The organism is Pseudomonas sp. Root401, assembly GCF_001425105.1.
In the GTDB taxonomy this organism is placed as follows: domain Bacteria; phylum Pseudomonadota; class Gammaproteobacteria; order Pseudomonadales; family Pseudomonadaceae; genus Aquipseudomonas; species Aquipseudomonas brassicacearum.
This window is the reverse complement of sequence record NZ_LMDO01000016.1, coordinates 1-56,242: the sequence shown is the minus strand read 5'-3', so window position 1 is coordinate 56,242 and position 56,242 is coordinate 1. Positions and strand designations below refer to the sequence as shown.

Genomic DNA, 56,242 nt, shown 5'->3' with positions numbered 1-56,242 from the left:
TGGCACCGAAGCCGCCGGGCAGGTCTTCGTCACCGGTGTAGCGCACCCCGAGCAGGAAATCCTCGCCACAACGCTGGCGAATGCCGCGTAACACATCAAAAGTGAAGCGCATCCGGTTTTCCAGCGAACCACCGTAGGGGCCATCGAGATCGTTGGTCAGTGGCGACCAGAACTGATCCATGAGGTGCCCGTAGGCCTGCAATTCCAACCCATCAAGACCGGCGGCCTTCATGCGTTCGGCGGCGTCCACGTAATCCTTGATGATCCGGTCGATGTCCCATTCTTCCATCTTTTTCGGGAAGGCCCGGTGGGACGCTTCGCGACGATGGGAAGGCGATACGACTGGGAGCCAGTCGGCCTTGTCCCAGCGTGTGCGCCGTCCCAGGTGGGTCAGCTGGATCATCACCGCCGCGCCGTGTTCGTGGCATTCGTCAGTCAGGTCCTTCATCCATTTGACCACTTCGTCCTTGTACGCCAGCACGTTGTTGAACACCGGCGGGCTGTCCCGGGAAACGGCGGCGGAGCCCGCCGTCATGGTCAGCGCCACACCGGCCTTGGCGCGTTCGACGTGGTAGGCGCGGTACAGATCCTTCGGCATGCCGTCGACAGGATAAGCGGGCTCATGGGAGGTAGTCATGATCCGGTTTTTGAGGGTCAGGTGTTTGATCTTATAGGGCTGCAGCAGAGGATCGCTGGACATGGTGTTGCGCTCCGGGAACAGAACATCAGGCTTGGTTTGACATAACGGTATGTCGAATGTTCATGTGTGTCAACGATTGAGACACAGGTGTACATTTTTCTTGCGTGGTGGAAAAACCAGGATTACCATCCAGTCGAAACAGGGGGGATCCGGTGTATCCGGTCGGTCATCCCGCATCGATCCAGAGTGCAAGGGGGCTATGCAAAGAACTATGAAAGTGCTCGTTGCGGTAAAACGCGCCATCGACCCGAATGTGAAAGTCCGGGTGAAGGCTGACGGTTCAGACGTTGAACTCAATGGCGTGAAAATGGCCTTGAACCCTTTCTGCGAAATCGCGGTGGAAGAGGCGATTCGCCTCAAGGAGAAGGGGCAGGTATCCGAAGTGGTGGTGGTCTCGGTGGGCACTTCGGCCGCCCAGGAACAACTGCGCACGGCATTGGCACTCGGTGCGGACCGGGCGCTGCTGGTCGAGACGAGTGCGCTACTCGAGCCGCTCAACGTCGCCAAGTATCTGAGCAAAGTGATCGATCAGGAAAAGCCACAACTGATCCTGTTCGGCAAACAGGCAATCGACCAGGAAAACAACCAGGTCGGGCAAATGGTCGCGCAGTTGATCGGCAGCGGTCAGGCCACTTACGCCTCAGCGGTCAATCATGTCGACGGGCAATGGGTGGTCGAGCGCGAGGTGGACGGGGGCAGCCAGGTGCTCGCCCTCGCCATGCCGGCCGTGGTGACCTGCGACTTGCGCCTGAATCAACCGCGCTACGCCTCGTTGCCGAACATCATGAAAGCCAAGAAAAAACCGCTGGAAATCATTGCTGCTGACACCTTGGGCGCGAGCGTGAAGGAACACGCTCGATTGTTAGGGGTCGTCCCGCCGGCGGTGCGCAAAGCGGGCATCAACGTCGGTTCGGTGGCCGAGCTGGTGGATAAATTGAAAAACGTTGCGGGGGTGATTTGATGCGCACATTGGTGATCGCCGAGCACAGTGCAGGTCAGCTGACGGCGGGTACGTGGAGTGCCGTGACCGCCGCCATGGCGCTGGGGGCCGAGACGGATTTACTGGTGATGGGCGGGACTGACGCGTCGGCAGTGGCGCAACAGGCGGCGTTGACCCAGGGGCTGGACCGGGTGCTGCTCGCACAAGGTGCGATGTTCGAAAACGCCCTGGCTGAAAATGCCCAACCGCTGATCACTTCACTGGTGGTCGAGGGGTATACGCACGTCGTTGCCGACGCCAGCAGCATGGGCCGCAATGTGTTGCCGCGGGTCGCGGCCAGCCTGGATATCGGCATGCTGTCCGACGTTACCCACATCGTTTCGGCGGACACTTTTCAGCGTCCCATATATGCCGGCAATGCCATCGCCACGGTGCAGTCCCTTGACCCGATCAAGTTGCTTACCGTTCGTGCCTCGGCGTTCGCCCAGGCCTTGTCCCATGAACATCGTTGCGAAGTGGCGGCGGTGGAGGGTGGGCAAAGCGCAAGCAACGTGCGTTTCGTGAGCGAACAACTGACGGCCAGCGAAAGACCCGACCTGTCGAGCGCCCGCGTCGTTGTTTCCGGTGGCCGCGGTATGCAATCCAAGGAACATTTCGCCTTGATCGAGCGTGTGGCCGACAAGCTCGGTGGTGCCGTAGGGGCCTCGCGTGCCGCAGTGGATTCGGGGTTTGCCCCCAATGATTTGCAGGTCGGGCAGACGGGGAAAATCGTCGCGCCAGAGCTTTACATCGCTGCGGGTATCAGCGGCGCCATTCAACATTTGGCGGGCATGAGCGGCTCAAAAGTCATTGTTGCGATCAACCAGGACGCCGAGGCGCCGATTGCCCAGGTGGCGGATTACATGTTGGTGGCGGATTTGTTCGAGGCCTTGCCGGCGCTCGAAAAAGCATTGTGAGTACTGACATTTATAAGCTCCGCCAAATGGCGGAGGAGGGCCGAACGACCTGAATACATGAGGGTTTTCGTATAACTAAAACTTATCCATGCATAACTTAAAATCCCTTGAGGGTGTAATGGCACTCTGCTTTTATGAGGGGAGTTAATTCTTCTGCTGCCCTGCCAATAACTATTAATACAGTACGCGGAGATGCACCATGATTACGTTATCCAGTAAAACTTGTATCGGCTGGCTTGCAGGCCTGGCGATGGCCGCCGGTAGCCTGACGGCTCACGCCGAGGAACCCACGCCTATCCGTATTGGATGGGTGAATTGGTCGGATACGGAAATCGCTGTAAAGCTGGCAGATACGGCATTGCGCGACCACTTGAAGCAACCGGTCAAATTGGTACTCGCCGATATTGGCATTCAGTTCCAGGCCCTGGCCAACGGCAATATCGACTTGATTCCGATGGTCTGGCTGCCGAGCACTCACAAGGCGTTCTACGACAAATACCAGGACAAGCTCGAAGACCTCGGCGTGCTGTATGAAGGTCGGATCGGCATGGCGGTGCCAACGTCCATTCCTACCAGTGAGATCGCCAGTGTCGAAGACCTCAACAAGCCTGAAGTACGGGAAAAACTCGGCGGCAAGATCCTGACGTCGGAAGTGGGCAATGGTCAGTACAAACTGACGGAAAAGGCCATCAAGGAATATAAGCTTGATGGTTACAAAATGGTCGCCTCTTCAGAGTCCGGGATGTTGAGCGAGTTGGATCGCAACCTCAAGCGTGACAAATGGTCGTTGATCAACGCCTGGAGTCCGCACTGGATGTTCGCCAAGTGGCCGCTGCGCTACCTGGATGATCCGAAGCAGATTTTCGGTGGTGCCGAACAAATTCACGCGGTTGCCCGCAAAGGCTTCAGTGCCGAACACCCCGATGTCGCCCGGTTCTTCGCCAACTTCAAGATCCCCAAGGCTGACCTTGAGAAGTTGATGTCGACCGCTCGTGACAGTTCGGCAGACAAGGTCGTTGCAGAGTACTACGCCGCCAACAAGCCTCGCTTCGAGGCGATGTTCGGCAGTCAGACCGCCTCCGCCACACCGTCCCAGTAGTGGCTGCTGCTATTCAATAGTTGAGTTGCAGTCCGATGTCCTGCGTGAAGGGCATCGGATGCATCGAACGAACATTCAGGCGATACCCTTGAAAACCACAGCCTATCGTCGCTTTACCCTGGATGAGGCGGTCGGCTGGGTGAAGCATCTCTGTGAAGCGAAGGGCTGCTCAGCCGCGGTTGCCAACTCATTGGCCCACGCCACCGTAGCGGCGCAAGCGCGCGGTAACCAGGCCGTGGGGTTTCGGCACCTCGCCGATTACTTGCCGGGCTTTTCTTCCGGACGAATCAATCCACGTGCCGAACCACGCATCTCCCGCGCTGGCGCGATTATCTTCAAGTCCGATGCCCAAGGCGGAATTGCCCAGCTTGGCGTAGATCGATGCTTCGATTCGTTGTGCCATGCCGCGCACGCCAATGGCATGGCCACGCTGAGCCAGTGCAACAGTTTCACCAGTGGCGAGCTGGGTGACTACACGTTGCGGTTTGCCCAGGCCGGGCTGATTGCGTTGGCGGTCGCAAACGGGCCGGCGCTGGTTGCCGTTCCTGGTGCCAAGAGCAAGACTCACAGGTGCCAACTGGTCGTTGGATTCACCGGCGTTCGATCAAGGAACCCAGACGCCTGGCTGTGGCCTGTTGATCCTGCTCCTGGCGCCGGCATTCTTTTCAAGCGGGTTTGAACAGCGACTGTCCAGCCAACTGACCCGCCTGACGCAGATGGGCGTCCACAGGCCGGGATGGGAACGGCAACACTCAACGCTCACCGCACAGAATGATGGGATCAGTGTTCCCGTTGACCTGTTGGAACAGCTGAGCCGTCTGTAAGCCAGTTCGATATGTTGCTCGGGAAATGGGATCGAAAGCGATGATAAACAGCACTGAAGATCCATCGTGGGATCAGGACATTATCCGTAGCGGGGAGTCGCTCAGGCGTTCGCTTCAGGGTGTCCTGTCGGGCTGCGGTTGCGATGAGGCGCCAGCACATGCCGCGTCTCTAAGTACGGCCCAATGGCATATCAGCAAGACTGCGCAGACTTCAAATGCGCTGCCCCGGTGTTTGGAGCGCCATTTATCCGAAGCGCTCGACGCTGCGCCCAGGACCGATGATGACCTGATATCGATACTGGCTGCGCTGAGCACGCTCTTGCCCCATCTTCCCTGGATAAACCGCCAAGCCCGGGCCGACCAGGACAGCGCTTTCGTGGAGCGGCATCGCCACGGGATGATCGCCGGCCCTGGGGCGCTATTTGAATGTTCCACCTTGACCTTGGGGTTGGCGCTGATGATGCCCGAGACCAGCTACCCCTATCACCAACATCCGCCTGCCGAGTTCTATCTCGTTCTTTCGCCGGGTGACTGGTATCGGGAGGACATGGCGTGGTGGAGTCCTGGTGCGGGGGGCGTTGTCTTCAATCCGCCTTCTTGTATTCATGCAATGAGATCGACGAGCGTTCCACTTCTTGCTTTATGGGGCTTGATTCATTCAGAGGCTGAGTTATGTCGGTAACAACAATGGGCATCAAATTGGATGGGGAAACACGTTCCAGGCTGAAGTCGGCGGCGGCCCAGTTGGATCGCACTTCTCACTGGTTCATGAAGAAGGCGATTTTGAATTTCATTGAAAAAGTGGAAGCCGGGGCCGGCGTTGAAGCATTTGTAGCGGTCGAGGCGCTGGAGAGGGATACGTTGCGCCATAGCACCGCGCGACGGCGCGCAGATAACGGTCTGCTTGACGATACCGCCCCGATGGCATCGGCCAAGGGCGGTGTACATGGTGCGTGATTATGATGCGCCGCGGCCTCGGCTAGGCATCGCGTTGTGTCTTTTGTCCATGCTGATCTTTGCGAGCCAGGATGGTGTCACCAAAGTGCTGGTAAAGGATCTCCCGGTCGCCCAGCTCGTCATGGTGCGCTATTGGGTATTCCTGGCTTTTGCTGTCGGCTATAGCGTCTATCAGGGAAGCCTGCGCACGGCCTGTCGAAGCCGCCACCCTTACCAGCAGGTCATCCGTTCCCTGATTGGGGTGGGCGAAATTGTCTTGTTTGGATTGGGGTTGCGCTATCTGGGGTTGGCTGAAATGCATGCCCTGTATGCGGTGTTCCCGTTGATGACTCTGGCGTTGGCTGGGGTGTTCCTGGGTGAGTTCATCGGTGTGCGTCGATGGGTTGCCGCGGCCATAGGCTTCACGGGGACGCTGGTTATCCTTCGGCCTGGCACCGGTGTTTTCGAGCTTGTAGCACTGATCCCGCTTTTGTCTGCCTTGGGGTTCGCGGTCTTCAGCGTGCTGACTCGTCGAATCAGCCAACATGATTCGTTCGCCACGAACATGCTTTACATGGGGTTCTTCGGCGCGATCACCATCACCTTGTTGGGCCTTCCCGGGTGGGTGGCTCCGAGCCCGATGCAATGGGGCCTGATTGCGGTGCTTTCCACGACAGGCGTGGTGGCCCAGCTGTTATTTCTCCAGGCGTTGAAGTATGCAACGGCGGCCACACTTCAGCCGTTCAACTACACGCTGCTGGTGTTTGCCACGCTGATTGGCTTGCTGGTATTCGGTGAGCTGCCAGACACCTGGACGGTGGTGGGTGCGTGTCTGGTGATTGCCGGTGGGATGTATGCGATCAAAGCGAAAGGGTAGTGTTCCCTGTGGGAGCGAGCTTGCTCGCGAAGAGGCCGGCACATCCAGCATATTCATTGGCTGTGACAACGCATTCGCGAGCAAGCCCGCCCACATTTGATCTTCAGTGGACGTAAGCCCGGTTTAGAACTTGAAGCGCCCCACCAAACCCTTGAGCTGCCCGGAAATATCCGTCAGACGCCCCGAGCCGGTCTGCGCCGAGTGGGCGAATTCCTCGACCAACTGGGCATCGGCATGGATCTGCGCGATGTGCCGGTTGATGTCTTCGGCCACCTGGTGCTGTTCCTCTGCCGCCGTGGCGATCTGCGTATTCTGGTCGCGAATCGAGTCCACCGAGTTGCGGATCTTGTCGAAGCTGTCGCGGGCCTGTTGGATGCGCTCGACGCTGGTTTGCGACACCTGCAGGCTGCTTTGCATCTGCTGGGTGACTTCCTGGGTGCGCCGAGCAAGGTTACCCAGCAGGCTGTCGATCTCGCCGGTGGAATCAGCTGTACGCCGTGCCAGCGCCCGGACTTCGTCAGCCACTACGGCAAACCCGCGACCTTGATCGCCAGCCCGCGCGGCTTCGATGGCGGCGTTGAGGGCCAACAGGTTGGTCTGCTCGGCGATCGAGCGAATGGTGTCGAGGATGGTGTTGATGTTCTTGCTGTCCTGCTCCAGCGCCTGCATGGTCTGGGTCGACTTTTGCAGGTCGTCGCTCAGTTTCATCACGCTGCCGGTGGCTTCGCCGATGTGATGCTGGCCATCGTGTACATCGCGATAGCCTTCGTCCGCACTGGAGGCGGCCTGGCTGCAAGAGCGGGCCACTTCGTTGGCGGTGGCGACCATTTCGTTGAACGCGGTGCTCACCAGCTCCACGGCCTGGCGCTGGCGCCCGGCAGCGTCGTTCATGTTCTGGGCCACGTGGCTGGTATCGGCTGCGGCAGTTTGCAGGTCGGAAGAGGCGCTGCCGATGCGCTGCATCAGTTGCGCGATCATGCCCAGGAACTGGTTGAACCAGCCCGCCAGGGTGGCCGTTTCGTCCTTGCCTTGCACGGAGAGCTTGCGGGTGAGGTCACCTTCACCTTCGGCGATTTCCTGCAGGCCGTTGGCAACACCGCGAATCGGCCGCACGATCACGCTGGCGAAACTGGCGCCTACCAAAGCGAACACCACAGCCAGTACGGCAGCAATGGCGGCGATCAGCCAAGTCAGGCTCGAAGCCTCGGCCATCACTTCATCGCGTTTGATCAGGCCGATGAAGCGCCAGCCCAGGCCTTTGGAAGTGACCACGTTGGCCATGTAGGGCATGCCGTCGATTTCGATCTGGGTCACGCCATCGCTGCTTTTGGCCAGCTCGGCATAGTTGGGGCCCAGGTCGGCCAGGGGCTTGAAGTTGTGCTTGGCATCGGCGGGGTCCACCAGGACGTTGCCGTTGGCTTCGACCAGCATCAGGTAGCCACTTTCACCCAGCTTGATGTTCTTGACCAGTTCGGTGAGCTGCTTGAGCGATACGTCCAGGCCGACCACGCCCACCAGCTTGCCGCCAGCATCGGCGACGGTGTGCACGATGCCGATCAGCGACACATCGTCCGGCGCCCAGTAATAGGCATCGGTCTTCACGGTGGTGCCCGGATTGGCGACGGCCGCCTTGTACCAAGGGCGCACGCGTGGATCGTAGTTGGAAATCTTCGGATCATCCGGCCAACTGGCGTAGCCACCGTCCGCCAGGCCCAGAGACAGGTAGGCGGTAGTCGGATGGCTCTTGGCGAAGCGGTCGAAAATATCCAGGAGTTGTTTGTTGTTCTCGGGGAGAGGCGTTTGTGCGGCGTCGGCACCGGAATAGTTTTTCAGGTCCTTGGCTGCAACGATCCGTGGATCCTTGGCGAAGAATTCGACGTTCTGCATGATGCCATCGAAGAACTGCTTCATGCCGTTGTCGATCTGGCGGATTTCACGGCCACTGCTGTCTAGAAAGTTGGCTTTTGCGGCGTCGCGCAGGTTCAGCACGACCAGCACCGCCACCAGGATAACCGGAAGGCAGGCGATGGCCGCGAACGCCCATGTCAGCTTCTGTTTGATATTCATGACTTCTCCCGCGAGATATTTTAAGTGTTTGGATGGCGGAAACAGCAGTGGTTGGCGTTACGAGTCTCTTAAGGGAAAAGCACCCATGCCTACTGCCAGTGTATCGACCAAAGTCGTAGGCACTTGAGGCTTGCCATTTTGGCGCGGGATGATCGGTAGACGGCGCAGGTGCGATTGCAGTCGGCTTCACTAGTCTGGAAGATAACGTGGTTTGCCCTGCGCCTTCGCCCTGGGGTTCAAGGCACCCTCGTGCAGCAAATCCTCATCGTCTTTAATGTATTAACGAGGCCCTATGCCAAGCGCATTCGAGAGCGTACTCAAAAACAAGAACATGGCTTATCGACCACTCGGCGCGGCACCCGCCAGCCAGGCGCCGATCCGCGTCGCGTTTGTATTGATGGACAACTTCTCGATGATGTCCTTCACCGGTGCGGTGGATGCGCTGGTGACCGCCAACCTGATGAGCGACATGCCCCTCTACGAGGTGCTGACGGTGGGGGTTTCAGGTGGGCAAGTCACGAGCGACCTGGGCATTGTCATCTCGACCGACATCGAACTGGCGCAGATGCCGGAAAACCAGGACGTGCTGATCGTCGCCGGGGGCTTTCGCGTGAAGTTGCAAGGTCATCCCTTGCTGCGCCGCAAGCTGCGCGCCAACGCGGCGTGCGGGGCGATCCTGGGCGGGTTGTGGAACGGTGCCTTCTTCGTGGCCGATGCCAATCTGCTGGACGGTTTCGAATGCGCTGTCCACCCGGAAAGCCGCGCCATGATGGCGGAGGTGTTTCCCCATGTGAAGGTGTCCAGTCGGGCCTATGTGGTTGATCGGGAGCGGGTCAGTTGCGCGGGCGCCAACAGTTCGCTGCGCATGATGCTCCAATTGATTCGCCAGACGGGCGGGGCGGCGCTCGTGGGTGCCATCGAGGAAATTCTTCGCTGTGATGAGTCCGGCGATGATGCGACGGACTTGCCGCCGGTTTTTGTCGAGACCGACCCGACACTGCCGGAAAGCCTCAAGCTGGCTCTGGAATTGATGTGGCAAAACGTAGAAGAGCCGTTGACCATCGATGAGCTGGCGGCGTGCGTCAAGATTTCCAAGCGGCAGTTGGAGCGGCGGTTCTGCAGTTTTCTCGGTGCGACTCCCACACGCTATTACCTGGAACTGCGCTTGACGCGTGCCCGCCAGCTCATCCAGCAAACCAATCGATCCGTGACCGAAATCGCCGTGGCGACGGGCTTCGTCAGCTCCCCGCACTTCCAGCGTCGTTTCCGGGATTTCTTTGGTGTGCCGCCTGGTAGCTATCGCTCGAAATCGGAGCGCAAACTAACCGTGCGATGAAGACGCTGGCAAATCAGAGATGAGTTGTCAGGGTGGGGAGGGTGTTGCCGCGCTTTAGCGTGGGAGCTGCTCCTGCACAGCTCCGCGCTACGGACATAAATCAGGTGTTATCGCCTGTTTGTTTTTTGGGCTGGTCTTCAGTTTGCTTCGCTGCTTGCGAAGCGGTCAGGGTTGTGTCCTTGCAGAGCACTTTTCCAACTTCGTCGGCTATCGAGCCATCGACGATTCGCCCTTCCATCTGGTCGAACTGAGCTTTTTCCACCGCTGAAAGGCTGTTGTACATCCCCATGTGCCGAACATTGCGGGTGGCGCAGTCGAGTTCGAGCTTTGTGTAGTTGGTGAAGTAAGCGCCCGATCTTTGTACGGTGGCCTGGATGGCAGAACCGCTGTCGACAAAAGAAACGATCGAGTACACGGCATCCGAATCATCGTAGAGGTACTTGATGTTCTGGACGTCCGCGGCCGCACTGCACGCAATAGAGAGTAACGCGAGGGATATAACGGTTTTCATGCATTCTTCCGTGAATAAGCAAGTCAGGAGAATCAATGGCAAAGTGAAATCATTTTGCCTTGGCGCGTGCATTGGGTCAATTTACGTTTGGATATTTTGCCTGGACCACTGATCAGAAACGACGTCGTTTAGGGAACTTTATAGGTCGATCTGGCTCGTGGCAACAGACCAACGCATTTGAGGCAGCCCAGTGAATCTCTCCAAAGGCGCCACCCTCCATTATCAAAGCCTGGATTCTTCAGGATGCCTGACTTTTTTTAGATGTTTTTCGCCTGAAATACGTCATTGACCATGGATTCAGGACTTTCGCGTCTTTCTTCGTTCATTGCGCAAGATAACCCTTGTGGGAGCAGGCCCGCTCCCACAAGGGCTACAGGTTGCGTCATGGCATCTGTGGCAGTTCCTGCGGCCGCAGATCGAACACCAGCACTTCGGCATCCTGGCCGTTACTGAAGGTCAGGACTTGCTCCTCGCGCACCCGCACGCCATCACCTTCCTGTAACGGTATGCCGTTGAGCTCGACAGCGCCTCGTGCCACGTGCACGTAGGCATAGCGATCCGGTGCCAGGGTCAGGGTGGCGCTTTGCTGGCCATCGAACAACCCGGCGTAGACCCGTGCATCCTGGCGCACCTGGAGCGAGCCGTCGGCTCCGTCGGGGGAGATGATCAATTGCAGACGACCGCGTTTCTGCTCGCTGCTGAAATGCTCCTGTTGGTAGCGTGGCGTGGCACCGCTGACGTTGGGCACGATCCAGATCTGCAGGAAGTGCACCAGCTCGTCCGCGCTATGGTTGAACTCGCTGTGGGCCACGCCGCTGCCGGCGCTCATCAACTGCACGTCACCTGGGCGGATGACCGAGCCTGTGCCCAGGGTGTCCTTGTGTTCCAGCGCCCCTTCGAGCACATAGGAAAATATCTCCATGTCCCGGTGGGGATGCTGGCCGAAACCCTTGGCGGCGGAGACCCGGTCATCGTTGATGACCAGCAGGTCGGAGAAGCCCTGTTCGTTGAGGTCACGGTAGCTGGCGAACGAGAAGGTGTGGAACGAGGTCAGCCAGCCGTGGCGGGCAATGCCGCGATCCGAAGCTTTGCGAAGGGTCAGCATGATCAATTCTCCTGATGTCTGTGGGCGACGGCTGGGCCGTTCGCCGGGTTCAGAAGAAGGTTAATGGTTATCCATATGTTCAATAAGCAGGTTAAAAACGAAAGACTGTCTGCTTTGGGTTGACAATCGAGAATGCCTACCGGCTGATGCTTCGCTTCGACATAATGCTGAGACTTTGAAGCTATAAAACCTGTGGGAGCGAGCCTGCTCGCGATAGCGTCGGTCCAGCTTGCGCTTGTGTTGACTGATTGTCCGCTATCGCGAGCAGGCTCGCTCCCACATGGGACATCTACAAGTTCTGGATTTTTTGGCGTATCCCCGATGAAAACCATTGCAATGGTGCTGTTCCCGGATTTTTTGCTGCTCGACATGGCCGGGCCTATGGAGGTGTTTTCCATCGCCAATCGTTACCTCGCCGCGGATCAGCGTTATCAATTGCTGACCCTGGGAACCGAGCGCGGGGCATTGCGGGCGTCCAACGGCGTGATGGTGCAGGCCGATATCCATATCGACCAGGCATGGGCGGCTTATGACGTGTTGCTGGTGCCGGGCGGGCCGGGGGCCTATAACGACCAGCATCCGGGGCTGCACATCTGGTTGCGGGCGGCGGCGCAACGGGCTGCGCGCTACGGCTCCATCTGCACCGGGGCTTTTGTGCTCGGTGAGGCGGGTTTGCTCGACGGTTATCACGTCACTACCCACTGGCATTACACCGACCGCCTGATACAACGTTTCCCCAAGGCGCTGGTGGAAACCGACAAGATCTTCCTGCAGGATCGGCGCCTGATCACCTCCGGCGGCGTCACCGCCGGGATCGACCTGGCCCTGTCCATCGTCGCTCAAGACCACGGCCGCAAAGTTGCGTTGGACGTGGCCAAGGTGTTGCTGGTGGTGATGAAACGCCAGGGTGGACAGGCGCAGTTCAGCCCCTCGGTGGCGGCGGTGTCGACGCAAGAGTCGGCCATTACCCGCGTGCAGAATCATGTGATGGAACATCTGGAAGAACCCTTCACCATCGAGCGCATGGCCGCGCTGGCCGCCATGAGCGCGCGGCATTTCGCCCGGGTCTTCGCCCGTGAGGTGAAGATGACACCCATGGAGTTCCTGCAGGGCGCGCGCATCGACCGGGCGCGTCAGTTGCTGGAAACCACCGACCTGCCGCTCAAGACCGTGGCGTTTCGCAGTGGCTTCGGCAGTGTGCGGCACATGCGATTTTTGTTCAGTGAAAAGCTCGGCCTGACCCCGGTGCAGTATCGCCAGCAGTTCAGTTGAGCCATCGGTGTCCGTTCAGGGCACCGTGATGTCCGTGGCGCTCCCTGTGCCAGCATTGTCCTGAGGCCTGCGCCTGCCAAGATAACGGCGAACCCTTTGGAAAGGATGCGCAGGAGCCAGGGCAGACGTGTTCGGTGATCCGCACGCTGACGCTCGCACCGGTTATCCGGCGCTGGATCGCCCATGAACAGTTTCGTCAAACCCGATAGCGAGCCGGCGGTGGGCTTCGGTCCGTTTGCCTTCTACCGGCAGCAGCGGCTAGTCACCCGTGACGGCCAGCCCCTTGCGCTGGGCGGCCGTGCCCTGGACGTCCTGCAGGTGCTGGTGGAGCACGCCGGCCACTACGTCAGCAAGCAAGCACTCATCGCCCACGTCTGGCCAGACAGTGTCGTGGAGGCCATCAACCTGCGGGTGCACATCGCGGCGCTGCGGCGGGCCTTCGGTGATGGGCGGGGCGGCGCTCGCTATATCCTCAATCATCCTCGGCAAGGTTATTGCCTTGCGCCGCCCCTGGTGGCGCAGGAGCGCGTTGAGTCGCCTTTCAGCCCCCAAACCGAGCGGCACAATCTGCCCGCACGCTTGAGCCCGGTGGTGGGTCGCGACAAAGTCCTGGGACGGTTACTGGCGCAAGTGCCCCGTCAATCCGTGACCACCGTGACCGGCCCCGGCGGCGTCGGCAAGACCACCGTGGTGTTGCGGGTGGCGGAGCTGCTGCTCGAGCACTTTGAGGACGGTGCCTGGTTCGTTGACCTGGCGGCCGCCAGCGATCCCTCACAAGTGGTGGCGCAAGTGGCCAGCGTGCTGGGCGTGGAGCAGGGTGCTTTGGCCCGCTGCCTCGAACCCTGTCGGATGTTGCTGGTGCTCGACGGTTGCGAGCACCTGCTCGACGCTTGTCGGGAGCTGGTCCAGACAGTGGCTGCGGCGTCCGGGGTGTCGCTGCTGCTCAGCAGTCGCGAACCCTTGGACTTGCCGGATGAGAGAATTGTGTCACTGTCGGGCCTGGCCGTGGCGTCGCCCCTGGAACTGGAGCACCAGATCGAGGCATGCCCGGCGGTGCAGTTGCTGATCGAGCGGGTTGGCGCCCGGCAGCAGGGTTTCAAACCGGGTGGCCGCGACTGGTCGACGCTTGCACAGATCTGCCAGCGCCTGGACGGATTGCCGTTGGCGTTGGAACTGGCGGCGGCCCAGGTTGATGTCTTGGGAGTGGCCGGCGTCCTGGAACAACTGGATCACGGTTTATCCCTCTTGAGCCACGGGCGGCGTACGGCGGTGGCCCGGCACCGCAGCCTGGAGGCGGTGCTGGATTCGAGTTTCGAGCGTTTGAGCGCTGACGAACAAACCGCATTTCAGCGCCTGGCGGTATTCGAGGGGCCGTTTACGCTCAAGGCGGCGCTGGCCGTGATCAGTTGCGCTGAACTGAGTATCGGGCAATTACCCTCGCTGTTGTCGCGGTTGGTGAGCGTGTCACTGCTGATGGTCGAACCGCTTGCCGAAGGAGGGCGCTTCCATCTACTCCACACCACTCGCGCCTATGCCATGGACAAACTGCGGCGCAGTGGTCAGTGGCCTGTGTTTCATCGGCGTTACGTGCTGCAAGATGCTTGGGAAGTCCGGCGCTCAGGGCCCCAACCGTCAAGTCAGCGCCTGGAGCAGCGCGCTGGCGTCCAATAGGTCGGGGGTCTCGAAACCTTCCGTGAAGCGTCGATAGACGGGCCCGAGCAGTGCCTGCGCGGCATGCGCTTGCCCTTGGCGCTGCCACAAACGGGCCAGGGACGTGGCGCTGCGCAGTTCCCAGGCCAGGGCCTGGTGACGACGGGCGATGCCCAGGGCGGCCAGCAGTTGCGCTTCGGCGGCTTCTTCCAGGGACGGTTCATTGCGCGCCAGCAAGGTCTCGGCCCCGGCCCGCAGGATCTCCGCCGAACACCAGCCCGCGGCACCACTGTGGGCCCGTTCGATTTGCGCCGGGCTGACGAAGTCGCTGCGCAGGGTGACGGCGATGTCCTGGATCAAGCCATTTGTCGGGCGTGTTGCCAGGGACTGATCGTCGAATGCGTGGTCGTAATGGCAAGCCCAGTCATGGAACAGCATCACCGAATGTTTCTTGGCCTGCTGCTTCAACAGGTCGAGCCTTTCCCGGGCACTCGGATAATCGCCGGTGTAGTGGGCGATCACGCAACCGGCCAGCGCCAAGGTGTAGCAGATCGAAATACCGTGGTTGATTTGCACGGCGATCTGCAGCGCCAGGTTGGCGGTACGCTGGGCTTTCTCGGCAAAACCTTGCAGCCAGAGGATGCGCGCCAGAACCGTCAGCGCGGCCACGCTCTGATCGTATTGCACGCCGAAGCCGTGGCTGAAGCGGCTGAGGTGACCGCTCTGGGCCAGGCGCTGGATCACCTGTTCGGCTTCGCGCCGCGCCGCGCGCTGGTCGCCGGTGAAATGCAACGCCAGCACCCGCAGGCGTTGGGTGCTCAAGGACAGGGTCGGGTCGCCCTGCAAACCCAACCGGTCGAAATCCCGGCTGTGTGCCAGGGCCTGTTGGTAGTCACCACAACTGAGGTCGACGGTCATTTGCCCGGACACGGCCCGCAGCTCGCTGGCCAGGTCCTGGCATTGCCGGGCCAGTTGCCGGGCCGTGGCGAAGGCACGAACAGTGGCCGGCGTGCCGCCCTCGGTGTGGTAGCTGAAACTGGCGTGGGCCAGCTCCAGAGCCAGGGTCAAGCGCGGGCATGGCGCGGGGCTGGCCCGCAACAGTTGCAGGGCCTTGTTGACGTAGAGGCCGTGTTCCTTGAGCAGCGACAGTTCCTGCCAGAGGGGCAGGGTACGGGCGGTCAGGCGGATCGCTACGGCGTGTGAACCCTGCGGGCCCAAGCCTCGGTCGAGCGCCGCGCGGATGTCGTCGCGATAGTCGGCATAGCGGGCGATCCACAGGCGGGTGGGGGTGTTTTCCCAATCGTTTTCCGCTTGCCCCATGAGCGCCAGGCAGCGCTCGGCGTGGCGCTCCTGGCTGACCGCCAGCTCCCCGGCTTCGGCCAGTTGCTCCAAGGCATGGCGGCGGGTGGTGTCCAGCAGGCGATAGCGCACCTCTTCATCGCCGATCTCGACATTGAGCAGCGATTTGGCGACCAACTGACTGACCGACACCAGCACCTGGTCGGGCGCGACATGCTGGCCGACGATCACCGCGGCGGCCGAGGCCAGGTTGAAACTGCCCATGAACACCGCCAGCCGCCGCAGGCAGGTCTGCTCGCAGGTCGTGAGCAACGCGAAGCTCCAGTCCAGCGTGGCGCGCAGGGTTTGCTGGCGCGGAGCGGCGTCGGTGTCGTTGTGAAGCAGGGCGACGCTGTCTTGCAGTTGCCGGTGAAGCTCCTCCAGGGTGAAACGGCCGATTTGCGCGGCAGCCAGCTCGATGGCCAGGGGAATGCCGTCCAGCCGCTGGCAGATGTCGACCACCAACGGCACCTCGTGGTCGCTCAGCTCGAAGTCGTCACGGCTGGCCATCGCCCGTTCGGCAAACAGTTGCAGCGCCGGGTATTCCAGGGCAGGGCAGCCCTCGATGGGCATTTCCCGGGGCGGGAACGCCAGGGCGTCCAGGCGCTGCACGTGTTCGCCTTCGGCGCGCAGGCCTTCACGGCTGGTGGCCAGGATGTGCAGGTGGGGGGCGCCGCGCAGCAGGGTTTCGCTGAGCTGGGCGATGGCGTCGATCAGGTGCTCGCAGTTGTCGATCACCAGCAGCAGATGCCGCTCCCTGAGCTGCCGGGCGATGGCGTCCAGCGGATCACCGTCCTGCAGTGGCAGGTCGAGCAATGCGCACAGGTTGGGGGCGATCATGGCCGCGTCGTTGAGCGATGCCAGGTCCAGCAGATGCGTGCCATCACGGTACTGGCCGATCAGCCGTTCAGCGACCCGCAGGGCAACGGTGGTCTTGCCGATGCCGCCGGTACCGACCAGGGTAATGAAGCGTTTTCGCGGTAGCTGGGCCACCAGGTTTTCCACCAGGGCCTGGCGTCCGATCATGCGCGTGCGTTGCAGCGGCAGGTTACGCGTCAAGGACGGATGAGGAATATGCGCCCATTGGTCGAACGGCTCGAATGACAGCGGCGCGACAAAACTGTAGCCGCGTTGCGCCACGGTGACGATGTAGCGCTGCCCGGCCTGGCCATCCCCGAGGGCCTTGCGCAGTGCCGCGACGTGCACGCGCAGGTTGGTGTCTTCCACCACGCTCCTGGGCCAGACCCGGGCGATCAGTTGCTGCTTGCTCACCACCTCGCCGGCGTGCTCGAGCAACACCAGCAGAATTTCCACGGCCCGCCGTCCCAGGCGCAACGGTTGCCCACCCTCGAGCACCAGGCGCTGGCGAGGATGGACCCGGTAAGGGCCGAAACGCACCGTCTGTTCGACGGGCAGGCTGAGGTATTGGCTCATGTTGCTCTCAATGTTCTGGTCCCGGTGCCTGGGCTTTACCCGAGCATATTCCTCAGGTTTTGCGTCAAGCGCAACGGCGCAGGCTCTACTCCCAGCATTCCAGCCGCCGAACCTGTGGCGAGGGAGCGTGCTCCCGCTGGGCTTCTGTAGGAGCTGGCGAAGCCTGCGATCTTTTGATCTTTTGATCTTTTTGATCTTTTTGATCTTTTTGATCTTTTTGATCTTTTTGATCTTTCGCTTGAGATTCAAGTGTCTGGGGAAAGATCGCAGCCTCGTTGCACTCGACAGCTCCTACACCGCTCCTACACCGCTCCTATGGGCGCAGCCCAGCGGGAGCAAGCTCCTTCGCCACGGAAGCGGGCTTTTAACACGCCGGTTCCGAAAAAATTAACAACGTTTAACTCACGCAGGTGCCCCCCATGGCCGGACCATAAAGCGATCCACCCACCTCAAGGAGTCACGTCATGAGCACCTTCATCACCCGCGACGGCACCGAGATTTACTACAAGGACTGGGGCAGTGGTCAACCGGTGGTCTTCAGCCACGGCTGGCCGTTGAACTCGGACAGTTGGGAGGCGCAGATGATGTTCCTGGCGTCCAACGGCTACCGGGTGATCGCCCATGACCGCCGTGGGCACGGGCGCTCCAGCCAGCCCTGGGACGGCAACGACATGGACACCTACGCCGATGACCTGGCCGAGCTGATCGAGCGGCTGGACTTGAAGGACGCGGTGTTGCTCGGCTTCTCCACCGGCGGTGGCGAAGTGGCGCGCTACATCGGCCGCCATGGTGCTGCCCGTGTCGCCAAGCTCGGCCTGATTTCGGCGGTGACGCCGCTGATGCTCAAGACCCCGGCCAACCCCGGCGGCCTGCCTGTGGAAGTGTTCGACGGTTTCCGCCAGGCGTCCCTGGCCGACCGTTCTCAGCTATACAAAGATGTGGCCAGCGCGTTTTTCGGCGCCAACCGTCCAGGCGCCAAAGTCTCCCAAGGCATGATCGACTGGTTCTGGATGCAGGGCATGCTCGCCGGCCACAAGAACACCTACGACTGCATCAAGGCGTTCTCGGAGACCGATCTTTGCGAAGACCTGCGCAACATCGACGTGCCGACCCTGGTGGTCCATGGCGATGACGATCAGGTGGTCCCCATCGAAACGGCCGGCATCGCCGCCGCCAAGTTGCTCAAGAACTCGCAGCTGCTGATCTACCCCGGCGCGCCCCACGGCCTGACCGACACTCACAAGGACCGCCTGAACGCGGACCTGCTGGCGTTCATCCAGGGCTGACGCAAGCAAGCTAAGACCTGTGGGAGCGAGCCTGCTCGCGAAGGCGTCAGGACAGTAGATATGAATGCAAGCTGACCCACCGCCATCGCGAGCAGGCTCGCTCCCACAGTTAAAACGGGACATCACACCCATGAACCGCAATGATTTACGCCGTCTCGACATGAACCTGCTGGTGATCTTCGAGGCGCTGATGTTCGAGAAAAACCTGACCCGCGTCGCCGAAAAGCTGTTCATGGGCCAGCCGGCGGTGAGCGCGGCGCTGGGGCGGCTGCGGGATCTGTTCGATGATCCGTTGCTGATCCGCCACGGTCGCGGCATGGAGCCGACGCCGCGGGCCCTGGCGATCCTGCAAGAGCTGCAACCGGCCATGGACACCATCTCTGGCGCGGTCAGCCGGGCCAAGGCGTTCGATCCGTCCACCAGTTGCGACGTGTTTCGCATCGGTCTGTCCGACGATGCCGAATTCGGCCTGTTTCCACCGCTGCTGAGCCAACTGCGCGAAGAAGCGCCGGGGATCATCGTGGTGGTGCGCCGGGCCAATTTCCTGCTGATGTCGTCGCTGCTGGCCAGCGGTGAAATCAGCGTCGGCGTGAGCTACACCACCGATCTGCCGGCCAATGCCAAGCGCAAGAAACTGCGGGACATTCCTTGCAAGGTCTTGCGTGGCGACAAGCGCCCGGGGCCGCTGACTCTGGACGAGTACTGCTCGCGGCCCCACGCCATGGTCTCGTTCTCGGGCGACCTGAGCGGCAACATCGACCTGGACCTGGCCCGCATCGGTCGGACCCGCAAAGTGGTGCTGGCGGTGCCGCAGTTCAGCGGGCTGCGGGCCTTGCTGGCCGGCACCGAACTGATCGCCACCGTGCCCGACTATGCCGCCTGCGCGCTGGTGGAAGGCTGCGCACTGCGCGCCGAGGACCCGCCGTTCGAGATCAATGCCGCTGAACTGTCGATGGTCTGGAGCGGCGTGCATGACAACGACCCGGCCGAGCGCTGGCTGCGTTCGCGCATTGCCAGCCACATGTCCCAACCGCTGCCAGCGGCGGCCTCGATCACTGCGGACGGAGCCCACCGATGAACATGACTGATGAGCGCCCGCTGCAGGATCTGGGCTTGTTGTTCCTGCGCTTGAGCGGCGGGTTGTTTTTGCTGTGGGTCCATGGGCTGCCGAAGCTGTTGCACTACGGCGTCGAGCTGACCCGTATCGAAGACCCGTTTCACCTTGGCGCGGCGCCGACTCTGATCCTGGCGATTTTCGCCGAGGTGCTGTGTCCGCTGCTGATCATCGCCGGTGTGCTGGTGCGCCTGGCGTGCCTGCCAATCCTGTTTCTCCTGGCCGTGGCGCTGCTGGTGGTGCACCCGCAGTGGAGCCTGGAAGAAGGCCAGTTCGGCTGGCTGCTGCTAATCGTATTTACCAGTGTGTTTGTCGCCGGGCCCGGACGCCTGGCAATCAATACGCGTTTTGTTGGAGTGCTTCGCCATGTCTGAATCGCAAACCGTTGAATCCACCGCGAGCCCGGCCAGGCCCGGCTTCGATGAAATCGTGACCCTGGTGGTCAAGCACCGGATCAAGGTCGGCCAGGAGGCAGCCTACGAGGCCTGGTTGCGTCGCACGGTGCGCGTGGCCGGTCAGTGGCCGGGTCATTTGGGGGTGGATGTGGTGCGGGGCAAGCAGGGTGGGCTGGCGCTGTTCACTTGCGTGCTGCGTTTCTGTTCCACCGAGGCCATGCAGCGCTGGCTGGACTCGCCCGAGCGCCGCGAGCTGGTGGAGGAGGCCCTGCCGTTGCTGGGCGACGGTGACCAGATCGAAGCCGGGTCGCACAAGGAATTCTGGTTCACCCCGCTGGCCGATGCGGCCACACCGCCGCCGCGCTGGAAGCAGGCCGTGGTGACGCTGCTGGTGATCCTGCCGCATACCTTGCTGGTGCCGCTGATCTGGGGGCCGTTGCTGCAGCTAAACAGTTTTCTTTCCAACTACGTGGTGGCCACGTTCCTGATCACCCTGACCATCGTGCTTTCGGTGGTGTACGTGTGCATGCCGCTGGCGACCCGTCTGTTCGCACCGTGGCTTGAGGCCTCGAAAGCCCACGTGCACCTGGAGCCCGACCATGGCCAATAAGGACGACCCAACCGATCCGCTGCGCCGCCAACTGCTCGCCGCCGGGTCCTTGCTCAGCGCTGCGGCGGCTTTCTGGCCGCGGCTGTCCCTTGCCTCTACTCATCCAGAAGGAAATCCGATGAACGCCGATCTGATTCTGTTCAATGGCCAGTTCCATACCGTCGACCGTGAGAAACCCCGCGCCAGCGCGGTTGCCATCAGCCAGGGGCGCTTCGTCGCGGTCGGCACCGACGCCGAGGCCATGGCCCTGCGCGGCAGCGGCACCCAGGTCATCGACCTCAAGGGCCGCACCGTCATTCCCGGGCTCAACGACTCGCACTTGCACCTGATCCGCGGCGGCCTGAACTACAACCTGGAGCTGCGCTGGGAAGGCGTGCCATCCCTGGCCGATGCTTTGCGCATGCTCAAGGACCAGGCCGACCGCACGCCAACACCGCAATGGGTGCGCGTGGTAGGCGGCTGGAACGAATTCCAGTTCGCCGAAAAACGCATGCCGACTCTGGAAGAGCTCAATCAGGCCGCTCCCGATACGCCAGTGTTCGTGCTGCACCTGTATGACCGTGCCTTGCTCAACCGTGCCGCGCTGCGGGTGGCCGGCTACACCCGTGACACGCCGAACCCGCCGGGTGGCGAGATCGTGCGTGACAGCAAGGGCGAGCCCACCGGCATGCTGGTGGCGCGGCCCAACGCGATGATCCTTTATTCGACGCTGGCGAAAGGGCCGAAGTTGCCGCTGGAATACCAGGTCAACTCCACTCGCCAGTTCATGCGTGAACTAAATCGCCTGGGCCTGACCAGTGCCATCGATGCTGGCGGCGGCTTCCAGAACTACCCGGACGACTATGCGGTGATCGAGCAGTTGGCCCGCGAGCAGCAGTTGACGGTGCGCATCGCCTACAACCTGTTCACCCAGAAGCCCAAGGAAGAGCTCAGCGACTTCAAGAACTGGACCGGCAGCGTCAAGTTGCACCAGGGCGACGATTTCCTGCGGCACAACGGCGCCGGGGAAATGCTGGTGTTCTCGGCGGCGGATTTCGAGGACTTCCTCGAGCCGCGCCCGGACCTGCCGCCGGGCATGGAGCAGGACCTGGAGCCGGTGGTCCGGCACCTGGTGGAGCAGCGCTGGCCGTTCCGCCTGCATGCCACCTATGACGAATCCATCAGCCGCATGCTCGATGTGTTCGAAAAAGTGAACCGCGACATTCCGTTCAACGGGCTGCCCTGGTTCTTCGACCATGCCGAGACCATCACGCCGAAGAACATCGAGCGCGTACGTGCATTGGGCGGCGGCATCGCGATCCAGGATCGCATGGCCTTCCAGGGTGAATACTTCGTCGACCGCTACGGTGCCAAGGCCGCCGAAGCCACGCCGCCGATCAAGCGCATGCTCGCCGAAGGCGTGCCGGTGGGCGCTGGCACCGACGCCACCCGCGTCTCCAGCTACAACCCGTGGACCTCGTTGTACTGGATGGTCAGCGGGCGCACGGTCGGCGGCCTTTCGTTGCACGAAGAGGGCCTGCCGCGCCTGACTGCGTTGGAACTGTTCACCCACGGCAGTGCCTGGTTCTCGTCGGAGCAGGGCAAGAAAGGCCAGATCAAGGTTGGCCAACTGGCGGATCTGGCGGCCCTGAGCGCGGACTTTTTCAGCGTCGAGGAAGAAGCCATCAAGTGGATCGAGTCGGTGCTGACCGTGGTCGACGGCAAGGTGGTGTATGCCGCCGGCGACTTCGAAAAACTCGGGCCGGCCAGCGTCCCGGTGCTGCCCGACTGGTCGCCGGTGGTCAAGGTCCCGGGCCACTGGCGCCCGACGTCGCCGTTGCAGGCCCAGGTCCACCAGTGCAGCGGTCCGTGCACGGTGCATTCCCACAGCCATGAACGGGCGCGGTTGTCGAACGTCCCGGTCAGCGATTTCCAAGGCTTCTGGGGCGCGTTTGGCTGTTCCTGCTTTGCCTTTTGACTAACGCACCGATTCTCCCCTGTGGGAGCGAGCCTGCTCGCGAAGGCGTCGGCACATCCGACATCGCCGCAAGCTGACACACCGTCATCGCGAGCAGGCTCGCTCCCACATTGTTCTGCAATACATCCATCCCAAAGGAGTCATCCCATGAGCAACGTTCCCGCCTACAACCGTCTGAACAAAGACGACGCGGTCGTCCTGCTGGTCGATCACCAGACCGGCCTGATTTCCCTGGTCCAGGACTTCTCGCCCAACGAGTTCAAGAACAACGTGCTGGCCTTGGCTGACTTGGCGAAGTTCTTCGAACTGCCGACCATCCTGACCACCAGCTTCGAACAAGGCCCCAACGGTCCGATCGTGCCGGAGCTCAAGGAAATGTTCCCGGATGCGCCGTACATCCCGCGTCCAGGCCAGATCAATGCCTGGGACAACGAAGATTTCGTCAAGGCGATCAAGGCCACCGGCCGCAAGCAACTGATCATCGCTGGCGTGGTCACCGATGTCTGCGTGGCGTTCCCGACCCTGTCGGCGCTGGCTGAAGGTTTCGACGTGTTCGTGGTGACCGACGCCTCGGGTACGTTCAACGAAACCGTACAACAGGCCGCCTGGGTACGCATGACCGCTGCTGGCGCGCAGATGATGAACTGGTTCTCGGTGGCCTGTGAGCTGCACCGCGACTGGCGCAACGACATCGAAGGCCTGGGCAACCTGCTATCCCAGCGCATTCCGAACTACCGCAACCTGATGAACAGCTACTCGGCGCTGACGGCCAAGTAAGCAGTCCATGCTGAACGACGCCCGCCTTGCGCGGGCGTTTTTGTGTCTGGCATTAACACCTCTCAAGCAGTGCCACCGCTATCGCGAGCAAGCTTTGCTCCCACAATTGGATCTGTGGGAAAACCTGTGGGAGCAAAGCTTGCTCGCGATAGCGGTGGCACATTCAACAGCTAGGCAATCTGACTCACTAAGACCACAATGCCCAGCCAATCCCCCTGACTGTCCACCTCAGGAATGACAATGAACCCCTTCGAAGAAATGCGCATCTTTGCCCAGGTCATGGAGTCGGGCAGTTTCACCGCTGCGGCGGACAAACTGGGGCTGTCCAAGCAGTTCGTCAGCCGCAAGTTGATGGAACTGGAACAGCGCCTGGGCGTACGCCTGCTCAATCGCTCGACCCGGCGGCTGGACGTCACGCCCCTGGGCCAGCGCTATTACGAAGCGGCGCTGCGCCTGCTCAATGAAGTCGAACAGGTGGAGCAGGGCATCAGCGGCCAGACCAGCGAGCCCCGCGGCACCATTCGCCTCAGCGCACCGCTGTCCTTCGCCATGGCGCACCTGGGCAGCCTGCTGCCGCTGTTTCTGCAGCGCTACCCGGGCGTCAGTGTCGAAGTGGACCTGAGCGACCGCTCGGTGGATCTGCTGGGAGAGGGCTATGACCTGGCGCTGCGCATCGGCGTGCTGGAGGATTCGACGCTGATTGCCCGGCGCATCGCGACCATCGAGCGGGTGTACTGCGCCAGTCCAACCTACCTGGCGCAAAAAGGCACACCCGCGCGGCCTGAAGACCTGCGCAATCATGACTGCTTGCCCTATGGTCACAGCCGTCAGGTGCAGTGGCGTTTCGTGGGGGCCGGCAAACCGCTGACCCTGGAGGTCACGGGACGCATGCGCGCCAATAACGGCGATTTGCTCAGGGACGCGGCCATCGCCGGCATGGGCATCACCTATCTGCCCGCTTTCATCCTCGGCGATGCCTTGAAGGATGGACGGCTGATCAAGGTCCTGGAAGGCTTCGAGACCGAGCCGTTGGCGCTATCGGCGGTGTATCCCCAGCATCGGCAAAGTGCACGCCCGGTGCAGGCGTTGGTGGAATTCTTGCGTGAACAAATGCAATAAAGCGCCGCAACGCATTCAGCCGTCACATGACGGCTGAAGCATCTACGGCGCTTTGATCAGGCGGCGAGGTTGGCGCTGCTCAGTTCTTTTTTGTACTGCGCTTTCATGGTTTCCATGTCTGCACCCAAGGCATCGAGTTTTGCCTTGCCCAGCAGTTTTTTCGCGTGGGGGAACATTTCCTTTTCTTCTTCCTCGATGTGGTGCTCAAGCAGTTCCTTGACCACTTTCACCCGACCGGCGAATTCCGGCTGGGTTGGATCGGTGGCTTTCAGGTCCGGCAGCACCAGCGAGTCGACGGTGCGGTGTTCTTCCTTGGCCTCGTAATACATTTCGGCCTCGTCCTTGCCACCGGCCTGCTTGAAAGCCGGATAAAGAATTTCTTCTTCCAGGCGGGTGTGGATGGAAATTTCCATTTCCAGTTTCGCCAACAGGTCGGTGCGTTTTTTCACGGCGCGTTCAGTCGACTCGCTCAGTTGAGTCAGGATGGCTTTGACGCGTTCGTGGTCGGCTTTCAACAGATCGATGGCATTCATAGGTAGCTCCTCGGCAATACACGGATGCGGGCAGGCTTGGAGACGCCGACGCCGCGTAGGAGCTGAATTGCATCAGCTGTGCCAGCCGAAGATCGATTTAAATCTCTTTAAAAACAATAAGTTGAAGCTCAAGGAATTTCCGGCGTCGTGCAAGCTGCATGAGCGGGGGGCAAAACGCGTTGCACTTTGCGCTGCTGGCTAGACATTTTCGATCCGTTGTCGGACCCGGCTGGCGATTGCCAGGCAGGACGTCAGCCCGGGCGACTCGATCCCGAGCAGGTTGATCAACCCTGGCACCCGGTGTTCGGTTTCGCTGCTGATGACAAAGTCGCGGGCCGGTTCGCCGGGCGCGGAGATCTTCGGGCGGATGCCGCTGTAGGCCGGTCGCAGGCTCTGGTCCGGCAGCCCCGGCCAGTAATTTCGAATCGCCGGGTAAAACGCTTCGGCCCGGGCCGGATCCACTCGGTAATCTTCCACTTCGACCCATTCGGTGTCCGGGCCGAAACGCGCCTGGCCGGCCAGGTCCAGCGTCATGTGGATGCCCAGGCCGGCGGCTTCCGGGGCGGGATAGACCAAGTGCCGGAACGGTGCTCGCCCGGCGAGGCTGAAGTAGTTGCCCTTGCACAAAAAGTCCTCGGGCACCGATTGCCTCTCCAGGCCTTCGATGCGGCGGGCGAGGGCGGGTGCCTGGAGGCCGGCGGCGTTGATCAGCAGGCGACAGGACAAGGTCATTTGCGCCGTGCCGCCCAATTCCAGCATGAACCCCCCAGTGATGACGCGAGCACCCAGTAAAGGCGTGTGGAAAACAATGTTCGTCCCGGCCGCTTCGGCGTCACCCAGCAAGGCCAGCATCAGAGCGTGGGAATCGACGATACCGGTGGAAGGCGAATACAGCGCGGCGACACAGGCCAGGGCCGGTTCCAATGCCTGCGCCTGTTCTTGGTCGAGCAGGCGCAGGTCGTCCACGCCGTTCATCAAGCCCCGCTCAAGCAATGTTTCGAGTCCGGCCACCTGCGCCTGATCCGTGGCAACGATCAACTTGCCGAGCCGGCGGGTCGCGATGCCGTGGCTTTCGCAATAGTCATACAGCCGTCGCCGACCTTCGACGCACAACTGCGCCTTGAGACTGCCCGGTGGGTAATAGATGCCCGCGTGGATGACTTCGGAGTTGCGCGAGCTGATGCCCATGCCGATGGCTTCGGCGGCTTCGATCACCAGCACTTCGTGACCGGCCCGGGCCATTTCTCGCGCCACGGCAAGGCCAACGACGCCTGCGCCGACCACTACGCATTCGATATCGACGCTCATCCCTGCCGGCCGTCGAATGAAAAAAGGTTCTGCGTGACGGCAGTCATTCCCTTCGAGCCCAAGTCATCGATCCTCACGTGTGTGCCACAGGCGTAGCAGGTACAGGGTGGAACCGGCTATTTCATAGCGCATTTCGTAGCGCCCCACTTGGATTCTGCGCACGTCTCGAGGTTCGAACTCTTCCAGGCGTTCACCAATGCGCGGGTTGGCCAGCAGAGAGGTCGGCGCGGCTGTGAGTTGTTGCACTGTTCGTGCGGCCGCGGGTTGATTCACCGCCGCCAGAAATTCATAAAGTCGAGCAATGTCGGAAAGCGCCTTGCTGGTCCACTTCAACTCCATCAGCGCGGTACCGGTAACGGGGCGTCGGTGCTGAGACTATCGGCCCAAGCCTGGACAGCCTGGTGGTCAATCACTCGGCCGGCGTCAACATCGGCCAAGGCCTCATGGGTCAGGCGGCTTCGCTCCTCCTCCTGCTCGATCCAGGCAGATAGCGCTTGTTTGACGATCCAGTTCCTGGAACGCTCGAGGCGCTCGGCCATCAGGTCGACTTTTTCGGCCAGGTGCACCGGGACGTGAGCTGTGACCGACCGGGTTTTCGCGGTGGTTGTCATGGTGGATTTCTCTTGGGCAATTGGCAGTACAAGCCAGTCTGAGCAACCGCTTCCGGGGCTACTTGCTATCGGTGAATAATACCGAATCTATATTCAGCGAAATGATTAAGAATGAATCATATTGAATAATGTTGGAGCGTCAAGCACTCCGTTCGTAACAGCTCCGGATACTCAAAAGCACGTCGGAACATGCGCAGGTAGTGCAAAGCTGCCTTCAGATTGACTTGTCTGGCCGTCCTCAGCACTATCCGACGATGATTTACATACGCCGAATGAACATGATGTGTTCCTCCATGACCGCCTCTGGCGGGCCATGAGGTCATGCGTGCATAGAATTTGACGTGTTACCCCAAGCCCCGCCAGAGATGGACGGGGCTTTTCAGTTCTCCGCCCGAATATGGCTGACGGAGAGTGAAATGTTCGAGATTAGACGAGCCAGCCACAGCGATTCCCAGACAGCATTCGACATTCGCCTTCTAGCGATCCGGCATCAATGCATCGGCGCCTATACCCAGGCGCAGCTATTAGCCTGGACAGCTGGTGCGGCCGAGGATGGCTATGACACGCTGATGGAGAAACACTTCTATCTGGGCTGTATTGATGGAGAGCCGGTGGCGACAGGAATGCTTGACCTGGAGAACAGCGAAATCGGCGCGATCTTTGTGCATCCTGATTTTATGCAGCGAGGTATCGGCAGGAGAGTCCTGGATCACCTCGAATGCCTGGCGCGAGAGTTGGGCCTGGAGGAAGTCAAGCTTGATGCGACTTTGAATGCGGCTGACTTTTACCGACGCTGCGGTTTCGTGGGTGAGGCGCCTGCGATCTACCATTCCCCTTCGGGGCTTCAACTGGCGTGTGTTCCCATGGTGAAGGGGCTTTCATAGTGCAGGTTTGATTTGATCGCTCACGCGCTCAGCCTTGGGGGCTGGTAGCCAGAGGCCAACCGACGCGCGCTGCACGCAGGAGGCTGGCCTTAACAACCAAGCGGTGAAATGGGGCAATAACGAAGATGTAGGCCCGGCCTAGACGGTTGTGGCACTGGACCACGGTTGAAAAAACCAGTTGGCGACTGCCTTCTGGCTCTGCCTCTTCAGAACATAGGATCGATATCCGGAAGTCGAGGTGCTTGTCGTCCTCTCCCAGCACGATTTCAGTCTGGTTCGTGCTGTAGACCTTGAAGATTTGAATCCGATGAGCAAGTGTCGCCAGATGTCTGGCTGTCTTGAGACCAAAACAGGCAACGACAGTGTCTCGGATTTTCATGAGCCATCCGATCCAGGATGGCTGGTGGGAAAGGATGAATCGCGCAAGCAAGTCTGGGTCGCTGGATGTGCCCGCAGGGAGCTGAATCGCAAAAGCGTCCGCCAGGTTCGTCGACTTATAAAGGTGGGTGACGCCGGACCTCGAGGGGACCGGCACGGACTTAATGAGCTCAAATTCTCGGGGCATCGGGGATCTCTCCTGAGTTCTAACTACCAATTCGACGACATGCCATGTCGCGTTTTTTGTTGGGAGGCGCCAACTTCTCCTTGTCGGATACTGAGCCCGATCAAGGCATCATAGAGCGCCTGCTGCCCAGCCGGCAGAACAGGGAGCAACGTCGCACGGCGTTTGTCGGCATCGAACCAGGATTCAACCAACCATCCCACCAGATAGAGCGCCGAAAGGCATCCGCCAGCGGTTGCAACGTTCCCCTGGCATACAAGAGGCTGGTCCACGGGCTCAAGTCCCAGAGCTTGCAAGCTCGATCGTGCATCCGGGTGTGTAGTGGCTGGGCCGCTGAGCAGCCCAAGCCGTTCGAGAATGAAAGCTCCGGCGCATATGGAGCCGATTCGCTGGCGTCTGGAGTCAAGTTCGAACGACGGCAGGAAATCCGGGGCGGCAAGTGCAGCGGGTATTCCTTCCTTGCCGCTGACGAACAATACCGCGTCGGCACTGTTGGCCTCGCAAAGCGGACCGTGCACCGAAACAGGCAGGCCGTGCGCCGATCGCACGATAGCGCTGGAACCCAATATTCGGACGTGCCAGTCCTCAGTGTTGCGGCCTAAGATGTCCCACATCAGGAATAGGTCGATATCAGTGAATTGGTCGAAAGCAACCAGAACGATTTTCTTCAAGGCGAGCTCCATGAAAAGTGCTGGCGTGCAAAACGCAACGGCCATCTTTGCTGGTGTTCGCAGCGTACCGATCGGTTACGCGCCATACACAGTCTGTATGGCGCTAAATAGGGAGCGAAATGACCGGTGAGAAAACTGACTCGTAACCATTGGATCGCGGCGGGTTTTGAGGCCCTCGACCAAATAGGGCATACCGGCGTTTCGGCCGAGAGTCTATCGCGCCGATTGAATGTGACCCGCGGATCGTTCTATCACCATTTCCGCAATCGTGAAGATTTTGTCCGCACCTTGCTGGCCGCTTGGGAAGAAGACTACACCGAACGCATGCTCGCTTATGCAGGGCAGGGCAGTAGCGCGGGCGAAATCCTGAAACGCTACTTGAGTATTGCCGCTGAGAAACAACCTGGGCGGGAAGTTTCCATCCGAGCCTGGTCGCTGCACGATCCGTTGGTAGGCGAGTTTCAGCAGCGTGTTGACACAAGACGACTGGACTTCGCGATACGGACGTGCCGCCGCCTGGTCCATATGCCAGGGCAAGCAGAAGTGATTGGTCAGGTGGCCCATCTGTGCCTGATTGGTGGTCAGCAGGCAGGGCTGCGGCGTGATGCCGCTCGCTTCAACCGTTTCCTGCATGGAGCCTTTTCACTTTTCGAAGGGGCGCTTGCACCGTGGCGGGCCTGAGTCATGAGCTATATCGGGTAACTGAATAAATAGTGTCCAAGGCTAACGTCCATGGCACTGGCCTAAAAAAAAACGGCACCCAAAGGTGCCGTTTCTGTTTTCTACGAGCTACCGCTACACGATCAGCCCGTCAAACCAGCCTGCTGAACCAGGGTCAGCAACGGCTGCGGGTACACACCGAGGAAGAACGCCAGTACGGCGATGGCCAGCAGCATCACGCCGCCTGCCTTCTGTTCCCAGTGCAACTCGGCGTCGTGGCGACGCAGGTTCGGTTCCATCAGGTACAAGGTGACCATGACGCGCAGGTAGTAGAACACGCCGATGGCACTGCCCAGCACCAGAGAGCCGACCAGCCACCATTGGTGAGCCTCGACGCCGGTGGCGATGATGTAGAACTTGCCGATGAAGCCGGCGGTCAGCGGGATGCCGGCCAGGGACAGCATCATCACAGTCAGCACGGCGGTCAGGTACGGACGGCGCCAGAACAGGCCGCGGTATTCGTACAGGGCGTCGGCGTCGCGGCCGTTGTATGGCGAGGACATCAGGGTGATCACGCCGAACGCGCCGAGGCTGGTGATCACGTAGGTGACCAGGTACACGCCGATGGCTTCCACGGCCAGGCCCTTGCTGGCGATCAGGGCGATCAGCAGGTAGCCAAAGTGGGCGATGGACGAGTAACCCAGCAGACGCTTGAGGTTGCTCTGGGTCAGTGCCAGCAGGTTACCGAACAGGATCGACGCGATGGCGATGATGGTCAGCACGTTGCTCAGCACACCGCTGCTGGCCACTGGCGAGATCTGGAACAGGCGCACCATGACCGCGAACACCGCCACTTTCGAAGCGGTGGCCAGGAACGCCGCCACTGGCGCCGGGGCGCCTTCGTAGACGTCCGGGGTCCAGAGGTGGAACGGTACCAGCGACAGCTTGAACGCCAGGCCGATCAGCATCATGCCCAGGCCCAGTTGCGCGATCGGGCTAGGCAGGCCGGTGGCGGCCAGGGCCTGGCCGATGCCGACGAAGCTCAGGGTGCCGGCTTCGGCGTAGAGCAGGGCCATGCCGAACAACAGGAACGCGGAACCGGCCGCCGACAGCACCATGTACTTGATGCCGGCTTCCAGGGAGCGCTTGTTGAAGAAGGCGTAGGCCACCAGGCCATAGACCGGTACCGAGAGCAGTTCCAGGCCGATGAACAGGCTGGCCAGGTGCTGCGCGCTGACCAGGACCAGGCCACCGGCGGCGGCCATCAGGATCAGCAGGTACAGCTCTTCGCGGTTGCCCGGGTAACCCGAACCGCCATCGCCGAGGTAGGCGTGGGCGAGGGTGACGCAGGCCAGGGTGGCGACCAGGATCAGCGCCATGTACAGGCAGGCGAAGCTGTCGATCTGTATCAGCGGGGTGACCGCCAGTGGCGCGACTTTCAGGGCCGGCAAGATCGACAGCAGGGCCAGGTTCAGCCCCGCCACCGACAGCAGGAAGGTCTGTGAGTGATTGCGGCGCCAGGCGATCGCCAGCATCACCACGATGATCGTGGCGCTGGTGATCAACAGCGGCGCAAGCGCGATAAAGTGTTGAATCGTGAATTCCATAGCGCTCTTACCGGGCCGAAGCGAGTTGAGAGAAGGCGGTGCCGAGCCACTGCTGCACGCCATGCATCGTGGCGGCAGAGGTGTCGAGGAACGGTTGCGGGAAAACGCCGAGGTAAACCAGCAGCACCGCAAGGCCGAGCACCATGATCAGTTCGCGACCGTCCATGCCACGCAGCACTTCGTCCGACTTGGTCGGGCCGAAGTAGGCACGGTGGATCATGATCAGCGAGTAGACCGAACCGAACACCAGGCCGGAAGTGGCGATGGCGGTGATCCAAGGAGCGCTGGCGAACGTGCCGATCAGGATCAGGAACTCGCCGACGAAGTTGCCAGTGCCTGGCAGGCCCAGGGAAGCGGCTGCGAAGAACAGGCTGATGGCCGGCAGGTAGGCGATGCGCGACCAGATGCCGCCCATCTCACGCATGTCCCGGGTGTGCAGGCGCTCGTACAACTGGCCGCTGAGGATAAACAGTGCAGCCGCCGACAGGCCGTGAGCCAACATCTGGATCACCGCGCCTTGCAGGGCGAGCTGGCTGCCGGAGTAAATCCCGATCAACACGAAGCCCATGTGCGAAACGCTGGAGAACGCGATCAGGCGCTTGATGTCGGTCTGGGCGAACGCCAGGAACGCACCGTAGAAAATCCCGATCAGGCCCAGGGTCATGGCGATCGGCGCGAACTCGGCCGACGCATTGGGGAACAGCGGCAGGGCAAAACGCAGCAGGCCGTAGGCCGCCGTCTTGAGCAAGATACCGGCCAGGTCCACGGAACCTGCGGTCGGCGCCTGGGCGTGGGCGTCCGGCAGCCAGGAGTGGAACGGCACCACCGGCAGCTTCACCGCGAAGGCGATGAAGAAGCCGAGCATCAGCACGTACTCGGTGGTCTTGGACATCTGCACTTTCAACAGGTCGGCGTAATTGAAGGTAATCACACCGGTGTTGTTGAAGTTGACCAGCACCAGGCCAAGGATCGCCACCAACATGATCAGGCCGGAAGCCTGGGTGAAGATGAAGAACTTGGTCGCCGCGTAGATCCGGGTTTTCTTGCCGTCCGAAGAACTGTGACCCCAGAGCGCGATGAGGAAGTACATCGGCACCAGCATCATTTCCCAGAAGAAGAAGAACATGAACAGGTCCAGCGCCAGGAACACGCCGATGACGCCGCCCAGGATCCACATCAGGTTCAGGTGGAAGAAACCGACGTGACGCTGGATCTCTTTCCAGGAGCAGAGTACCGAGAGGATACCCAGCAGGCCGGTCAGCAGGATCATCAGCAGCGACAGGCCGTCGAGGGCCAGGTGCACGCTGATGCCGAAGCGCGCGATCCAGACGTGCTTGAATTCAAGCGCCCAGGTCGGATCGGCGCCAGGAGCCGGAGCAAATGAATAGTCGCCGGTCGCCCACAGCCAGAGGCCGAGCGCGAGTTCCAGGGACATGGTCAGCAGCGCAATCCAGCGCGGGAGCGTGGAGCTGGAGCGCTCCGCGATCCAGCACAGCAGGCCGCCGATGAAGGGGATCAGGATTAGCCAGGGCAGAATCATGACGGGCTCGTTTCCTTTCGCAAGTTCGCAAGGTTCATATCAGACCGCTACCAGCACGATGGCGCCGATAACCAGCACGGCGCCAGCCGCCATGGAAGCCGCATACCAACGCAGTTGACCGGTCTCGGTACGGCTCAGGGCAGTGTGGCCGCCCTTGGCCATGCGCGGGATCAGGCCAATGGTCTGGTCGAGCGGGTCTTTGCGCAGAATGTGGCTGATCGCAAGGTATGGCTTGACGAACAGTTTGTCGTAGATCCAGTCGAAGCCCCAGGCGGCGAACCACCAGGCCGAAAGGAATCGCCCGATGCCGCTGTTGGCGATCGCCGTGACGAAACGACGCTTGCCCAGGAACAGCAGGGCGGCCAGCAGGATACCCGCCAGGGCGATGGCACCCGAGGCGATTTCCAGGCTGTGCTTGGCTTCGCCGCCGGCATGGCCGACGCTTTGCGGCAGCACATCGGCCAGCGGTGGGGTGATCATGGCGCCGACGAAGGTCGACAGCACGATCAGCACCGACAGTGGCAGCCAGTGAGCAATGCCATGGCCGGCATGGGCTTCGGTCTTGGCTTCACCATGGAACGCGATGAAGATCAGGCGGAAGGTGTACAGCGAGGTCATGAACGCACCCACCAGGCCGGCATAGAGCAGTGCCTGGTTACCGCTGGCGAACGCTTCCCAGAGGATCTCGTCCTTGGAGTAGAAGCCGGCGGTGACCAGGGGCAGGGCCGCGAGGGCCGCGCCGCCAACGATGAAGCTGGCATAGGCCAACGGCAGTTTCTTCCACAGGCCGCCCATCTTGAAGATGTTCTGCTCGTGGTGGCAGGCAACGATCACCGCACCGGAAGCAAGGAACAGCAGCGCCTTGAAGAAGGCGTGGGTCATCAGGTGGAAGATCGCGCCTTCCCAGGCACCGACGCCCAGGGCCAGGAACATGTAGCCGATCTGGCTCATGGTCGAGTAGGCGAGGATGCGCTTGATGTCGGTTTGTACCAGGGCGGCAAAACCGGCCAGTACCAGGGTCACGCCGCCGACGATGCCGACCAGGTGCAGGATGTCCGGTGCCAGGGCGAACAGGCCGTGGGTACGGGCGATCAGGTAGACGCCGGCGGTCACCATGGTTGCGGCGTGGATCAGTGCCGAAACCGGGGTAGGGCCTGCCATCGCGTCCGCCAACCAGGTTTGCAGCGGCAGTTGCGCGGATTTACCGACGGCGCCGCCCAGCAGCATCAGGGTCGCCAGGACGATCCAGAAGTCACCGACCTTGAAGTGCTCGGGTGCCTTGACCAGCAGTTCCTGGATGTTCAGCGTGCCCAGTTGCTGGAACAGGATGAACAGGCCGATGGCCATGAACACGTCGCCGATCCGGGTGACGATGAACGCCTTGAGTGCGGCATTCCCGTTGTTGCGGTTGCTGTAGTAGAAACCGATCAACAGGTACGAGCACAGGCCCACGCCTTCCCAGCCGAAGTACAGGAACAACAGGTTATCGCCGAGCACCAGGAACAGCATGCTGGCGATGAACAGGTTGGTGTAGGCGAAGAAGCGCGAATAACCGGCTTCACCGCGCATGTACCAGGAGGCGAACAGGTGGATCAGGAAACCCACCCCGACCACCACGCCGAGCATGGTCACCGACAGGCCATCCAGGTAGAGGGCGAAGTTCGGCGTGAAGCCTTCAACGGCCATCCACTGCCACAGCACCTGCACGTACCTGCCACCTTCCGGTGGTGCGACGTTGAACTGCCAGATCACGTAGGCCGTGACGATGGCAGACAGGCCGATGGAACCCACGCCAACCAGTGCCGAAAGGTTTTCCGACCAGCGTCCACGAGAGAACGACAGCAGCAGGAAACCAATGAGGGGGAATACGAAAGTCAGAAAGAGTAGGTTCATCCGCGCATCTCGCTGGCAGCGTCGATATCGAGAGTGTGGAAGCGGCGATACAGCTGCAACAGGATCGCCAGGCCGATACTGGCCTCGGCGGCTGCCAGGCTGATCACCAGGATGAACATGATCTGTCCATCCGGCTGCGCCCAGCGAGCGCCCGCGACGATGAAAGCCAGGGCGGAGGCATTCATCATGACCTCCAGGCTCATCAGCACGAACAGAATGTTGCGGCGGACCATCAGGCCAACCAGACCGAGGCAGAACAGGATGCCGGCAACCGCCAGACCATGCTCGAGAGGGATAGCAGGCATGTGATTACTCCTTCGCCTCGTTACGGCCCAAATGGAACGCCGTGACGGCTGCGGCAAGCAGCAGCATCGAGGCGAGTTCGACCACCAGCAGGTACGGACCGAACAGGCTGATGCCCACGGCCTTGGCGTCTACGGTGGTGTGGCCGATGGCCTGGCCGCTCTGGTGAGCGAACAGCACATACAGCAGTTCACCCAGCAGCAGGGCGGACAGGATCACCGGTCCCGCCCAGATGCCGGGTTTGAGCCAGGAGCGTTCCTGCTGGACCGCGGCCGGGCCGAGGTTGAGCATCATCACCACGAACACGAACAGCACCATGATGGCACCGGCGTAGGCGATCACTTCCAGGGCACCGGCGAACGGTGCACCGAGGGCGAAGAAGGTCATGGCCACGGCGATCAGCGAAATGATCAGGTAGAGCAGGGCGTGCACGGGGTTGGTGTTGGTGACCACACGAAGCGTGGACACCACCGCGATACCCGATGCGAAATAGAAAGCGAATTCCATCTTTCTTCCTTAAGGCAGCAAGCTCTTCACGTTGATCGGTTCGGCTTCGTTCTGCGCGGCGCCTTTTGGCTTACCGGCAATGGCCATACCTGCAACACGATAGAAGTTGTAATCAGGGTTTTTACCGGGACCGGAAATCAGCAGATCTTCTTTCTCGTACACCAGGTCCTGACGTTTGAACTCGGCCATTTCGAAATCCGGCGTGAGCTGGATCGCGGTGGTCGGGCAGGCTTCCTCGCAGAGGCCGCAGAAAATGCAGCGCGAGAAGTTGATGCGGAAGAAGTCCGGGTACCAGCGACCGTCTTCGGTTTCAGCTTTCTGCAGCGAGATGCAACCCACCGGGCAGGCCACGGCGCACAGGTTGCAGGCCACGCAGCGCTCTTCGCCGTCGGGGTCGCGGGTCAGGACGATGCGGCCACGATAGCGCGGTGCCAGGTAGACCGGCTCTTCCGGGTATTGCAGGGTGTCACGCTTGCGAAAGCCATGACCGAAGATCATGACCAGGCTTCGCAGTTGGGTACCGGTACCCTTAACGATGTCGCCAATATATTTGAACATGGGTCAAATCCTCACTGAACCGCGGCCGCAGGCGCGTTCATCAAAACGATCGCAGCGGTCACCAGCATGTTGATCAGGGTCAGCGGCAGGCAGAATTTCCAGCTGAAGTCCATCACCTGGTCGTAGCGTGGGCGCGGGATCGAGGCGCGCAGCAGGACGAACAGCATGATGAAGAACGCGGTCTTCAGGGCGAACCAGACGAAGGACAGTTGCGGCAGGATGCCGAACGGACCGTGCCAGCCACCGAAGAACAGCGTTACCAGCAGCGCCGAGATCAGGATGATGCCGATGTATTCACCGACGAAGAACATGCCCCATTTCATGCCGGCATATTCAATGTGGTAACCGTCGGCCAGTTCCTGCTCCGCTTCCGGCTGGTCGAAGGGGTGACGGTGAGTCACGGCCACGCCAGCGATGAAGAAGGTACAGAAACCGAAGAACTGCGGAATGATGAACCACAGGTTCTGGGCCTGGTACTCGACGATGTCGCGCATGTTGAACGAGCCGGCCTGGATCACGATGCCCATGAGCGCCAGGCCCATGAACACTTCGTAGGACACGGTCTGGGCCGAGGCCCGCAGGCTGCCCAGCAGGGCGAACTTGTTGTTGCTCGACCAGCCGGCGAACAGCACCGCGTACACCGACAGGCCGGCCATGGCGAAGAAAAACAGCAGGCCGATGTTCAGGTCCGCCACGCCCCAGGTCGGGGTGATCGGGATGATCGCGAAGGCGATCAGCAAGGCGCTCATGGCCACGACCGGTGCCAAGGTGAAGATCACCTTGTCGGCAAACGGCGGCGTCCAGTCTTCCTTGAAGAACATCTTGATCATGTCGGCGGCGATCTGGAACATCCCGTATGGGCCAACGCGGTTCGGACCGTAGCGGTCCTGCCACCAGCCCAGCAGGCGACGTTCGACGAAGCTCAACAGTGCGCCAGCGACCACCACGGCCAGCAGGATCACGATGGCCTTGAGGACCGTCAGGATCACAGCGATCACTTCAGGGGTGAACCAGCTCATTGCGCTGCCTCCTGCAGACCGTCGACGGTTTTGCCGAAAATCGCTGGCGGGATGCCTGCCAGGCCAGCCGGCAGGGCCACCAGGCCGGCGCCCAGTTCTTCATTGATGCGCAGCGGCAGACGCAAGGTCTGGCCGGCCACGTTCAGGCTCAGCAGGGCACCGTCGTTGACGCCCAGGCGGTCGGCTTCGGACTTGGCCAGCGACACGTAGGCGGCCGGGATGCGTTCCTGTACCGGTGCGGCCTTGGAAGAGTTTTCTTCGCTGCCGAACAGGTGATGGAACGGCACGACCTGCCAGGTGCCCGGTGCCGGATTGAAGGCGCGCGGAACGCTGGCGAACCAGCTCAGGCGATCGCCCTGGCTTTCGATCAGACGGGTGCCCGGGTCGCCCGCACGCAGGTGACCACCGACTTCGTCCTGGAACTTGTTCCAGGCTTGCGGCGAGTTCCAGCCCGGCGACCAGGCGAACGGTACCTGGGAACGCGGTTCGGTTGAGCCCGAGTAGCCTTCCATGGAGAACGAGAACGCGGTGTCGTTGTCCTGGGAGGTGCGCGGTTCGTGAACGCTGATGTCGGCGCGCATGGCGGTGCGACCGGAGTAACGCAGCGGCTCGCGCGCCAGCTTCAGGCCTTTGATGCGGAACGAGGCGGACGGTGCGGCGTCGACGATGGCGGCCAGTTGCGGGCTGCTCGAAGCGACGGCGGCGGTAACGTGGTCCAGTTGCGTCCAGTCGATCGGCTGGTCCAACAGGGTGGCGCGCAGGGCGTGCAGCCAGCGCCAGCCTTCATGAACCAGGATGCTGGCGTCCAGGTATTGCGGGTCGAAGACCTGGAAGAAGCGCTGGGCACGACCTTCCTGGCTGATCAGCGTACCGTCGCCTTCGGCGAAGCTCGCCGCCGGCAGCACCAGGTGGGCACGGTCGGTGGTGGCGGTTTTCTGATGGTCGGCGACGATCACAACCTTGGCTGCGTTCAGCGCGGCATCGACCTTGGCCTTGTCAGTGCGGGTGAACAGATCGTTCTCCAGCACCACGATGGCGTCGGCGCTGCCGTCGATCACCGCTTGCAGGGCGGCGTCCACCGATTCGCCACCGAGCATGGCCAGGCCGAGGCTGTTGGCTTCCGGCACGATCAGGCTGATGGAGCCGTTCTTCTCGCGCAGCTTCAAGGCCTTGGCGATGTTGGCCGCGGCTTCGATCAGCGCCTTGGAACCCAGGGAGGTGCCGGCGATGATCAATGGGCGCTTGGCCGCCAGCAGGGCGTCGGCGATGCGTTGGGCCAGGGCGGCCGCTTCGCTGTCCAGGCCTTCGACCGCTGGGGCGCTGGCGTCCAGGGCGTGGGCCACGGCGAAACCGATGCGGGCCAGGTCGTCCGGGGCGGCGTGGACGCATTCTTCGGCCACGTCGTCGAGCTTGGTTTGAGCGAGGCTGGCGATGAACAGCGGGTTCAGCGCGTGCTGGCCGATGTTCTTCACGGCGGCGTCGAGCCATGGCTGCACGCGCATGGCGTCGGCCATGTCTTCGGCCTTGCCCTTGACCGACTGGCGCAGGGCCAGGGCCATGCGGGCGGCGGTCTGGGTCAGGTCTTCGCCAAGGACGAACACCGCGTCGTGGTCTTCGATGTCGCGCATGTTCGGCACGGGCAGCGGGCTGTCCTTGAGCACTTGCAGCACCAGGCGGATGCGTTCCAGCTCACCGGCTTCGATGCCACTGTAGAAGTGCTCGGCGCCGACCAGTTCACGCAGCGCGTAGTTGCTTTCCAGGCTGGCCCGTGGCGAACCGATGCCGACGATGTTGCGACCGCGCAGCAGCTCGGCGGCCTTGTCCAGCGCTTGGTCCAGGCTCAGCTTGGCGCCGTTTGCCAGCAGCGGCTGACGTGGACGATCCTTGCGGTTGACGTAGCCATAGCCGAAACGACCACGGTCACACAGGAAGTACTGGTTCACCGAACCGTTGAAGCGGTTTTCGATGCGACGCAGTTCACCGTAGCGCTCGCCCGGGGAGATGTTGCAACCGCTGGAGCAGCCATGGCAGATGCTCGGCGAGAACTGCATGTCCCACTTGCGGTTGTAACGTTCGGAGTGAGTCTTGTCGGTGAACACACCGGTCGGGCAGACCTCGGTGAGGTTGCCGGAGAACTCGCTTTCCAGGGTGCCGTCTTCAACGCGACCGAAGTACACGTTGTCGTGGGCGCCGAACACGCCCAGGTCGGTGCCGCCGGCGTAGTCCTTGTAGAAGCGCACGCAGCGATAGCAGGCGATGCAGCGGTTCATTTCGTGGGAGATGAACGGGCCGAGGTCCTGGTTCTGGTGGGTGCGCTTGGTGAAGCGATAACGGCGCTCGTTGTGGCCGGTCATCACCGTCATGTCTTGCAGGTGGCAGTGGCCGCCTTCCTCACAGACCGGGCAGTCGTGAGGGTGGTTGGTCATCAGCCATTCGACGACGCTGGCGCGAAACACTTTCGCTTCTTCGTCGTCGATGGAGATCCAGCTGCCGTCGGTGGCAGGGGTCATGCAGGACATGACGATCCGACCACGCTTGTCGTTTTCGTCGGTGTACTGCTTGACCGCGCACTGGCGACAAGCGCCAACGCTGCCAAGGGCGGGGTGCCAGCAGAAATAAGGAATGTCGAGGCCCAGCGACAGACATGCCTGTAACAGGTTGTCTGCGCCATCGACTTCGAGCTCTTTGCCGTCTACGTGGATAGTGGCCATGGTTCAAAGTTCTTCGTTGGCCCGGTGTCAGCGGGCGTGGCTAATGGAATCTTGTTATTCGCGTGAATCAACACAGCCGTTTACGGCGTCATCACACGAGAAGACGAAGGGCACGGACCCTTCGCCTTTTTAAGCGTTTACGCGCCGATTACGATCGGCTTTGCCAGGGGCGGGACGACGGCGCTGGTGGGCGCGATGCCGGCTTCGAACTCTGGACGGAAGTATTTGATCGCGCTGCCCAACGGCTCCACGGCACCCGGTGCGTGAGCACAGAAGGTCTTGCCTGGGCCGAGGAAACCCACCAGACCCAGCAGGGTCTCGATGTCGCCGGGCTGGCCTTCGCCTTTCTCGATGGCCATCAGCAGCTTGACGCTCCAGGGCAGGCCATCGCGGCAAGGGGTGCAGAAACCGCAGGATTCGCGAGCGAAGAACTGCTCCATGTTGCGCAGCAGCGACACCATGTTGACGCTGTCGTCCACCGCCATGGCCAGGCCGGTACCCATGCGGGTGCCGACCTTGGCGATGCCGCCGGCGTACATTTGGGCGTCCAGATGTTCCGGCAACAGGAACCCGGTACCGGCGCCGCCAGGCTGCCAGCACTTGAGCTTGTAGCCGTCGCGCATGCCGCCGGCGTAGTCTTCGAACAGCTCGCGGCCGGTGACGCCGAACGGCAGTTCCCACAGGCCAGGGTTCTTGACCTTGCCGGAGAAGCCCATGAGCTTGGTGCCCATGTCTTCGCTGCCGTCACGGGCCAGGGATTTGTACCAGTCCACGCCGTCGGCGATGATCGCCGGCACGTTGCACAGGGTCTCGACGTTGTTCACGCAGGTCGGCTTGCCCCACACGCCTACGGCGGCAGGGAAGGGCGGCTTGGAACGTGGGTTGGCGCGACGGCCTTCCAGGGAGTTGATCAGTGCGGTTTCTTCGCCGCAGATGTAGCGCCCGGCGCCGGTGTGGACGAACAGCTCGAAATCGAAGCCGCTGCCCAGGATGTTCTTGCCCAAGAGGCCGGCGGCCTTGGCTTCTTCCACGGCACGGTTCAGGTGCTTGGCGGCGGTGGTGTATTCACCGCGCAGGAAGATGTAGCCACGGTAGGTTTTCAGCGCACGAGCACTGATCAGCATGCCTTCGATCAGCAGATGGGGCAGTTGCTCCATCAGCATGCGGTCTTTCCAGGTGTTGGGCTCCATTTCATCCGCGTTGCACAGCAGGTAGCGGATGTTGATGGACTCGTCCTTGGGCATCAGGCCCCACTTCACACCCGTGGGAAAGCCCGCGCCGCCACGGCCCTTGAGGCCGGAGTCTTTCACGGTCTGGACGATGTCGTCCTGGGCCATGTCGCTGAACGCCTTGCGCGCAGCGGCGTAGCCATTCTTGGCCTGGTACTCGTCCAGCCATACCGCTTCGCCGTCGTCACGCAGACGCCAGGTCAGGGGATGGGTTTCGGCCGAACGCTGGATGCGGTTGGCGGGCCCGAAGGAAGTCAGGGTCATACGTAGCCCTCCAGCAGTTTGGCGACGCCGTCAGGCTGGACGTCACCGAAGGTGTCGTCGTCGATCATCAGCGCTGGCGCCTTGTCGCAGTTACCCAGGCAGCACACTGGCAGCAGGGTGAAGCGACCGTCGGCGGTGGTCTGGCCCAGGCCGATGCCCAGCTTGCTCTGGATTTCGCCGACCACCGATTCGTGGCCGCCGATGTAGCAGACCATGCTGTCGCAGACACGAATGATGTGACGGCCTACTGGCTGGCGGAAAATCTGGCTGTAGAAGGTGGCCACGCCTTCGACGTCGCTGGCCGGGATGCCGAGGATCTCGCCGATGGCGTAGAGCGCGCCGTCAGGCACCCAGCCACGTTCCTTCTGGACGATCTTCAGGGCTTCGATCGACGCCGCGCGCGGGTCTTCGTAGTGATGCAGCTCGTGCTCGATGGCCGAGCGCTCGGTTTCGCTCAGGGCGAAACGGTCTGTCTGGATAAGCGTGCTGTTCATGCTTAGCGGTCCACGTCGGCCATAACGAAATCGATACTACCCAGGTACGCGATCAAGTCCGCGACCATGCTGCCTTTGATCACTGAAGGGATCTGCTGCAGGTGCGGGTAGCTTGGGGTGCGAATCCGGGTGCGGTAGCTCATGGTGCCGCCATCGCTCGTCAGGTAATAACTGTTGATGCCCTTGGTCGCTTCGATCATCTGGAAGGATTCGTTGGCCGGCATGACCGGGCCCCACGAAACCTGCAGGAAGTGCGTGATCAGGGTCTCGATGTGTTGCAGCGTGCGCTCTTTGGGCGGCGGCGTGGTCAGCGGGTGATCCGCCTTGTACGGGCCTTCCGGCATGTTGCGCATGCATTGGTCGATGATCTTGATGCTCTGGCGCATTTCCTCGACGCGAACCATGCAGCGGTCGTAGGCATCGCCATTGGCCGCCAGCGGTACTTCGAATTCGAAGTTTTCGTAGCCGGAGTAAGGGCGCGCCTTGCGCAGGTCGAAGTCGCAACCGGTGGAACGCAGGCCGGCACCGGTGACGCCCCATTCCAGGGCTTCTTTGGTGTTGTAGGCGGCGACCCCGATGGTACGACCCTTGAGGATGCTGTTCTGCAGGGCGGCCTTGGTGTATTCGTCCAGGCGCTTGGGCATCCACTCGACGAAGTCCTTGACCAGCTTTTCCCAGCCGCGTGGCAGGTCGTGGGCAACACCACCGATGCGGTACCAGGCCGGGTGCAGGCGGAAACCGGTGATGGCTTCGATCACCGTGTAGGCCTTCTGGCGGTCGGTGAAGGTGAAGAACACCGGGGTCATGGCGCCCACGTCCTGGATATAGGTCCCCAGGAACAGCAGGTGGCTGGTGATACGGAAGAACTCGGCCATCATGATGCGGATGACGTCGACCTTCTCCGGTACCTTGATCCCGGCCAGTTTCTCGACCGACAGCACGTACGGCAGGTTGTTCATCACGCCGCCGAGGTAGTCGATGCGGTCGGTGTACGGGATGAAGCTGTGCCAGGACTGGCGCTCGGCCATTTTCTCGGCGCCACGGTGGTGGTAGCCGATGTCAGGCACGCAGTCGACGATCTCTTCGCCGTCCAGCTGCAGGATGATGCGGAACGCACCGTGGGCCGAAGGGTGGTTCGGGCCGAGGTTGAGGAACATGTAATCCTCGTTGGCGCCCGAACGCTTCATGCCCCAGTCTTCAGGCTTGAAGCGCGCGGCTTCTTCCTCGAGCTGTTGCTTGGCCAGGGACAGGCTGAACGGGTCGAACTCGGTGGCACGGGCCGGGAAGTCCTTGCGCAGCGGGTGACCTTCCCAGGTCGGCGGCATCATGATGCGGGTCAGGTGCGGGTGGCCGGGGAAGTCGATCCCGTACATGTCCCACACTTCACGCTCGTACCAGTTGGCGTTCGGCCAGATGCCGGTCACGGTCGGCACGCTAAGGTCGCTCTCGGACAAGGCGACCTTGATCATTACGTCACTATTACGCTCGATCGACATCAGGTGATAGAACACGGTGAAGTCGACGCCGTCGGGCAGCCCTTGACGCTTGGTGCGCAGGCGCTCGTCCACGCCGTGCAGGTCATAGAGCATGACGTACGGCTTGGGCAGGTTGCGCAGGAAAGTCAGGACTTCGACGAGTTTGGCGCGGGCAACCCAAAGCACCGGCATGCCGGTGCGGGTCGGCTGGGCGGTGAACGCCTCGGGGCCAAAACGGTTGTTCAGTTCGACGACCACATCCTGGTCGTCTGCCTTGTAAGGCGGGATGTACAGAGCACTGCCTGTAGTCATGGTTATTTATCGCTTTCGGTCAACGTAAAGAATGAAGCCAGGTTCTCGTTTCTTGTAGAGGAACAGAGCTGGATCAGACTTCGTCGGGGCTGCGCAGGTTGGTGACTGCGATACGCTGTTCGCGGCGCTGTTCCTTTTGCGATGGCATGTCGGCGCGATAGACGCCTTGATCGCCAACGACCCAGGACAGTGGGCGACGCTCCTGGCCAATCGACTCCTGCAACAGCATCAGGCCTTGCAGGAAAGCTTCAGGGCGAGGCGGGCAGCCGGGCACGTAGACGTCCACGGGCAGGAACTTGTCCACCCCTTGAACGACAGAGTAGATGTCGTACATGCCACCGGAGTTGGCGCACGAACCCATGGAGATAACCCACTTGGGCTCGAGCATTTGCTCGTAGAGACGCTGGATGATCGGCGCCATCTTGATGAAGCAGGTACCGGCGATAACCATGAAATCCGCCTGGCGTGGCGATGCCCGGATTACCTCGGCGCCAAAGCGCGCGATGTCGTGGGGCGCCGTGAAGGCGGTGGTCATTTCCACGTAGCAGCACGAAAGGCCGAAGTTGTACGGCCACAGGGAGTTCTTGCGACCCCAGTTGACCGTGCTGTTCAGCACGTCTTCGAGCTTGCCCATGAAGATGTTTTTGTGGACTTGATCTTCTAACGGATCGGCGACGGTTTCCCGTTCGCCAATCGGATACTGCTCGTTAGGAGCATCGGGGTCGATCCTAGTGAGATTGTATTGCATTGCCAAAGCCTCATTGTTTCAGCTTCGCTTGCCGCTTGCGCCGAGCTTCCGGAGCCCAATCAAGCGCCCCCACTCGGTAAAGGTAGACAAGACCTGCCAACAGAATTGCTATGAAAACGAGAGCTTCGACGAATCCGGTCCAGCCGCTTTCGCGGACGGACACAGACCATGCAAAGAGAAAGAGGGCTTCGATATCGAAGATCACGAAGAGCATCGCGACCAGATAGAATTTGGCTGAGAGCCGCAAGCGGGCGCCACCGGTGGGTAGCATGCCGGACTCGAACGGTTCATTTTTGCTGCGGCCCCAGGCTTTTGACCCAAGCAGGCTCGACACACCGAGCATGAAAGCACACAGGCCAACAACGCCCAGAAGGAAAATGGCAAAGCCCCAATTGTGGGCCATGAGTCCTGTCGCTTCGGACATGCTGGAAATCCTTAACAGAGAGCAAAGGTCTCTGAGCTTGAATGAAATAACGCAGTGACGATATGTCGCAGCAATCAATCGCGGTGATTTTATGGCTAAACACCGGGCAAGTAAAATTCCTATAGCGAAATTATTTATTGGAATAAGGACATAGCGCGCCTCCATGACCCCGCGGCCCAGGCCGGGCGGGCGTTGACCGTGTGTTCAGCAATAATATTTCGTGCGGAATGCAACAATGATAATGGCTTCCAAATGATAATTATTATTATCTGCGGCGACCTTTCTACGGTGTACTTAGTATTGTGCCCGAGAGACTGTCTTACATCGCCGCTACTGCAATTGTCAGCGCCGCACGTTTTACTCCTTTTCGGACTGCCCAATACTGCGTTCGATCAATTTTTCTACCTGTGCGCCGAAGTTTTGTGGGGGAGGGGATCGGTGAGGGTTGGATCCGCGTGGGGGACTGCGCCTGTGGGAGCCAGGCTTGCTCGCCATGCCGGCAACGCGGTCCCGAGGCAGACAGCGTAATCGTTCATCGCGGGCAAGCCGGACTCCCACAGATGCAGGCTTGCTCTTACAGCGTAGGTTGCTTCAAAAAAAACGGGTGAAAAAACCAGGCTCGTCAGCTCAAAGTCGATCAATTGAGCCAATGCAGAACCTGTGGCCATGGGGTTGCGCGTTTAAGCGACACCGCGGTGGTGCGTTAGGCCCGGTCTCGTGCCGATTTTTGCTCGCCAGCCCCCACCCAATCGATGCATCCTCGACTTTCCTTGAATGAATGATGTCAAATGGCTATCTTTGTGCTTCATTCATCTAATCATCTATATCAATACTTGATTAGGCTACGTCCCTTCTTAGATAGCCGCGCCAGGTTTCATCGTTCGCGGCTGATGACCACAAGGAATGCCATGAACTCTTGGATCGCGAATATGAGCGTTATGCTCAAGCTGGCTTTGGGCTTTGCCGTTGTGCTGCTTCTGACCGCTATCCTCGCCGCGACCGGTTGGTTCAGCCTGGGGAAAATGATCGAGCGTACTGATCGAATGACCAGCATCACCGAACTCGGCAGCCGTCTTGATCACCTGCGCAGGGCTCGCTTGCAATACCAGCTGGACCGGGGAGATGAACAAAAGGGTGCATTGATCCAGGCGTCGCTGGACCAGTTTGTCGCCAAGCAGAAAAGCCTCGCAAACGAGTTGAGAAAACCTGAAAACCTGAAGAAACTTGCGCTGATCGAGCAGGCCAGCACGCAGTATCAAGTGGCACTGAATACGATGCGCGAGGCTTATCGCAATGATGCGGCCATGCGCAAGGAGATGGGCGTCAATGCGGTCAAGGGTGCCGCGCTGATTGCCAAGGTCATCAATGACGTAGAAGCAATGCCTGCCTCGGATGAGCGCCGTTTCGAGCAGTACAGGGTCATCCTCAAGGCAAAAGAGGACTTGGCACTGGTGCGTTATGAAGTGCGTGGCTATACCGGCAACCCCAACAGTGCCACCGAGCTCGCCGCCGCCCGCCAGCTCGAAAATGCGCTCAAGGGCATCGAAACCCTCAACGGCGCTTTCGGTCCGACCTATGCCGACACCATCAAGCAGCTGGAAACTGCGTTGATTGCTTACCGCCGTTCGGTGCAGGATTTCACTGCCAGCAATCAGGCCATTGGCAAGGCCGTGCAGGACACCATCGATTTGGGTGAAACCATCACTCGTCTGTGTGACGAAATGTATGCCAGCCAACTGGTTTCCCGTGACGAAGACAGCGCCCAGGCGCGCATCCTGCAACTGAGTTGTACTGCCTTGGCGATGTTGCTGGGGATTTTTGCCGCCCTGATCATCACCCGCCAGATTACACGGCCGTTGCAGGACACATTGGCTGTGGTCGATCGCATTGCAGCAGGCGACCTCACGCAGCACATGATCGTGACCCGTCGTGATGAGCTGGGTGTCTTGCAGCAGGGTATTGAGCGCATGGGCACCACCTTGCGCGACCTGATCGGTGGCATCCGCGATGGCGTCACCCAAATCGCCAGTGCCGCCGAAGAGCTGTCGGCTGTCACCGAACAGACCAGTGCCGGGGTCAACAGTCAGAAGACCGAGACCGATCAGGTGGCTACCGCCATGCACGAAATGTCGGTCACCGTGCATGAGGTCGCGCGTAATGCCGAACAAGCTCGCGCAGCTGCATCAGAGGCCGATGCACAAGCCCGTATTGGCGACCAGGTGGTCGCGCAAGCCATCGTTCAGATTGAGCGCTTGGCCGGGGAGGTCGGGCGTTCAGTCGAAGCCATGAACGAGCTGGAACAGGAAAGCGGGCGCATCGGCAAGATCATGGACGTGATCCGGGCGGTGGCTGAACAGACCAACTTGTTGGCTCTTAACGCTGCCATCGAGGCCGCTCGCGCGGGTGACGCCGGACGCGGTTTTGCCGTGGTCGCCGATGAAGTCCGTGGACTGGCCCAGCGTACCCAGCATTCCACCGAAGAGATTGAAAGCCTGGTGGCGGGCTTGCAGAACGGCACGCGCCAGGTATCGAGCATCATGCGAAACAGCCGCGAACTGACCGACAGCAGCGTGGAATTGGCAGGCAAGGCCGGCACCTCCCTGGGCAACATCACCCAGGCGGTTTCTGGCATTCAGGCCATGAACCAACAGATTGCCGCCGCCGCGGTGCAACAAAGCTCGGTGGCCGAGGAAATCAGCCGCAGTATCCTGAGCGTGCGTGATGTATCCGAACAGACCGCCTCCGCCAGCGAAGAAACCGCAGCCTCCAGCATCGAACTGGCGCGCCTGGGTAACCAGTTGCAGCAGTTGGTCAGTCATTTCAAGGTGTGAAAAACGGAGCGGGAAAAACCAAAAAAAAGCCCCGAACCAGTCGGGGCTTCAGATCATCGGCTTTGCGGTTAGCTTTTACTCGGTCCGCAAGGGCCGTTTATGGCGTGTATCAGTGGAACTGTTCTTCTTCGGTGGAGCCGGTCAGTGCGGTCACCGACGAAGTGCCGCCCTGGATCACGGTGGTCATGTCGTCGAAGTAGCCGGTGCCCACTTCCTGCTGGTGAGCCACGAAGGTGTAGCCCTTGGCGGCGTCAGCGAACTCTTGCTCTTGCAGCTTCACGTAGGCGGTCATGTCGTTGCGGGCGTAGTCGTGCGCCAGGTTGAACATGCTGTGCCACATGTTGTGAATGCCGGCCAGGGTGATGAACTGGTGCTTGTAGCCCATGGCGGACAGTTCGCGCTGGAACTTGGCGATGGTCGCGTCGTCCAGGTTTTTCTTCCAGTTGAAGGAAGGCGAGCAGTTGTACGACAGGATCTGGTCTGGGTATTCCTTCTTGATCGCTTCGGCGAAGCGACGCGCCTCGTCCAGGTCCGGCTTGGCGGTTTCGCACCAGATCAGGTCGGCGTACGGCGCGTAGGCCAGGCCGCGGGCGATGGCTTGGTCGAGACCGGCGCGCACCTTGTAGAAGCCTTCCTGGGTACGGGTACCGGTTACGAACGGTTGGTCGTACGGGTCGCAGTCGGAGGTCAGCAGGTCAGCGGCGTTGGCGTCGGTACGGGCCAGGATGATGGTCGGTACACCGGCAACGTCGGCGGCCAGGCGGGCAGCGGTCAGCTTCTGCACGGCTTCCTGGGTTGGAACCAGTACCTTGCCGCCCATGTGGCCGCATTTCTTCACCGAAGCCAGTTGGTCTTCGAAGTGAACGCCGGCGGCGCCTGCTTCGATCATGCTTTTCATCAGCTCGTAGGCGTTCAGGACGCCACCGAAACCGGCTTCAGCGTCAGCCACGATCGGCGCGAAGTAGTCGATGTAGCCTTCGTCGCCCGGGTTCTTGCCGGCTTTCCACTGGATCTGGTCGGCGCGACGGAACGAGTTGTTGATGCGCTTGACCACGGTTGGAACCGAATCCACCGGGTACAGCGACTGGTCGGGGTACATCGACTCGGCGGAGTTGTTGTCCGCGGCCACTTGCCAGCCCGACAGGTAGATCGCCTGGATGCCGGCCTTGACTTGCTGCACAGCCTGGCCGCCGGTCAGGGCGCCCATGCAGTTGACGAAATCTTTCTCGGGACGGAAGGCTGGCTTGGCGCCCTGGGTGACCAGGTTCCAGAGCTTGTCGGCGCCCATTTTCGCAAGGGTGTGCTCAGGTTGAACCGAGCCACGCAGACGGACGACGTCAGCAGCGGAATAATTGCGCTTCACGCCTTTCCAGCGCGGGTTTTCAGCCCAGTCTTTTTCAAGGGCTGCAATTTGCTGTTCGCGTGTCAGTGCCATGGAGATAAACCTCGTCGCATAGGTCTTGGTGGAAAATTCCTGCTCCTGCCGACCAGGGGTTGGCGTACAAGTCGGTTCAGGCGGGGAGGCGACGGGATGAACGATGGGCTCGAGGGGAAAGTGAGCAGGTAGGGGCGAACTGCGGGCGCATTCGGGCGTCGTGGGCCTCCATACGAACTCAGAGTGATGCCGGGTTACCTAGTTACGCTTCCGTCCCTCGGGACAACTTCGTTCCAGTCGCAACCTCGTCAAACACACCTTATGGGCGGTACAGACACGAATCGGCTCGCAGGGTAGTTGCAAGCGTCGACCCGAAGGCCCTTGCCAGGGCCCCTGATTAGCGGGAGCGAGGCCATCATGCCTTCGGTTTTTTGCCTCGTCAAACGTTTTGTAGTGCTTTTTTTGTGGCACTACATCTTTGGTCTAATACGACTCATCAGTCAGTTTTTGGTGCTTCAGTTCAAGGTATCGACCTTGACCCGCAAAATCATGTCGTCGCGGCCCTGGGTAGAGTAGCTGCGGGTCAGGCCCTGCTTGTCGGCTTGAGTCTGGCGATTGACGCCAGCCAGGGTGATCCATTCGCCCAGGCGGCCGCTGACGGTTGTGTCGGTACTCTGAACGTTCACTACATCGGGACGTTCCTGGCTCATGCGGTCACGGTTGGTACTGATACTGAGATGAACGGTCTCTCCGGTGACGCTCGCCGTGACATAAAAACCCTGGGTGACGTTGCGGTATTCGGTCTGGCTTTGCAGGCGGCCGTAGTTGTCGGTCTGGCTGCTGGTGAAGGGCACGCTCTGGCCGACCTGGATCAGCGCCGGCTGGCCTTCGCTGGCTTGCACCTGCTGCACGCCGCCGTCACGGCTGGCGGTACTGCGGTTGATGATGCGGGTCTGGCTGGGCGCGGCACCATTGATCGAGTAACCCTGGTCGCCCTGCAGGTTGTTTTCGTTGGTGTCGACCGTAATCAGCAGGCGCTTGGGGGCGGTGTCCAATTGGGCCAGGAATTGCCGGAGTTCTTCGATCTTGCCGGGCTCGGCGTTGACGATCAGTTGGTTGCCGTAGGCGCTGACTTGCCCGTCCTTGCCGATGAAATTCTGCGCCACCGGCAGCAGGTCGGCGCTGGTGCGGTAGTTCAGTGGCACGATTTGCGTATCGGCCACGGCTGACAGGCTGCTACCAAGCAGCAAGAGGGTCAGCAGGGTGCGTAGAAGCATGTCCATTTCTCCATGAGACAAAGGCCTGATATTGCCAGTTTGTCGGCCCCGGGTGGCGCAAGTTGAATGTTAGACGGCAAAACGCCCCGGCATCGGTGGATGGCGGGGCGTTTTGTGGTGCTGATAATGCTTTTGTGGCTAGGGAGCAGCCTGTAGGAGCTGACGAGTGCAACGAGGCTGCGATCCTTCCATTACCAATTGAGGCTGAAGCGAAAGAACAAGATCAAAAGATCGCAGGCTCCTACACCCAGCGGGGCGGTGCGACGTTTCGCTGAATCCCCTCGCCACAAGGTTTCAGGCCGAGCGCCGCACCATGTCCACATGCGGAATCCCGGCTTCCAGGAACTCCTCGCTGACCACCGCAAACCCCAGCCGCTCATAGAACGGTGTGGCATGCACCTGGGCGCTGAGCATCTGTTGCTGGAGCCCGCGCTTCTCGGCTTCGGCGATCACCGCGTGCATCAGCGCATCGCCCACCTTCAGGCCGCGCCAGTCCTTGAGGACCGAGACACGGCCGATATGGCCGTCGGTCAACAGGCGAGCGGTGCCGATGGGAAAGTCGCCTTCAAACGCCAGAAAATGCACCGCGCTCTGGTCGTCGGCATCCCATTCCAGCTCAGGTGGAACGGACTGCTCGGCAATGAACACGGTCTCACGAATGCGCCGGATCTCGGCGTTATCCTTTTGCCAGTCTGCGACACGAACGTGAATTTTATTCATCGGCGAACCCCAGGCTGCCTTGCTTGACCAGCTCGCAGACCAGGCCGCGACCGTCTTCGTCGGCCAACCAAGGACCGAGGTTCTCGATGTGCAGGGCGTCGGCGGCGCAGATCATTTTCAGCAGCTCGCGCAGCTTGCCCGGCAGATAACGGCTCTGGCCACTGGCGAACAGCAACAGGTCGTCATCGACTTCCGACCAGGCCAGGCGCGCGCTCGGGTTGCGAATGATCACGGCGCCTTGTTCCAGGCTGGCCAGCAGGTCGTCTTCTTCCAGTTCCGGGCCCACCACCAGTTCCGGGTAGCGCGGCTCGGTCATGAACTGGCCGAACCAGGTCAGCAGCAGGCGCTCGTCGCTCATGTGCTCGGCCAGCAAGCCCTTGAGGCGATCGAGGGCGTCCTGCTGGATCTGGTGCGGGTCGGCTACAGGGCGTGCGTCGGCGTCGGTGTAGCGCTCTTCGTCCGGCAGGAACTGGCTGAGGAAGTCGGTGAAGTGGGTCAGGACTTCAGCGGCGCTCGGCGCACGGAAACCCACCGAGTAGGTCATGCAGTCGTCCACGGCCACGCCACAGTGGGCCAGGCGCGGCGGCAGGTAGAGCATGTCGCCCGGTTCCAGGGTCCACTCATCGGTGGCTTCGAATTCGGCGAGGATGCGCAGGTCGGCGTGCTGCAGCAGTGGGCTTTCGGAGTCGCACATCTGGCCGATTTTCCAGTTGCGCTGGCCGTGGCCCTGCAGCAGGAACACGTCATAGTTATCGAAATGCGGACCCACGCTGCCACCGGGTGCGGCGAAGCTGATCATCACGTCGTCGATGCGCCAGCTAGGCAGGAAGCGGAAGTTCTCCAGCAGCTCGCTGACTTCCGGTACGAACTGATCGACTGCCTGTACCAGCAGGGTCCACTCGCGCTCTGGCAGCTTGCTGAATTCGTCTTCGGCGAACGGGCCGCGACGCAATTCCCAGGGTCGCTCGCCGTGCTCGATCACCAGGCGCGATTCGACTTCTTCTTCCAGGGCCAGGCCGGCCAGCTCGTCGGCATCGATCGGGCTTTGGAAGTCAGGAATCGCCTGACGGATCAGCAGGGGTTTTTTCTGCCAGTAGTCGCGCAGGAACTCCCGTGCCGTGATGCCGCCCAGGAGTTGCAGAGGAATATCAGGATTCATGTGTAACCTATTGAAAAAATATACTTTTCAGACGCGAATAAAAACGCCCGGCGCGGCCGGGCGTCTCAAAGGTAAAGCCGTGGATCAGATGCGCTTGGCTTGTGCCGCTGCGTTGCCGATGTAGCTGGCCGGCGTGAGCTTCTTCAGCTCGGCGCGGGCCTCGGCAGGCATGTCGAGGCCATCAATGAAAGTCTGCAACGCTTCAGGGCTGATGCCCTTGCCACGGGTCAGTTCTTTCAGCTTTTCATACGGGTTTTCGATGTTGTAGCGACGCATCACGGTCTGGATCGGCTCGGCCAGGACTTCCCAGCAGGCGTCCAGGTCGGCGGCGATTTTCTGCTCGTTCAGTTCCAGCTTGCTGATGCCCTTGAGGCTGGCTTCGTAGGCAATGACGCTATGGGCAAAGCCCACGCCCAGGTTGCGCAGCACGGTGGAGTCGGTCAGGTCGCGCTGCCAGCGGGAGATCGGCAGTTTGCTCGCCAGGTGCTGGAACAGTGCGTTGGCGATACCCAGGTTGCCTTCGGAGTTTTCGAAGTCGATCGGGTTGACCTTGTGCGGCATGGTCGAGGAGCCGATTTCGCCGGCGATGGTGCGCTGCTTGAAGTAACCCAGGGAAATGTAGCCCCAGATGTCACGGTCGAAGTCGATCAGGATGGTGTTGAAGCGCGCGATCGCATCGAACAGCTCGGCGATGTAGTCATGCGGTTCGATCTGGGTGGTGTAGGGGTTGAAGCTCAGGCCCAGCTCGTCTTCGATGAAGGCGCGGGCGTTGGCTTCCCAGTCGATGTCCGGGTAGGCCGACAGGTGGGCGTTGTAGTTGCCCACGGCGCCGTTGATCTTGCCCAGCAGCGGCACGGCGGCCACCTGGGCGATCTGGCGCTCCAGGCGGTAGACCACGTTCGCCAGTTCCTTGCCCAGGGTGGTCGGCGAAGCCGGTTGACCGTGGGTGCGCGACAGCATCGGCACGTCGGCGAAGCGGATCGCCAACTCGCGGATGGCCTGGGCGGTCTGGCGCATCAGTGGCAGCATCACCTCATCGCGGCCTTCGCGCAGCATCAGGGCGTGGGACAGGTTGTTGATGTCCTCGCTGGTGCAGGCGAAGTGGATGAACTCGCTGACATTGGCCAGTTCCGGCAGCTTGGCCGCCTGCTCCTTGAGCAGGTATTCGATGGCCTTGACGTCGTGGTTGGTGGTGCGCTCGATCTCTTTGACGCGCTCGGCGTGCTCCAGCACAAAATTTTCTGCCAGGGCGTTCAGCACCGCGTTGGCTTCGGCGGAAAACGCCGGCACTTCGCTGATGGCAGGGTGGGCGGCGAGACGCTGGAGCCAGCGCACTTCAACCAGGACGCGGGCACGGATCAGGCCGTACTCGCTGAAAATCGGGCGCAGGGCCTGGGTTTTGCCGGCGTAGCGGCCGTCAACAGGGGAAACCGCAGTGAGCGAAGAGAGCTGCATGGGGTGTTCTCGGACAGTCGGGCAACGAAATGGGGCGCGTATCATACATGAAAACAATCGCCGGTCCGTCGCCAACTGACCGGCGTATTACGCGTAACAAGCTAAAACTGTTTATTACCTGTGGCGAGGGCGCTTGCTCCCGCTGGGCGTGTAGGAGCTGTCGAGCTTTGATCTTTTGATCTTTCGCTTGAGATTCAAGTGTCTGGGGAAAGATCGCAGCCTCGTTTCACTCGACAGCTCCTACACAGCTCCTACACAGCTCCTACACAGCTCCTACACAACTTCTGCGGTTCAGCGGGGGCAAGCTCCCTTGCTACAAAAAAAACGGGTTGAGGCGACTTATTCGTTGCGCATCAACGGGTAAAGCTCTTTAAGCAATTTGCGCCGGCTGATCACCAGTTGCCAGCGATGGCCGCCCAACTGTCGCCACAGCCGTGCCGAACGAATCCCGGCCAGCAACAGGGCGCGGATCTTCGAGGCATTGCTCGGTTGCTGCAGGTTGCGCATGTCGCCATGCACCTGGATGCGCTGGCGCAAGGTGCTCAGGGTGTCCTGGTACAACGCGCCGCAGGCCGCGACGACGTTTTCGTGGGACGGGCCGAAGTGCTCGACCTGGGACTGGATCTGCGGCAAGCGTTTGCCGATGGTCTCCAGCAGGTCGTCGCGCTTGGCCAACTGGCGCTCAAGGCCCAGCATCGACAGGGCATAGCGCAGCGGTTCGCGTTGCAGGGCGCTGGGATCGCGCTCCAGGGCGCCGATCAGCGCACGATAGCCTTCGCGCAGGTTCAAGTCGTCGCCGCCGTAGACTTCCAGGGTGTCCTTGGGGTCGCGAACCAGCAGGCTGCCGAGCATGCAGGCCACGCCCGCTTCGGTGGCCTGGCCGGTCTTGGCGATCCTGTCCACCAGTACGGCGGCGAGAAACACGCCGCCCAATGCCGTCAGTTGTTCCTGGATGGCGCTCATGCCTTGCTGCTCCAGGGTTCTGCGACTTCGATCACGCCGCCGCCGAGGCAGATTTCGCCGTCATAGAACACCACGGACTGGCCGGGCGTGACCGCCCGCTGCGGGTCATCGAAGGTGGCACGGTAGCCCGTGGCGGTTTTTTCCAGGGTGCAGGGCTGGTCGCTCTGGCGGTAGCGAACCTTGGCCGTCAGGCGGCGTGGTTCGCTTAGGTCGATCGGGTTGACCCAATAGATGTCGGAGGCGAGCAGGGCGCGGGAAAACAACCATGGATGGTCGTTGCCCTGGCCGACGATCAGCTCGTTGTGCTCCAGGTCCTTGACCAGCACGTACCACGGCTCTTCCCCGGCGTCTTTCAGGCCGCCGATGCCCAGGCCCTGGCGCTGGCCGATGGTGTGGTACATCAGGCCATGGTGACGGCCAATGACTTCGCCTTCGGTGGTCTTGATCTCGCCCGGCTGGGCCGGCAGGTATTGCTTGAGGAAGTCGCTGAAACGCCGCTCACCGATAAAGCAGATCCCGGTGGAGTCTTTCTTCTTGGCGGTGGCGAGCTGGTGTTTTTCGGCGATAGCGCGCACTTCGGGCTTTTCCAGTTCGCCTACCGGGAACAGGGTCTTGGCGATCTGCTCGCCACCGACGGCATGCAGGAAGTAGCTCTGGTCCTTGTTCGGGTCCAGGCCCTTGAGCAGTTCGGTGCGGCCGTCGATGTCGCGGCGGCGCACATAGTGACCGGTGGCGATCAGGTCGGCGCCGAGCATCATGGCGTAGTCGAGGAACGCCTTGAACTTGATTTCGCGGTTGCAGAGGATGTCCGGGTTCGGCGTGCGGCCGGCCTTGTATTCGGCCAGGAAGTGCTCGAAGACGTTGTCCCAGTACTCGGCGGCGAAGTTGGCGGTGTGCAGCTTGATGCCGATCTTGTCGCACACGGCCTGGGCGTCCGCCAGGTCATCCATGGCGGTGCAGTATTCGGTTCCGTCGTCTTCTTCCCAGTTCTTCATGAACAGGCCTTCCACCTCATAACCCTGCTCGATCAGCAGAAGGGCGGAAACGGAAGAGTCCACGCCGCCGGACATGCCGACAATGACGCGCTTCTTGGATGTGTCAGAAGGAGCTGGATCACGCATAGGAGTTCAATGAGTGTCTTGAAAAAGGACGCGATTCTATCAGGCCCGGGCGCACAAGGCTAAAGAGAAGGACGGATCAGCGTCAGACTGTGGCAGTGGCCGGCCAGATAATCGTCGATGCAGTGGATGATCAGCTCGCTGCGCCAGTGTTCGCGCTGTTCGAGCAGTTCGTCGCGGGTCAGCCATTTGGCGCCGAGGATGCCGTCGTCCAGTTGATACTCGGGATGGTGTTTCAAGGCCTTGGCGGCGAAACAGACGCGCTGGTAGGTCACGCCGTTGCTGGGGGCGGTGTAGAGGTAAATGCCGGTGACGCTGGTGGGTTCGACGTCCCAGCCGGTTTCTTCCAGGGTTTCGCGTACGGCGGCTTCGATCAGGGTTTCGTTCGGGTCCAGGTGGCCGGCGGGCTGGTTGAGCACTGCGCGTCCGGCCTTGGATTCTTCCACCATCAGGAAGCGGCCGTTGTCTTCGACGATGGTGGCGACGGTGATGTGGGGTTGCCAGTTCATAAGGTTCCTTTATTGCTCAGATTGGGGGGGATCGAGTGCATATCCGTTTTTGTAGTAACGGCCGCTTAGGGTTCCGCCCTGACGGCGGGTCACTTTCGAAAAGCCCGGAAGCCGGCCCAGTCAAAAGTAAGCAAAACGCTCTTGCCCCACCCGGCGTTTTTCAAGGTAGTTGTCGCGTCAACCGTTTTGCTATGCCGCTTTTTTCTCGGTCTGCTGTTC

52 protein-coding genes and 2 pseudogenes (1 of these 54 cut by a window edge) are annotated in these 56,242 nt (G+C 61.0%); 21 read left to right on the top strand and 33 right to left on the bottom strand.

Annotated features, from left to right (window positions below; translation table 11 throughout):
* On the bottom strand, nt 1-700 hold the 5' portion of the coding sequence (locus tag ASC85_RS14960) for an NADH:flavin oxidoreductase (RefSeq protein WP_057450056.1). The gene continues 1,337 nt to the left of window position 1, outside the view; 700 of the gene's 2,037 nt are visible here — the first part of the coding sequence; it begins with the start codon at nt 698-700; its stop codon lies beyond the left edge, outside the window.
* A 211-nt stretch (nt 701-911) separates the two neighbouring features.
* On the opposite strand from ASC85_RS14960, the gene ASC85_RS14955 reads away from it, so the two are divergent.
* The 7 genes from ASC85_RS14955 to ASC85_RS14925 all read left to right on the top strand — a co-directional run bounded on the left by ASC85_RS14955 (nt 912) and on the right by ASC85_RS14925 (nt 6,332).
* Nucleotides 912-1,661, top strand: a complete 750-nt coding sequence (locus ASC85_RS14955; protein ID WP_046064932.1) for an electron transfer flavoprotein subunit beta/FixA family protein — start codon at nt 912-914, stop codon at nt 1,659-1,661.
* The gene (locus tag ASC85_RS14950) at nt 1,661-2,596 is read left to right on the top strand and encodes an electron transfer flavoprotein subunit alpha/FixB family protein (RefSeq protein WP_057450054.1); all 936 of its coding nucleotides are present in this window, start codon (nt 1,661-1,663) and stop codon (nt 2,594-2,596) included. The genes ASC85_RS14955 and ASC85_RS14950 overlap by 1 nt, the downstream gene beginning before the upstream one ends.
* A gap of 199 nt (nt 2,597-2,795) precedes the next feature.
* On the top strand, nt 2,796-3,695 hold the full coding sequence (locus ASC85_RS14945; RefSeq protein WP_057450052.1) for a glycine betaine ABC transporter substrate-binding protein: 900 nt from the start codon (nt 2,796-2,798) through the stop codon (nt 3,693-3,695).
* 88 nt (nt 3,696-3,783) lie between these two features.
* Nucleotides 3,784-4,374, top strand: a complete 591-nt coding sequence (locus tag ASC85_RS14940) for an Ldh family oxidoreductase (RefSeq protein ID WP_236712358.1) — start codon at nt 3,784-3,786, stop codon at nt 4,372-4,374.
* Nucleotides 4,375-4,544: 170 nt separating this feature from the next.
* A complete protein-coding gene (locus ASC85_RS14935; RefSeq protein ID WP_057450050.1) occupies nt 4,545-5,201 on the top strand; it encodes a dimethylsulfonioproprionate lyase family protein in 657 nt (218 codons plus the stop codon).
* Between the two features lie 5 nt (nt 5,202-5,206).
* Nucleotides 5,207-5,476 (top strand): transcriptional regulator, encoded by a 270-nt coding sequence (locus ASC85_RS14930; RefSeq protein WP_177343172.1) that lies wholly within the window; start codon nt 5,207-5,209, stop codon nt 5,474-5,476.
* Nucleotides 5,466-6,332: a DMT family transporter gene (locus ASC85_RS14925; protein WP_057450047.1), complete on the top strand. Its 867-nt coding sequence runs from the start codon at nt 5,466-5,468 to the stop codon at nt 6,330-6,332. The genes ASC85_RS14930 and ASC85_RS14925 overlap by 11 nt, the downstream gene beginning before the upstream one ends.
* Nucleotides 6,333-6,455: 123 nt before the next feature.
* Here the strand turns inward: ASC85_RS14925 and ASC85_RS33835 are convergent, their stop codons facing one another.
* Both ASC85_RS33835 and ASC85_RS33830 read right to left on the bottom strand, forming a co-directional pair.
* Nucleotides 6,456-7,223, bottom strand: coding sequence for a methyl-accepting chemotaxis protein (locus ASC85_RS33835; protein WP_371914652.1), 768 nt, complete (start codon nt 7,221-7,223; stop codon nt 6,456-6,458).
* Between the two features lie 93 nt (nt 7,224-7,316).
* Nucleotides 7,317-8,399, bottom strand: a pseudogene (locus ASC85_RS33830) (HAMP domain-containing protein); the annotation flags it as partial.
* Between the two features lie 292 nt (nt 8,400-8,691).
* Here ASC85_RS33830 and ASC85_RS14915 point away from each other — a divergent pair.
* The gene (locus tag ASC85_RS14915) at nt 8,692-9,735 is read left to right on the top strand and encodes a GlxA family transcriptional regulator (protein WP_057450043.1); all 1,044 of its coding nucleotides are present in this window, start codon (nt 8,692-8,694) and stop codon (nt 9,733-9,735) included.
* 100 nt (nt 9,736-9,835) lie between these two features.
* On the opposite strand, the gene ASC85_RS14910 is transcribed toward ASC85_RS14915, so the two are convergent.
* Complete coding sequence (locus tag ASC85_RS14910) at nt 9,836-10,246, bottom strand: hypothetical protein (protein ID WP_057450041.1); 411 nt, start codon at nt 10,244-10,246, stop codon at nt 9,836-9,838.
* A gap of 382 nt (nt 10,247-10,628) precedes the next feature.
* Nucleotides 10,629-11,351, bottom strand: coding sequence for a pirin family protein (locus tag ASC85_RS14905; protein ID WP_057450040.1), 723 nt, complete (start codon nt 11,349-11,351; stop codon nt 10,629-10,631).
* A 321-nt stretch (nt 11,352-11,672) separates the two neighbouring features.
* Between ASC85_RS14905 and ASC85_RS14900 the strand changes: the two genes are divergently transcribed.
* Nucleotides 11,673-12,623 (top strand): GlxA family transcriptional regulator, encoded by a 951-nt coding sequence (locus tag ASC85_RS14900; RefSeq protein WP_057450038.1) that lies wholly within the window; start codon nt 11,673-11,675, stop codon nt 12,621-12,623.
* 183 nt (nt 12,624-12,806) lie between these two features.
* The gene (locus tag ASC85_RS14895) at nt 12,807-14,294 is read left to right on the top strand and encodes an ATP-binding protein (protein WP_057450036.1); all 1,488 of its coding nucleotides are present in this window, start codon (nt 12,807-12,809) and stop codon (nt 14,292-14,294) included.
* Here the strand turns inward: ASC85_RS14895 and ASC85_RS14890 are convergent.
* Nucleotides 14,256-17,045, bottom strand: coding sequence for an ATP-binding protein (locus ASC85_RS14890; RefSeq protein WP_057450035.1), 2,790 nt, complete (start codon nt 17,043-17,045; stop codon nt 14,256-14,258). The genes ASC85_RS14895 and ASC85_RS14890 overlap by 39 nt on opposite strands.
* A gap of 464 nt (nt 17,046-17,509) precedes the next feature.
* On the opposite strand from ASC85_RS14890, the gene ASC85_RS14880 reads away from it, so the two are divergent.
* From ASC85_RS14880 to ASC85_RS14850, 7 genes are all read left to right on the top strand, one after another.
* Nucleotides 17,510-18,331: an alpha/beta fold hydrolase gene (locus ASC85_RS14880; RefSeq protein ID WP_057450031.1), complete on the top strand. Its 822-nt coding sequence runs from the start codon at nt 17,510-17,512 to the stop codon at nt 18,329-18,331.
* A gap of 130 nt (nt 18,332-18,461) precedes the next feature.
* The gene (locus ASC85_RS14875; protein WP_013693718.1) at nt 18,462-19,409 is read left to right on the top strand and encodes a LysR family transcriptional regulator; all 948 of its coding nucleotides are present in this window, start codon (nt 18,462-18,464) and stop codon (nt 19,407-19,409) included.
* Nucleotides 19,406-19,819, top strand: coding sequence for a DoxX family protein (locus ASC85_RS14870; RefSeq protein WP_057450029.1), 414 nt, complete (start codon nt 19,406-19,408; stop codon nt 19,817-19,819). The genes ASC85_RS14875 and ASC85_RS14870 overlap by 4 nt, the downstream gene beginning before the upstream one ends.
* Nucleotides 19,812-20,450 (top strand): antibiotic biosynthesis monooxygenase, encoded by a 639-nt coding sequence (locus ASC85_RS14865; RefSeq protein WP_057450028.1) that lies wholly within the window; start codon nt 19,812-19,814, stop codon nt 20,448-20,450. Before ASC85_RS14870 ends, ASC85_RS14865 begins: the two co-directional genes overlap by 8 nt.
* A gap of 118 nt (nt 20,451-20,568) precedes the next feature.
* Nucleotides 20,569-22,407, top strand: coding sequence for an amidohydrolase (locus ASC85_RS14860; protein ID WP_003203401.1), 1,839 nt, complete (start codon nt 20,569-20,571; stop codon nt 22,405-22,407).
* A gap of 147 nt (nt 22,408-22,554) precedes the next feature.
* Nucleotides 22,555-23,184, top strand: a complete 630-nt coding sequence (ycaC, locus tag ASC85_RS14855) for an isochorismate family cysteine hydrolase YcaC (protein ID WP_014337664.1) — start codon at nt 22,555-22,557, stop codon at nt 23,182-23,184.
* A gap of 240 nt (nt 23,185-23,424) precedes the next feature.
* Nucleotides 23,425-24,303, top strand: coding sequence for a LysR family transcriptional regulator (locus tag ASC85_RS14850; protein ID WP_057450026.1), 879 nt, complete (start codon nt 23,425-23,427; stop codon nt 24,301-24,303).
* 56 nt (nt 24,304-24,359) lie between these two features.
* Here ASC85_RS14850 and ASC85_RS14845 read toward each other — a convergent pair whose 3' ends face one another.
* The 4 genes from ASC85_RS14845 to ASC85_RS14830 all read right to left on the bottom strand — a co-directional run bounded on the left by ASC85_RS14845 (nt 24,360) and on the right by ASC85_RS14830 (nt 26,755).
* Nucleotides 24,360-24,836 carry a hemerythrin domain-containing protein gene (locus ASC85_RS14845; protein WP_003203396.1) on the bottom strand — a complete coding sequence of 159 codons (477 nt, stop codon included), beginning with the start codon at nt 24,834-24,836 and terminating at the stop codon, nt 24,360-24,362.
* Nucleotides 24,837-25,034: 198 nt separating this feature from the next.
* Entirely contained in the window at nt 25,035-26,144 is a 1,110-nt protein-coding gene (locus ASC85_RS14840; RefSeq protein ID WP_057450024.1) for an NAD(P)/FAD-dependent oxidoreductase, read from the bottom strand.
* A gap of 63 nt (nt 26,145-26,207) precedes the next feature.
* On the bottom strand, nt 26,208-26,483 hold the full coding sequence (locus tag ASC85_RS14835; RefSeq protein WP_014337667.1) for a type II toxin-antitoxin system RelE/ParE family toxin: 276 nt from the start codon (nt 26,481-26,483) through the stop codon (nt 26,208-26,210).
* The gene (locus ASC85_RS14830) at nt 26,483-26,755 is read right to left on the bottom strand and encodes a CopG family ribbon-helix-helix protein (RefSeq protein WP_014337668.1); all 273 of its coding nucleotides are present in this window, start codon (nt 26,753-26,755) and stop codon (nt 26,483-26,485) included. The genes ASC85_RS14835 and ASC85_RS14830 overlap by 1 nt, the downstream gene beginning before the upstream one ends.
* Nucleotides 26,756-27,171: 416 nt before the next feature.
* Between ASC85_RS14830 and ASC85_RS14825 the strand changes: the two genes are divergently transcribed.
* Nucleotides 27,172-27,639: a GNAT family N-acetyltransferase gene (locus ASC85_RS14825; RefSeq protein ID WP_057450109.1), complete on the top strand. Its 468-nt coding sequence runs from the start codon at nt 27,172-27,174 to the stop codon at nt 27,637-27,639.
* Between the two features lie 28 nt (nt 27,640-27,667).
* Here the strand turns inward: ASC85_RS14825 and ASC85_RS14820 are convergent, their stop codons facing one another.
* Nucleotides 27,668-28,204 carry a DUF2867 domain-containing protein gene (locus tag ASC85_RS14820; RefSeq protein WP_057450023.1) on the bottom strand — a complete coding sequence of 179 codons (537 nt, stop codon included), beginning with the start codon at nt 28,202-28,204 and terminating at the stop codon, nt 27,668-27,670.
* A gap of 23 nt (nt 28,205-28,227) precedes the next feature.
* Complete coding sequence (locus ASC85_RS14815) at nt 28,228-28,872, bottom strand: DJ-1/PfpI family protein (protein WP_057450107.1); 645 nt, start codon at nt 28,870-28,872, stop codon at nt 28,228-28,230.
* 126 nt (nt 28,873-28,998) lie between these two features.
* Between ASC85_RS14815 and ASC85_RS31230 the strand changes: the two genes are divergently transcribed.
* The gene (locus ASC85_RS31230) at nt 28,999-29,553 is read left to right on the top strand and encodes a TetR/AcrR family transcriptional regulator (RefSeq protein ID WP_003203390.1); all 555 of its coding nucleotides are present in this window, start codon (nt 28,999-29,001) and stop codon (nt 29,551-29,553) included.
* 122 nt (nt 29,554-29,675) lie between these two features.
* Here the strand turns inward: ASC85_RS31230 and nuoN are convergent, their stop codons facing one another.
* The 13 genes from nuoN to ASC85_RS14745 all read right to left on the bottom strand — a co-directional run bounded on the left by nuoN (nt 29,676) and on the right by ASC85_RS14745 (nt 44,616).
* Nucleotides 29,676-31,139, bottom strand: a complete 1,464-nt coding sequence (gene nuoN / locus ASC85_RS14805; protein WP_003203388.1) for an NADH-quinone oxidoreductase subunit NuoN — start codon at nt 31,137-31,139, stop codon at nt 29,676-29,678.
* 7 nt (nt 31,140-31,146) lie between these two features.
* Complete coding sequence (nuoM, locus tag ASC85_RS14800) at nt 31,147-32,679, bottom strand: NADH-quinone oxidoreductase subunit M (protein WP_014337671.1); 1,533 nt, start codon at nt 32,677-32,679, stop codon at nt 31,147-31,149.
* Nucleotides 32,680-32,718: 39 nt separating this feature from the next.
* Entirely contained in the window at nt 32,719-34,572 is a 1,854-nt protein-coding gene (gene nuoL / locus ASC85_RS14795) for an NADH-quinone oxidoreductase subunit L (protein ID WP_014337672.1), read from the bottom strand.
* Nucleotides 34,569-34,877, bottom strand: a complete 309-nt coding sequence (gene nuoK / locus ASC85_RS14790) for an NADH-quinone oxidoreductase subunit NuoK (protein ID WP_003180046.1) — start codon at nt 34,875-34,877, stop codon at nt 34,569-34,571. The genes nuoL and nuoK overlap by 4 nt, the downstream gene beginning before the upstream one ends.
* A 4-nt stretch (nt 34,878-34,881) precedes the next feature.
* The gene (gene nuoJ, locus ASC85_RS14785; protein ID WP_003203382.1) at nt 34,882-35,382 is read right to left on the bottom strand and encodes an NADH-quinone oxidoreductase subunit J; all 501 of its coding nucleotides are present in this window, start codon (nt 35,380-35,382) and stop codon (nt 34,882-34,884) included.
* Between the two features lie 9 nt (nt 35,383-35,391).
* Nucleotides 35,392-35,940: an NADH-quinone oxidoreductase subunit NuoI gene (gene nuoI, locus ASC85_RS14780; RefSeq protein ID WP_003180051.1), complete on the bottom strand. Its 549-nt coding sequence runs from the start codon at nt 35,938-35,940 to the stop codon at nt 35,392-35,394.
* 11 nt (nt 35,941-35,951) lie between these two features.
* A complete protein-coding gene (gene nuoH, locus ASC85_RS14775) occupies nt 35,952-36,959 on the bottom strand; it encodes an NADH-quinone oxidoreductase subunit NuoH (RefSeq protein WP_014337673.1) in 1,008 nt (335 codons plus the stop codon).
* Nucleotides 36,956-39,670 carry an NADH-quinone oxidoreductase subunit NuoG gene (gene nuoG, locus ASC85_RS14770; RefSeq protein ID WP_057450019.1) on the bottom strand — a complete coding sequence of 905 codons (2,715 nt, stop codon included), beginning with the start codon at nt 39,668-39,670 and terminating at the stop codon, nt 36,956-36,958. The genes nuoH and nuoG overlap by 4 nt, the downstream gene beginning before the upstream one ends.
* 137 nt (nt 39,671-39,807) lie before the next feature.
* A complete protein-coding gene (gene nuoF, locus ASC85_RS14765) occupies nt 39,808-41,163 on the bottom strand; it encodes an NADH-quinone oxidoreductase subunit NuoF (protein WP_057450018.1) in 1,356 nt (451 codons plus the stop codon).
* A complete protein-coding gene (gene nuoE / locus ASC85_RS14760; RefSeq protein WP_014337676.1) occupies nt 41,160-41,657 on the bottom strand; it encodes an NADH-quinone oxidoreductase subunit NuoE in 498 nt (165 codons plus the stop codon). The genes nuoF and nuoE overlap by 4 nt, the downstream gene beginning before the upstream one ends.
* Before the next feature lie 2 nt (nt 41,658-41,659).
* Nucleotides 41,660-43,444 (bottom strand): NADH-quinone oxidoreductase subunit C/D, encoded by a 1,785-nt coding sequence (nuoC, locus tag ASC85_RS14755; RefSeq protein WP_057450016.1) that lies wholly within the window; start codon nt 43,442-43,444, stop codon nt 41,660-41,662.
* A gap of 73 nt (nt 43,445-43,517) precedes the next feature.
* The gene (locus ASC85_RS14750; protein ID WP_013693708.1) at nt 43,518-44,192 is read right to left on the bottom strand and encodes a NuoB/complex I 20 kDa subunit family protein; all 675 of its coding nucleotides are present in this window, start codon (nt 44,190-44,192) and stop codon (nt 43,518-43,520) included.
* A gap of 10 nt (nt 44,193-44,202) precedes the next feature.
* Nucleotides 44,203-44,616 carry an NADH-quinone oxidoreductase subunit A gene (locus ASC85_RS14745; RefSeq protein WP_003203367.1) on the bottom strand — a complete coding sequence of 138 codons (414 nt, stop codon included), beginning with the start codon at nt 44,614-44,616 and terminating at the stop codon, nt 44,203-44,205.
* Between the two features lie 788 nt (nt 44,617-45,404).
* Between ASC85_RS14745 and ASC85_RS33825 the strand changes: the two are divergent.
* Nucleotides 45,405-46,544: pseudogene (locus ASC85_RS33825) on the top strand (methyl-accepting chemotaxis protein); the annotation flags it as partial.
* Entirely contained in the window at nt 46,530-47,447 is a 918-nt protein-coding gene (locus ASC85_RS33820; protein ID WP_414705995.1) for a methyl-accepting chemotaxis protein, read from the top strand. The pseudogene ASC85_RS33825 and the gene ASC85_RS33820, both read left to right, overlap by 15 nt.
* 109 nt (nt 47,448-47,556) lie before the next feature.
* Here the strand turns inward: ASC85_RS33820 and aceA are convergent, their stop codons facing one another.
* The 8 genes from aceA to ASC85_RS14700 form a co-directional block, all read right to left on the bottom strand.
* Nucleotides 47,557-48,882 carry an isocitrate lyase gene (aceA, locus tag ASC85_RS14735; protein WP_003203364.1) on the bottom strand — a complete coding sequence of 442 codons (1,326 nt, stop codon included), beginning with the start codon at nt 48,880-48,882 and terminating at the stop codon, nt 47,557-47,559.
* A gap of 455 nt (nt 48,883-49,337) precedes the next feature.
* Nucleotides 49,338-50,099, bottom strand: a complete 762-nt coding sequence (locus ASC85_RS14730) for a secretin N-terminal domain-containing protein (protein WP_003203361.1) — start codon at nt 50,097-50,099, stop codon at nt 49,338-49,340.
* Between the two features lie 294 nt (nt 50,100-50,393).
* Entirely contained in the window at nt 50,394-50,819 is a 426-nt protein-coding gene (locus ASC85_RS14725) for a GNAT family N-acetyltransferase (protein WP_003203360.1), read from the bottom strand.
* The gene (locus ASC85_RS14720) at nt 50,812-51,978 is read right to left on the bottom strand and encodes a ribosomal protein uL16 3-hydroxylase (RefSeq protein WP_003203358.1); all 1,167 of its coding nucleotides are present in this window, start codon (nt 51,976-51,978) and stop codon (nt 50,812-50,814) included. The genes ASC85_RS14725 and ASC85_RS14720 overlap by 8 nt, the downstream gene beginning before the upstream one ends.
* Before the next feature lie 84 nt (nt 51,979-52,062).
* The gene (purB, locus tag ASC85_RS14715) at nt 52,063-53,433 is read right to left on the bottom strand and encodes an adenylosuccinate lyase (protein ID WP_057450012.1); all 1,371 of its coding nucleotides are present in this window, start codon (nt 53,431-53,433) and stop codon (nt 52,063-52,065) included.
* A gap of 339 nt (nt 53,434-53,772) precedes the next feature.
* Nucleotides 53,773-54,396 (bottom strand): high frequency lysogenization protein HflD, encoded by a 624-nt coding sequence (gene hflD, locus ASC85_RS14710; protein WP_057450010.1) that lies wholly within the window; start codon nt 54,394-54,396, stop codon nt 53,773-53,775.
* Nucleotides 54,393-55,517 carry a tRNA 2-thiouridine(34) synthase MnmA gene (gene mnmA / locus ASC85_RS14705; protein ID WP_057450008.1) on the bottom strand — a complete coding sequence of 375 codons (1,125 nt, stop codon included), beginning with the start codon at nt 55,515-55,517 and terminating at the stop codon, nt 54,393-54,395. The genes hflD and mnmA overlap by 4 nt, the downstream gene beginning before the upstream one ends.
* Nucleotides 55,518-55,576: 59 nt before the next feature.
* On the bottom strand, nt 55,577-56,023 hold the full coding sequence (locus tag ASC85_RS14700) for an NUDIX hydrolase (RefSeq protein ID WP_057450006.1): 447 nt from the start codon (nt 56,021-56,023) through the stop codon (nt 55,577-55,579).
* Nucleotides 56,024-56,242: the final 219 nt, after the last annotated feature.

Bases quoted from the DNA above. Each gene is read 5' to 3' on its own strand.
- ASC85_RS14935 (WP_057450050.1), top strand. From the start codon at position 4,545: ATGGGATCGAAAGCGATGATAAACAGCACTGAAGATCCATCGTGGGAT.
- ASC85_RS14860 (WP_003203401.1), top strand. From the start codon at position 20,569: ATGAACGCCGATCTGATTCTGTTCAATGGCCAGTTCCATACCGTCGAC.
- ASC85_RS14820 (WP_057450023.1), bottom strand. From the start codon at position 28,204: ATGCCCCGAGAATTTGAGCTCATTAAGTCCGTGCCGGTCCCCTCGAGG.
- ASC85_RS14945 (WP_057450052.1), top strand. From the start codon at position 2,796: ATGATTACGTTATCCAGTAAAACTTGTATCGGCTGGCTTGCAGGCCTG.
- ASC85_RS14730 (WP_003203361.1), bottom strand. From the start codon at position 50,099: ATGCTTCTACGCACCCTGCTGACCCTCTTGCTGCTTGGTAGCAGCCTG.
- nuoF (WP_057450018.1), bottom strand. From the start codon at position 41,163: ATGACCCTGACTTCCTTCGGGCCCGCCAACCGCATCCAGCGTTCGGCC.
- ASC85_RS14700 (WP_057450006.1), bottom strand. From the start codon at position 56,023: ATGAACTGGCAACCCCACATCACCGTCGCCACCATCGTCGAAGACAAC.
- ASC85_RS14725 (WP_003203360.1), bottom strand. From the start codon at position 50,819: ATGAATAAAATTCACGTTCGTGTCGCAGACTGGCAAAAGGATAACGCC.
- ASC85_RS14840 (WP_057450024.1), bottom strand. From the start codon at position 26,144: ATGAGCGTCGATATCGAATGCGTAGTGGTCGGCGCAGGCGTCGTTGGC.
- ASC85_RS14720 (WP_003203358.1), bottom strand. From the start codon at position 51,978: ATGAATCCTGATATTCCTCTGCAACTCCTGGGCGGCATCACGGCACGG.
- ASC85_RS14900 (WP_057450038.1), top strand. From the start codon at position 11,673: ATGAAAACCATTGCAATGGTGCTGTTCCCGGATTTTTTGCTGCTCGAC.
- purB (WP_057450012.1), bottom strand. From the start codon at position 53,433: ATGCAGCTCTCTTCGCTCACTGCGGTTTCCCCTGTTGACGGCCGCTAC.
- ASC85_RS33820 (WP_414705995.1), top strand. From the start codon at position 46,530: ATGATCGTGACCCGTCGTGATGAGCTGGGTGTCTTGCAGCAGGGTATT.
- ASC85_RS33835 (WP_371914652.1), bottom strand. From the start codon at position 7,223: ATGAACGACGCTGCCGGGCGCCAGCGCCAGGCCGTGGAGCTGGTGAGC.
- mnmA (WP_057450008.1), bottom strand. From the start codon at position 55,517: ATGCGTGATCCAGCTCCTTCTGACACATCCAAGAAGCGCGTCATTGTC.
- nuoI (WP_003180051.1), bottom strand. From the start codon at position 35,940: ATGTTCAAATATATTGGCGACATCGTTAAGGGTACCGGTACCCAACTG.
- hflD (WP_057450010.1), bottom strand. From the start codon at position 54,396: ATGAGCGCCATCCAGGAACAACTGACGGCATTGGGCGGCGTGTTTCTC.
- ASC85_RS14865 (WP_057450028.1), top strand. From the start codon at position 19,812: ATGTCTGAATCGCAAACCGTTGAATCCACCGCGAGCCCGGCCAGGCCC.
- ASC85_RS14880 (WP_057450031.1), top strand. From the start codon at position 17,510: ATGAGCACCTTCATCACCCGCGACGGCACCGAGATTTACTACAAGGAC.
- ASC85_RS14925 (WP_057450047.1), top strand. From the start codon at position 5,466: ATGGTGCGTGATTATGATGCGCCGCGGCCTCGGCTAGGCATCGCGTTG.
- ASC85_RS14745 (WP_003203367.1), bottom strand. From the start codon at position 44,616: ATGTCCGAAGCGACAGGACTCATGGCCCACAATTGGGGCTTTGCCATT.
- nuoK (WP_003180046.1), bottom strand. From the start codon at position 34,877: ATGCCTGCTATCCCTCTCGAGCATGGTCTGGCGGTTGCCGGCATCCTG.
- ASC85_RS14905 (WP_057450040.1), bottom strand. From the start codon at position 11,351: ATGCTGACCCTTCGCAAAGCTTCGGATCGCGGCATTGCCCGCCACGGC.
- ASC85_RS14890 (WP_057450035.1), bottom strand. From the start codon at position 17,045: ATGAGCCAATACCTCAGCCTGCCCGTCGAACAGACGGTGCGTTTCGGC.
- ycaC (WP_014337664.1), top strand. From the start codon at position 22,555: ATGAGCAACGTTCCCGCCTACAACCGTCTGAACAAAGACGACGCGGTC.
- nuoJ (WP_003203382.1), bottom strand. From the start codon at position 35,382: ATGGAATTCGCTTTCTATTTCGCATCGGGTATCGCGGTGGTGTCCACG.
- ASC85_RS14845 (WP_003203396.1), bottom strand. From the start codon at position 24,836: ATGAATGCCATCGATCTGTTGAAAGCCGACCACGAACGCGTCAAAGCC.
- nuoC (WP_057450016.1), bottom strand. From the start codon at position 43,444: ATGACTACAGGCAGTGCTCTGTACATCCCGCCTTACAAGGCAGACGAC.
- ASC85_RS14870 (WP_057450029.1), top strand. From the start codon at position 19,406: ATGAACATGACTGATGAGCGCCCGCTGCAGGATCTGGGCTTGTTGTTC.
- ASC85_RS14950 (WP_057450054.1), top strand. From the start codon at position 1,661: ATGCGCACATTGGTGATCGCCGAGCACAGTGCAGGTCAGCTGACGGCG.
- ASC85_RS14850 (WP_057450026.1), top strand. From the start codon at position 23,425: ATGAACCCCTTCGAAGAAATGCGCATCTTTGCCCAGGTCATGGAGTCG.
- ASC85_RS14825 (WP_057450109.1), top strand. From the start codon at position 27,172: ATGTTCGAGATTAGACGAGCCAGCCACAGCGATTCCCAGACAGCATTC.
- nuoE (WP_014337676.1), bottom strand. From the start codon at position 41,657: ATGAACAGCACGCTTATCCAGACAGACCGTTTCGCCCTGAGCGAAACC.
- ASC85_RS14835 (WP_014337667.1), bottom strand. From the start codon at position 26,483: ATGGAGTTGAAGTGGACCAGCAAGGCGCTTTCCGACATTGCTCGACTT.
- ASC85_RS14955 (WP_046064932.1), top strand. From the start codon at position 912: ATGAAAGTGCTCGTTGCGGTAAAACGCGCCATCGACCCGAATGTGAAA.
- ASC85_RS14875 (WP_013693718.1), top strand. From the start codon at position 18,462: ATGAACCGCAATGATTTACGCCGTCTCGACATGAACCTGCTGGTGATC.
- nuoG (WP_057450019.1), bottom strand. From the start codon at position 39,670: ATGGCCACTATCCACGTAGACGGCAAAGAGCTCGAAGTCGATGGCGCA.
- nuoN (WP_003203388.1), bottom strand. From the start codon at position 31,139: ATGGAATTCACGATTCAACACTTTATCGCGCTTGCGCCGCTGTTGATC.
- nuoM (WP_014337671.1), bottom strand. From the start codon at position 32,679: ATGATTCTGCCCTGGCTAATCCTGATCCCCTTCATCGGCGGCCTGCTG.
- aceA (WP_003203364.1), bottom strand. From the start codon at position 48,882: ATGGCACTGACACGCGAACAGCAAATTGCAGCCCTTGAAAAAGACTGG.
- ASC85_RS14910 (WP_057450041.1), bottom strand. From the start codon at position 10,246: ATGAAAACCGTTATATCCCTCGCGTTACTCTCTATTGCGTGCAGTGCG.
- ASC85_RS14895 (WP_057450036.1), top strand. From the start codon at position 12,807: ATGAACAGTTTCGTCAAACCCGATAGCGAGCCGGCGGTGGGCTTCGGT.
- nuoL (WP_014337672.1), bottom strand. From the start codon at position 34,572: ATGAACCTACTCTTTCTGACTTTCGTATTCCCCCTCATTGGTTTCCTG.
- ASC85_RS14930 (WP_177343172.1), top strand. From the start codon at position 5,207: ATGGGCATCAAATTGGATGGGGAAACACGTTCCAGGCTGAAGTCGGCG.
- ASC85_RS14830 (WP_014337668.1), bottom strand. From the start codon at position 26,755: ATGACAACCACCGCGAAAACCCGGTCGGTCACAGCTCACGTCCCGGTG.
- ASC85_RS14750 (WP_013693708.1), bottom strand. From the start codon at position 44,192: ATGCAATACAATCTCACTAGGATCGACCCCGATGCTCCTAACGAGCAG.
- nuoH (WP_014337673.1), bottom strand. From the start codon at position 36,959: ATGAGCTGGTTCACCCCTGAAGTGATCGCTGTGATCCTGACGGTCCTC.
- ASC85_RS14915 (WP_057450043.1), top strand. From the start codon at position 8,692: ATGCCAAGCGCATTCGAGAGCGTACTCAAAAACAAGAACATGGCTTAT.